53 protein-coding genes (2 of these 53 only partly in view) are annotated in these 57,671 nt (G+C 47.3%); 12 read left to right on the plus strand and 41 right to left on the minus strand.

Features of this window, described 5'->3' with window-relative positions; all coding sequences use genetic code 11:
* Window positions 1-103, minus strand: the beginning of a protein-coding gene (locus tag NSQ20_RS18160; RefSeq protein WP_017688208.1) for a metalloregulator ArsR/SmtB family transcription factor. The gene continues 200 nt to the left of window position 1, outside the view; 103 of the gene's 303 nt are visible here — the first part of the coding sequence; it begins with the start codon at window positions 101-103; its stop codon lies off the left edge, out of view.
* Window positions 104-375: 272 nt separating this feature from the next.
* Between NSQ20_RS18160 and NSQ20_RS18165 the strand changes: the two genes are divergently transcribed.
* The 5 genes from NSQ20_RS18165 (at window position 376) to NSQ20_RS18185 (ending at window position 4,354) form a co-directional block, all read left to right on the plus strand.
* The gene (locus NSQ20_RS18165; protein WP_340033042.1) at window positions 376-1,053 is read left to right on the plus strand and encodes a GntR family transcriptional regulator; all 678 of its coding nucleotides are present in this window, start codon (window positions 376-378) and stop codon (window positions 1,051-1,053) included.
* A gap of 40 nt (window positions 1,054-1,093) precedes the next feature.
* Complete coding sequence (uxuA, locus tag NSQ20_RS18170) at window positions 1,094-2,161, plus strand: mannonate dehydratase (protein WP_340030498.1); 1,068 nt, start codon at window positions 1,094-1,096, stop codon at window positions 2,159-2,161.
* Complete coding sequence (locus NSQ20_RS18175; RefSeq protein WP_036613819.1) at window positions 2,158-3,021, plus strand: SDR family oxidoreductase; 864 nt, start codon at window positions 2,158-2,160, stop codon at window positions 3,019-3,021. The genes uxuA and NSQ20_RS18175 overlap by 4 nt, the downstream gene beginning before the upstream one ends.
* Before the next feature lie 206 nt (window positions 3,022-3,227).
* Window positions 3,228-3,956, plus strand: a complete 729-nt coding sequence (locus NSQ20_RS18180) for a DUF421 domain-containing protein (RefSeq protein ID WP_105599036.1) — start codon at window positions 3,228-3,230, stop codon at window positions 3,954-3,956.
* 26 nt (window positions 3,957-3,982) lie between these two features.
* On the plus strand, window positions 3,983-4,354 hold the full coding sequence (locus tag NSQ20_RS18185; RefSeq protein WP_047843301.1) for a DUF4363 family protein: 372 nt from the start codon (window positions 3,983-3,985) through the stop codon (window positions 4,352-4,354).
* Window positions 4,355-4,469: 115 nt separating this feature from the next.
* On the opposite strand, the gene NSQ20_RS18190 is transcribed toward NSQ20_RS18185, so the two are convergent.
* From NSQ20_RS18190 to rpmG, 6 genes are all read right to left on the minus strand, one after another.
* Window positions 4,470-5,171: a M50 family metallopeptidase gene (locus NSQ20_RS18190; RefSeq protein ID WP_340030501.1), complete on the minus strand. Its 702-nt coding sequence runs from the start codon at window positions 5,169-5,171 to the stop codon at window positions 4,470-4,472.
* A 54-nt stretch (window positions 5,172-5,225) separates the two neighbouring features.
* Window positions 5,226-5,708, minus strand: coding sequence for a hypothetical protein (locus tag NSQ20_RS18195; protein WP_036673725.1), 483 nt, complete (start codon window positions 5,706-5,708; stop codon window positions 5,226-5,228).
* A gap of 165 nt (window positions 5,709-5,873) precedes the next feature.
* Window positions 5,874-7,013, minus strand: a complete 1,140-nt coding sequence (locus NSQ20_RS18200; protein WP_340030502.1) for a metal ABC transporter substrate-binding protein — start codon at window positions 7,011-7,013, stop codon at window positions 5,874-5,876.
* The gene (locus NSQ20_RS18205) at window positions 7,000-7,893 is read right to left on the minus strand and encodes a metal ABC transporter permease (RefSeq protein ID WP_127549154.1); all 894 of its coding nucleotides are present in this window, start codon (window positions 7,891-7,893) and stop codon (window positions 7,000-7,002) included. Before NSQ20_RS18205 ends, NSQ20_RS18200 begins: the two co-directional genes overlap by 14 nt.
* Complete coding sequence (locus NSQ20_RS18210; protein ID WP_091029617.1) at window positions 7,839-8,546, minus strand: metal ABC transporter ATP-binding protein; 708 nt, start codon at window positions 8,544-8,546, stop codon at window positions 7,839-7,841. Before NSQ20_RS18210 ends, NSQ20_RS18205 begins: the two co-directional genes overlap by 55 nt.
* Window positions 8,547-8,596: 50 nt before the next feature.
* Window positions 8,597-8,746, minus strand: coding sequence for a 50S ribosomal protein L33 (gene rpmG, locus NSQ20_RS18215; protein ID WP_036613813.1), 150 nt, complete (start codon window positions 8,744-8,746; stop codon window positions 8,597-8,599).
* Between the two features lie 234 nt (window positions 8,747-8,980).
* Here rpmG and NSQ20_RS18220 point away from each other — a divergent pair, with 234 nt between their 5' ends.
* Both NSQ20_RS18220 and NSQ20_RS18225 read left to right on the plus strand, forming a co-directional pair.
* Window positions 8,981-10,015, plus strand: coding sequence for a permease (locus NSQ20_RS18220; RefSeq protein WP_340030503.1), 1,035 nt, complete (start codon window positions 8,981-8,983; stop codon window positions 10,013-10,015).
* A gap of 82 nt (window positions 10,016-10,097) precedes the next feature.
* Window positions 10,098-11,081, plus strand: coding sequence for a TIGR03943 family protein (locus NSQ20_RS18225; RefSeq protein ID WP_340030505.1), 984 nt, complete (start codon window positions 10,098-10,100; stop codon window positions 11,079-11,081).
* A gap of 120 nt (window positions 11,082-11,201) precedes the next feature.
* Here NSQ20_RS18225 and NSQ20_RS18230 read toward each other — a convergent pair whose 3' ends face one another.
* From NSQ20_RS18230 to NSQ20_RS18255, 6 genes are all read right to left on the minus strand, one after another.
* The gene (locus NSQ20_RS18230; RefSeq protein ID WP_036613808.1) at window positions 11,202-12,503 is read right to left on the minus strand and encodes a pyrimidine-nucleoside phosphorylase; all 1,302 of its coding nucleotides are present in this window, start codon (window positions 12,501-12,503) and stop codon (window positions 11,202-11,204) included.
* Window positions 12,504-12,682: 179 nt separating this feature from the next.
* Window positions 12,683-13,390, minus strand: a complete 708-nt coding sequence (deoD, locus tag NSQ20_RS18235; protein WP_017688193.1) for a purine-nucleoside phosphorylase — start codon at window positions 13,388-13,390, stop codon at window positions 12,683-12,685.
* A gap of 96 nt (window positions 13,391-13,486) precedes the next feature.
* Complete coding sequence (gene deoB / locus NSQ20_RS18240; protein WP_340030507.1) at window positions 13,487-14,665, minus strand: phosphopentomutase; 1,179 nt, start codon at window positions 14,663-14,665, stop codon at window positions 13,487-13,489.
* Window positions 14,666-14,694: 29 nt separating this feature from the next.
* Entirely contained in the window at window positions 14,695-15,882 is a 1,188-nt protein-coding gene (locus NSQ20_RS18245; protein ID WP_036613804.1) for a NupC/NupG family nucleoside CNT transporter, read from the minus strand.
* A 230-nt stretch (window positions 15,883-16,112) separates the two neighbouring features.
* A complete protein-coding gene (gene deoC / locus NSQ20_RS18250) occupies window positions 16,113-16,763 on the minus strand; it encodes a deoxyribose-phosphate aldolase (RefSeq protein ID WP_036613998.1) in 651 nt (216 codons plus the stop codon).
* 213 nt (window positions 16,764-16,976) lie between these two features.
* On the minus strand, window positions 16,977-17,915 hold the full coding sequence (locus NSQ20_RS18255; RefSeq protein ID WP_036613997.1) for a sugar-binding transcriptional regulator: 939 nt from the start codon (window positions 17,913-17,915) through the stop codon (window positions 16,977-16,979).
* 236 nt (window positions 17,916-18,151) lie between these two features.
* Between NSQ20_RS18255 and NSQ20_RS18260 the strand changes: the two genes are divergently transcribed.
* Window positions 18,152-18,778, plus strand: coding sequence for an FMN-dependent NADH-azoreductase (locus NSQ20_RS18260; protein ID WP_340030509.1), 627 nt, complete (start codon window positions 18,152-18,154; stop codon window positions 18,776-18,778).
* Window positions 18,779-19,059: 281 nt separating this feature from the next.
* On the opposite strand, the gene NSQ20_RS18265 is transcribed toward NSQ20_RS18260, so the two are convergent.
* The 13 genes from NSQ20_RS18265 to NSQ20_RS18325 form a co-directional block, all read right to left on the minus strand.
* Window positions 19,060-19,410, minus strand: a complete 351-nt coding sequence (locus NSQ20_RS18265) for a hypothetical protein (protein ID WP_036613800.1) — start codon at window positions 19,408-19,410, stop codon at window positions 19,060-19,062.
* Between the two features lie 85 nt (window positions 19,411-19,495).
* Window positions 19,496-20,683, minus strand: coding sequence for an MFS transporter (locus NSQ20_RS18270; protein ID WP_340030510.1), 1,188 nt, complete (start codon window positions 20,681-20,683; stop codon window positions 19,496-19,498).
* Window positions 20,684-20,765: 82 nt separating this feature from the next.
* Window positions 20,766-21,983: a Xaa-Pro peptidase family protein gene (locus tag NSQ20_RS18275; protein ID WP_340030511.1), complete on the minus strand. Its 1,218-nt coding sequence runs from the start codon at window positions 21,981-21,983 to the stop codon at window positions 20,766-20,768.
* Entirely contained in the window at window positions 21,976-22,821 is an 846-nt protein-coding gene (locus NSQ20_RS18280; RefSeq protein ID WP_253508974.1) for an ABC transporter permease, read from the minus strand. Before NSQ20_RS18280 ends, NSQ20_RS18275 begins: the two co-directional genes overlap by 8 nt.
* Window positions 22,814-23,731 carry an ABC transporter permease gene (locus NSQ20_RS18285; protein WP_340030512.1) on the minus strand — a complete coding sequence of 306 codons (918 nt, stop codon included), beginning with the start codon at window positions 23,729-23,731 and terminating at the stop codon, window positions 22,814-22,816. Before NSQ20_RS18285 ends, NSQ20_RS18280 begins: the two co-directional genes overlap by 8 nt.
* A complete protein-coding gene (locus tag NSQ20_RS18290) occupies window positions 23,728-24,858 on the minus strand; it encodes an ABC transporter ATP-binding protein (protein ID WP_340030513.1) in 1,131 nt (376 codons plus the stop codon). The genes NSQ20_RS18285 and NSQ20_RS18290 overlap by 4 nt, the downstream gene beginning before the upstream one ends.
* 73 nt (window positions 24,859-24,931) lie before the next feature.
* Window positions 24,932-26,068: an extracellular solute-binding protein gene (locus NSQ20_RS18295; protein WP_340030514.1), complete on the minus strand. Its 1,137-nt coding sequence runs from the start codon at window positions 26,066-26,068 to the stop codon at window positions 24,932-24,934.
* 68 nt (window positions 26,069-26,136) lie between these two features.
* A complete protein-coding gene (locus NSQ20_RS18300; RefSeq protein WP_340030515.1) occupies window positions 26,137-28,110 on the minus strand; it encodes a hydantoinase B/oxoprolinase family protein in 1,974 nt (657 codons plus the stop codon).
* Window positions 28,107-30,155, minus strand: a complete 2,049-nt coding sequence (locus tag NSQ20_RS18305) for a hydantoinase/oxoprolinase family protein (RefSeq protein ID WP_340030516.1) — start codon at window positions 30,153-30,155, stop codon at window positions 28,107-28,109. Before NSQ20_RS18305 ends, NSQ20_RS18300 begins: the two co-directional genes overlap by 4 nt.
* 41 nt (window positions 30,156-30,196) lie before the next feature.
* Window positions 30,197-30,925 (minus strand): FCD domain-containing protein, encoded by a 729-nt coding sequence (locus NSQ20_RS18310; RefSeq protein WP_245838229.1) that lies wholly within the window; start codon window positions 30,923-30,925, stop codon window positions 30,197-30,199.
* A 290-nt stretch (window positions 30,926-31,215) separates the two neighbouring features.
* Window positions 31,216-31,878 carry a class II aldolase/adducin family protein gene (locus NSQ20_RS18315; protein ID WP_340030517.1) on the minus strand — a complete coding sequence of 221 codons (663 nt, stop codon included), beginning with the start codon at window positions 31,876-31,878 and terminating at the stop codon, window positions 31,216-31,218.
* A gap of 66 nt (window positions 31,879-31,944) precedes the next feature.
* Window positions 31,945-33,438: a rhamnulokinase family protein gene (locus NSQ20_RS18320; protein WP_340030518.1), complete on the minus strand. Its 1,494-nt coding sequence runs from the start codon at window positions 33,436-33,438 to the stop codon at window positions 31,945-31,947.
* Window positions 33,439-33,562: 124 nt separating this feature from the next.
* On the minus strand, window positions 33,563-35,353 hold the full coding sequence (locus NSQ20_RS18325) for an L-fucose isomerase (RefSeq protein ID WP_340030519.1): 1,791 nt from the start codon (window positions 35,351-35,353) through the stop codon (window positions 33,563-33,565).
* A 412-nt stretch (window positions 35,354-35,765) separates the two neighbouring features.
* Here NSQ20_RS18325 and NSQ20_RS18330 point away from each other — a divergent pair, with 412 nt between their 5' ends.
* Complete coding sequence (locus NSQ20_RS18330) at window positions 35,766-36,782, plus strand: LacI family DNA-binding transcriptional regulator (RefSeq protein WP_340030520.1); 1,017 nt, start codon at window positions 35,766-35,768, stop codon at window positions 36,780-36,782.
* A gap of 239 nt (window positions 36,783-37,021) precedes the next feature.
* Here the strand turns inward: NSQ20_RS18330 and NSQ20_RS18335 are convergent, their stop codons facing one another.
* The 3 genes from NSQ20_RS18335 to NSQ20_RS18345 are packed head-to-tail and all read right to left on the minus strand — an operon-like array spanning window position 37,022 to window position 39,709.
* Window positions 37,022-37,915, minus strand: a complete 894-nt coding sequence (locus tag NSQ20_RS18335) for an NAD-dependent epimerase/dehydratase family protein (RefSeq protein WP_315372666.1) — start codon at window positions 37,913-37,915, stop codon at window positions 37,022-37,024.
* A gap of 12 nt (window positions 37,916-37,927) precedes the next feature.
* Complete coding sequence (locus tag NSQ20_RS18340; protein WP_340030521.1) at window positions 37,928-38,698, minus strand: SAM-dependent methyltransferase; 771 nt, start codon at window positions 38,696-38,698, stop codon at window positions 37,928-37,930.
* Window positions 38,699-38,728: 30 nt separating this feature from the next.
* Window positions 38,729-39,709, minus strand: a complete 981-nt coding sequence (locus NSQ20_RS18345) for a Gfo/Idh/MocA family oxidoreductase (RefSeq protein ID WP_340030524.1) — start codon at window positions 39,707-39,709, stop codon at window positions 38,729-38,731.
* Between the two features lie 190 nt (window positions 39,710-39,899).
* Between NSQ20_RS18345 and NSQ20_RS18350 the strand changes: the two genes are divergently transcribed.
* Both NSQ20_RS18350 and NSQ20_RS18355 read left to right on the plus strand, forming a co-directional pair.
* Window positions 39,900-40,484: a bifunctional transcriptional activator/DNA repair enzyme AdaA gene (locus NSQ20_RS18350; RefSeq protein ID WP_200868514.1), complete on the plus strand. Its 585-nt coding sequence runs from the start codon at window positions 39,900-39,902 to the stop codon at window positions 40,482-40,484.
* Window positions 40,481-41,299, plus strand: coding sequence for a radical SAM protein (locus NSQ20_RS18355; RefSeq protein ID WP_340030525.1), 819 nt, complete (start codon window positions 40,481-40,483; stop codon window positions 41,297-41,299). The genes NSQ20_RS18350 and NSQ20_RS18355 overlap by 4 nt, the downstream gene beginning before the upstream one ends.
* Window positions 41,300-41,467: 168 nt before the next feature.
* Here the strand turns inward: NSQ20_RS18355 and NSQ20_RS18360 are convergent, their stop codons facing one another.
* The 6 genes from NSQ20_RS18360 to NSQ20_RS18385 all read right to left on the minus strand — a co-directional run bounded on the left by NSQ20_RS18360 (window position 41,468) and on the right by NSQ20_RS18385 (window position 48,543).
* Complete coding sequence (locus tag NSQ20_RS18360; RefSeq protein ID WP_036613782.1) at window positions 41,468-42,574, minus strand: Gfo/Idh/MocA family oxidoreductase; 1,107 nt, start codon at window positions 42,572-42,574, stop codon at window positions 41,468-41,470.
* A gap of 98 nt (window positions 42,575-42,672) precedes the next feature.
* Window positions 42,673-43,398 (minus strand): ThuA domain-containing protein, encoded by a 726-nt coding sequence (locus NSQ20_RS18365; protein WP_036613781.1) that lies wholly within the window; start codon window positions 43,396-43,398, stop codon window positions 42,673-42,675.
* Between the two features lie 69 nt (window positions 43,399-43,467).
* Window positions 43,468-44,640 (minus strand): Gfo/Idh/MocA family oxidoreductase, encoded by a 1,173-nt coding sequence (locus NSQ20_RS18370; RefSeq protein ID WP_340030526.1) that lies wholly within the window; start codon window positions 44,638-44,640, stop codon window positions 43,468-43,470.
* Window positions 44,641-44,694: 54 nt separating this feature from the next.
* Window positions 44,695-45,744, minus strand: coding sequence for a LacI family DNA-binding transcriptional regulator (locus tag NSQ20_RS18375; protein ID WP_253508997.1), 1,050 nt, complete (start codon window positions 45,742-45,744; stop codon window positions 44,695-44,697).
* Between the two features lie 506 nt (window positions 45,745-46,250).
* A complete protein-coding gene (gene glpX / locus NSQ20_RS18380; RefSeq protein WP_036613775.1) occupies window positions 46,251-47,333 on the minus strand; it encodes a class II fructose-bisphosphatase in 1,083 nt (360 codons plus the stop codon).
* A 691-nt stretch (window positions 47,334-48,024) separates the two neighbouring features.
* Complete coding sequence (locus NSQ20_RS18385; protein WP_338706229.1) at window positions 48,025-48,543, minus strand: GNAT family N-acetyltransferase; 519 nt, start codon at window positions 48,541-48,543, stop codon at window positions 48,025-48,027.
* Window positions 48,544-48,666: 123 nt separating this feature from the next.
* On the opposite strand from NSQ20_RS18385, the gene NSQ20_RS18390 reads away from it, so the two are divergent.
* On the plus strand, window positions 48,667-49,311 hold the full coding sequence (locus NSQ20_RS18390; protein ID WP_338708966.1) for a YitT family protein: 645 nt from the start codon (window positions 48,667-48,669) through the stop codon (window positions 49,309-49,311).
* 82 nt (window positions 49,312-49,393) lie between these two features.
* Here the strand turns inward: NSQ20_RS18390 and NSQ20_RS18395 are convergent, their stop codons facing one another.
* From NSQ20_RS18395 to NSQ20_RS18420, 6 genes are all read right to left on the minus strand, one after another.
* On the minus strand, window positions 49,394-51,973 hold the full coding sequence (locus NSQ20_RS18395) for a glycosyl hydrolase (RefSeq protein ID WP_338706230.1): 2,580 nt from the start codon (window positions 51,971-51,973) through the stop codon (window positions 49,394-49,396).
* A 363-nt stretch (window positions 51,974-52,336) separates the two neighbouring features.
* On the minus strand, window positions 52,337-52,855 hold the full coding sequence (locus tag NSQ20_RS18400; protein WP_338706232.1) for a (2Fe-2S)-binding protein: 519 nt from the start codon (window positions 52,853-52,855) through the stop codon (window positions 52,337-52,339).
* Complete coding sequence (locus tag NSQ20_RS18405) at window positions 52,852-55,380, minus strand: molybdopterin cofactor-binding domain-containing protein (protein ID WP_340030528.1); 2,529 nt, start codon at window positions 55,378-55,380, stop codon at window positions 52,852-52,854. The genes NSQ20_RS18400 and NSQ20_RS18405 overlap by 4 nt, the downstream gene beginning before the upstream one ends.
* A gap of 33 nt (window positions 55,381-55,413) precedes the next feature.
* Window positions 55,414-56,328, minus strand: coding sequence for an FAD binding domain-containing protein (locus tag NSQ20_RS18410; RefSeq protein WP_340030529.1), 915 nt, complete (start codon window positions 56,326-56,328; stop codon window positions 55,414-55,416).
* A gap of 290 nt (window positions 56,329-56,618) precedes the next feature.
* Entirely contained in the window at window positions 56,619-57,266 is a 648-nt protein-coding gene (locus NSQ20_RS18415) for a nucleotidyltransferase family protein (protein WP_340030530.1), read from the minus strand.
* Window positions 57,232-57,671, minus strand: partial view of an XdhC family protein gene (locus NSQ20_RS18420; RefSeq protein WP_340030531.1) — the end only. 841 nt of this gene lie beyond the right edge of the window; 440 of the gene's 1,281 nt are visible here — the last part of the coding sequence; its start codon lies off the right edge, out of view — the gene reads right to left on this strand; its stop codon occupies window positions 57,232-57,234. Before NSQ20_RS18420 ends, NSQ20_RS18415 begins: the two co-directional genes overlap by 35 nt.

The raw sequence follows: 57,671 nt of genomic DNA on the forward strand, positions 1-57,671 counted from the left end.
CTTTCTCGGTGAGTGTCAGCAAAATGGATTGACGATGGTTGTCACTTAACACCTGAAATAACGGAATACAGGTTTGAAAAACGCTAATTGCTTTTTGTCCCATGGTTTCACCTCTATACTATTTCTTCTTCATTATTTCTACGTATATTTCTCTGTTTGATGTCTGTTGGTTTAAACATTCGAACCTAATGATTAAATTGTACTCTTTAATCACTTGAACTGCAAGTGAACCATCAACTAAATTTAATATAATGTCTTATAAAGCGCTTCCATACTACCATACAAGTATGGTAGTATGTCATTGAAGGAGTTGAAGTTGTGGAATATACCCCAAAGTTATCATCCAGAGCCGGTTTGTTGCCTGTTGCGAGCAATATGTCTTCCATGAATAATAAGCAATCTTACTCAACGCGAGATGTCGTTTACTTCACGCTGAAACAACTCATTTTGAGTTTGAAAATGCCTCCGGGAACAGCTATTTCTGAGAAGGAAATTTCGCTGGAGTTCCAGGTAAGCCGGACACCTGTTCGAGAAAGTTTTGTAAGGCTTGCACAGGAAGGTCTGCTGGAAGTGTATCCACAGCGTGGCACATACGTCTCTCTGATTCAGGTCGATCTCGTTGAGGAAGCACGGTTCATGCGTGAACAGCTCGAACGAGCCGTAATCAGGCTTGCCTGCGAGAACTTTCCGAACGAACAGATGGTCGCTCTTGAACAGAACCTTGCTTGGCAACAGGAATGCAGGGTCAAACCGGATGATGAACGAATGTTCCAATTGGATGAGGAATTCCATAGCACTCTTTTTGCAGGCTGCAACAAAAGCAACACCTGGACTGTTATCCAGCAGATGAATGTACATTTGAATCGAAGTCGCATGTTACGCCTGTCCTCGGACCACCAGTGGGATCACCTGATTGAACAGCACCAGTCTATGGTCAAGGCCATTCAGCAGCATGATGCCGACACAGCAGAGCGACTGATGCAGGAACACTTGCATTTAACTGTCACCGATTTGGCTGTCCTGCAGGATACATATCCGTCCTATTTTCAATGACTGAATTTTTCTTCCTACTATTCATGATGAGGTGAACGTGATGAGAATGGTTTTTCGCTGGTTCGGCGAAGGCAATGATACGGTAACGCTGGATAATATCCGGCAGATTCCGGGTGTTGAAGGTATTGTGTGGGCACTGCACGATGTTCCTGCTGGCGAGGAATGGCCAATGGACAAAATACTCGCTGTCAAAACAGCAGCGGACAAGGCCGGGTTACATCTGGATGTCGTTGAGAGTGTGAACATCCATGAGGATATCAAGTTAGGCCTGCCATCAAGGGATAAATACATTGCGAACTACATTAAAACAATGGAGAAACTGGCTCAAGTTGGTGTGAAGGTCATCTGTTACAACTTTATGCCGATCTTCGATTGGCTTCGCACGGATATGCACAAGGAAATGGAGGATGGCTCAACTGCCCTCTTCTATGAGCACAGTAAACTCGCAGATATAGAACCTCTAGAACTCGTTCGACGCATTACGGAAAACTCCGCACTCACCATGCCAGGTTGGGAACCAGAACGATTGCAGTATTTAACAGGTCTGTTCGAAGCCTACAAGGATGTAACCGAGGATCATATGTGGGAGCACGCACGTTATTTCCTGCAAGAGATTATGCCTACAGCCGAACGGCTGGGGATTCGAATGGCCATCCATCCGGATGACCCGCCATGGCCAATCTTTGGATTACCAAAGATTATTACAAGTCAGGAGAATGTTCGGAAATATTTGAATCTTTATGATAGCCCTTACAACAGCGTGACATTATGCAGTGGCTCTTTGGGAGCGAATGCTGATAATGACATTATCGGGATGATACACGAGTTCAAGGATCGGATTCCATTTGCCCACATTCGTAATGTCAAAATCTACGAAAACGGCGACTTTATTGAAACGTCACATCGCAGTCAAGATGGAAGCGTCGATATTGCGGGGGTTGTTGAGGCTTATCACGATATCGGTTATGAAGGTTATGCAAGACCCGACCATGGTCGTCACCTCTGGGGAGAACAGTGCCGACCTGGTTATGGACTCTATGACCGGGCTTTGGGGATCATGTATCTCTGGGGCGTCTGGGATTCCCTGCAAAGGAGGGCAAAAGCATGAGTGAACACCAATATGAACGCTCATCTCGTCTCGAAGGCAGAACGGCTGTAATCACCGGAGGTGCTGGAGTATTATGCCGCTCCATGGCGGAAGAACTCGCTCGGCACGGTGCAAGTGTAGCCATCCTGAACCGCACCGTGTCCAAGGGACAGGAAGTTGTATCTGCGATAGAAGCTGCCGGTGGCAAAGCGATTGCTATTGCCTGTGACGTAACCCAGGCCGATAGTGTGCAAGCAGCGGCAGATGCGGTGCTGGAACAGCTCGGACCATGTGATATTCTGATCAATGGCGCCGGTGGCAATAACGCCAGTGCCAACACTACAAATGAAATCTTCAGATTGGAAGATCTGGAAAAGAGCGATGTCACTACATTTTTTGATGTAAGTGTAGAGGGATTTCGTCAGGTGATGGATTTGAATTTTGTCGGTTCTCTCATTCCTACTCAAATCTTTGCAAAACATATGATAGAGCGCGATGTTCCCGCTACTGTCATAAACATTTCTTCCATGAGCGCCCCATCGCCCATGACGAAAGTTCCAGCGTATAGCGCTGCGAAGGCAGCCATTAACAACTTCACGCAATGGCTCGCCGTTCATCTGGCCGAATCCGGAATTCGTGTCAATGCTATTGCACCCGGGTTTTTCCTGACCGAGCAGAACCGTAATCTATTACTGCAACCAGACGGCTCACCTACGGAGCGTTCCAGTAAAATTATTGCTCATACACCCATGCGCCGCTTTGGCAAACCGGAAGACCTGCTTGGCACATTAATGTGGCTTGCGGATGAAAGACAATCCGGCTTTGTCACTGGCACAGTCATTCCGGTAGATGGCGGATTTATGGCGTATTCAGGTGTATAACGATTAACGTGTACATGAATCAGTTCAACTAATATAGGTATTTAATGAGACCGAAGCTTGGGATACATACCCAGGTTTCGGTTTTTTGCGTTCAAGCATAAGATCCTCCAGCATAGGAAAAGCTTGTTATAATACATGTTCAAAAGCAAACTTTTTAAACAATCTCTTATTACAGCTACGGTGAAATAAAGGAAGGTGATACATATATGATGGAAGAAACATGGGTTGTTGCCGTACGGTCTATTATTGCCTTTCTGACCCTGATCATCTATACAAGGGTGCTGGGCAAACAGCAGATGGGTAACTTGACGTATTTTGATTACATTAACGGTATTACAATCGGTTCCATTGCGGGTACGTTTGCAACCGATCTCTCGTCCAAGGCGTGGATTCATTTTGTGGCCTTGACCATTTTCACAATCATTACGATCATCTTTCAGTATATTACGTTGAAAAATCGCACCATCTCCAAACTAATGGACTCTGATCCAACATTGATCATCCAGAACGGTAAAATTCTCGAACAGAACCTGAGTAAAATGCGAGTCAAATTTGATGAATTGACCATGATGCTGCGGCAAAAGGATGTATTTGATATTACGACTTTGGATTATGCGATTCTGGAACCGGATGGCAGCCTCTCGGTTGTTTTGAAACCTGAGAATCAACCGGTAACCGCCAAAGACATGCATATGCACCCGCCCAAGAGCAAGCTGATGACCGAGATTATCATTGATGGCCTGCTGATTAAGCAAAATCTGGAGGAAAGAAATAAAGATATCAACTGGCTCAGTGAACAGCTTAAGAAACAAAAGATCACGATACAGGATATTGCTTTTGCCGCCATATTGCCTAATGACAAATTGTATGTTGATCTGTTCGAAGATAAAATCACCGAAAAAATCGATATGGGCGATTATGAGGGACCTTTCTAAACTCTTTACATCAAGGAGGCGGTTGAATGAAAACGCGTTTCTGGCTGTTATATGTGCTTCCGATCTTCCTCATTCTTGTGTTCGTTGCGATTATGGCTAGCGGAGCCTTTCTCAAAAAGCCCTTTGGTACCGATGATCGCTTGCTTGAATCTGTACAGATGTTGGAGAAACAAGTCGAGGGAAAACAATGGACTGAAGCCAAGTCCCAAATCAATTATGCAATGCAAGCTTGGGATAAAGTCGTCAACCGCATTCAGTTCAGTGTGGAGCGTGAATCAATTTATGATATTCTGGGGACCCTTGCTCGGATGAAGGGAGGCGTTACCGCAGAGGACGATAAGGCGATTATGGAAGAGATTTATTACTTTTATGTGTTATGGGATAATCTTGGAGATTAGGTTCAATTTCTTTAATATCAGGCTTTAATATCAGAAGTAAGTCCAAAAACAAAAGGCACTATCCTTTTATGAAGAAAGGAAGTGCCTTCTTTGCTTTGATATAACTTTATATCCGTTACGCTCTTCGTAATCCCCGAGACCGTGACGATCGCGAAGTGCCTTCTTTGCGGAAAAAGAGACCGAGTGCTCCCTTGGCACACCACAGTGCAAACAAAGCGAACAACGTGCCCCAGAACAGCGCCGGAAGGAATGTCTGCTGAGCCAGGTTCGCTGCATCCCCTGCCCGTGAAGGTTGAGTCCAGGACATAAGTCCAACGTATACCGCACTAACAACCGACTCTTCCAGCGTAAGAAACGCCAGTAACAGATAATAGTACTTCACGATCTTGGCACCAAAAATCATAATGACAACGTTCAGTACGATGAACCCGGTCAGCCATAACATGCCGAACTCCCCTCTTACATATAACAGGAGCGACACCAGAGCGACAGCCGTCATAATACCGAGTCCCCACATGTGCAAGCCTTTACGGTATAAGTAAAACAACAGCAAGGCGAACAGTGATGCACTGATATATCCCGCCAGAGAAACCAGGATCGATCTGCCTGGCGTCAGCATGGATGAGTAAGTTACACCACTATGATCAGCGTATAATTCAATGCGCAGCACTTTACCGGACAATATCAGTGTCATTAGTGCATGACCGAATTCGTGAATCATCGTATCCAGGTTACGGAACAAGGACGAAAATGGGATGAATCGTGTAAGAAAGACGGAGCCTAGTAGAAAAAGTATCGTTTTGACCCACTTATTCAATCGTGTATACCTCCTTTACCTTCAAGTAAACAATCAAGTAAACAAGCCTATCCTTTATACTACGCTTTTTTCACTCGATTCGTTTCGGCTTCCAAACTGTAAGGCACAGTGCTCCATCCACCAGCAGAAGCTCCGATTGTGTCCAATGAAAAAAGAAGACAGATCATAGCGGCCCTTTTCGGCCTCTAGCGTAACGAGCAGTCGATTCCGCATCCGACGGAGGGCATAGTGCACGAATTGATCTGCTACCTCACTTTGTATCAGGGTAACATAAGCATAAAGGGAATGATCGACAGGTTCATCAAGTGGACTCACCCCTGCACATGAAAATTCCGTCCTCACGCCCGCACTCTGAAGTATGGACAATGCCTTCACGAGTTCGGCATCAACTTCAACACCGTTCCAAATCTCTGTTTTCTTCGCGGATACTGTATGTTTATCACGTTCCGTCCAGTGCATCAGCTCCAGCTTACGCCGTCTCCACAGATGGGCAGGCTGTTCACTTAACAGCACTTCATGTTCCTCATTTAAATTCATGCAATGCGTCCTCCTGTTCTGCTTGATCCGGTCACCTTATTCAACAAAGAGAGAGCACATCACTGTGCTCTCTGCTTTGCAAAAAGGCAAAGGAATGGCGATCCATTCCTCAGCATGTTGTATTATTGTACCTTTTTCGGTGACAGGCATCAAACTGATTTTAAATTATTCGTTTAGTGCCAGTTTCAGAGCCTCCATATTCTGTCTCATCACGCTAATGTAGTCCATTCCCGCCGCAATTTCTTCCTCGGTGAGTCCCTCAATCGGATTCAATACAGCCGTCTTGGCCCCCACTTCACTTGCGATTGTCTCAGACACTTTGGATGAAACCAGTGTTTCGAAGAAAATCGTTTTCACCTGATGCTCTTTTGCAAAATCAATGACAGATGCCATCTGCGCTGCTGAAGGTTCTTGCTCAGGAGACAATCCTGCGATGGGCACCTGTTGCAATCCATATTCCTTGGCAAGATAACCAAATGCAGCGTGTTGTGTGATGAAATCCTTACGTTTGCTATCCGTCACAGCCGCCTTGAAGTCCTGATCCAGTGACTCCAGTTGAGCAATGTAGGCATCTGCATTCTGCTTGAACTGTTCGGCATGTTCCGGGGCAGCCTGCGCCAAACCTGCTTCAATATTGCGCACTTCTTTTACAGCCAATGCAGGTGACAGCCATACGTGGGGGTCGAGTCCACCGTGATCGTGATCATGTCCTGCTTCTGCTTCTGCTTCTGCCTCTGCCTCTGCCTCTGCGTCATGATCATGGTCGTGTTCTTCAGCAGTTGCTTCATCCGCATGATCGTGATCATGTGCTTCTGTAGTCGCTTCATTCGCATGCTCATGATCGTGGTCATGTTCTGTTGTCTCTGAATCTTCTTGATGGTGATCATGCTCTCCACCTTCAAGCAGGTTAATTCCTTTGCTCGCTTCCACCTGAATGAGTGAAGCATTGCTCAGACTTCCGGTGACCTGATCAATCCAAGATTCCATGCCCGCACCGTTGTATACAAGCACATCCGCTTTTTCAAGGCTGGCAATATCTTGTGGTGTGGGCTCCCAATCATGGGGCTCCATTCCTGCTGGAACGAGTGTATGCACATCGGCCAGATCACCTGCCACATTTTTGGTGAACTCATACATCGGGTAGAAGCTGACCTGCACGTTTAATTTTTCGGTTTCCGTCTCGACTGGAACGGAAGTGCCTGTCGAAGCTGTATTTGCATCAGAAGCGGATTTTTGTCCGCAGCCTGCGACGATAAGTGTAAGACTAAACAACAATCCGAGCGTAGCTTTTTTACTGAATTTCATGTGATGTATTCCTCCTAGAATGGTTGACCAGAATGACGTGCTGTGATTTCGTTTCTTTGCGGTGACGCTTGCGGTTATATCGTGCAATCAGCTTTTGCGCTGATATTCCAGTCAATAGGATAACCAACAGGATGAGTGCAATTGTTCCTCCCGGTGGTGTATTTAGATGGTAAGATGTTGTGAGCCCGCTAAAAATACCGATTAATCCTGTAATTACCGCGACAATAATCGCTGATGTAAAACTGCGAGACACTCTCAATGCCAAGGCAGCAGGTAAAACAATGAGAGCAGATACCAGCAACACACCGACGATCGGCATGGCTGAAGCTACAGTCATTCCTGTCAGAATGGCAAATGCAAACGATAAACCTCTTACCTGAACGCCTCCAATGGAAGCAGTCTCTTCATCAAACGTAAAGTTATATAACGGTCTTCGGAGCAGGATGAAAAAAAGTAAACCAATGACACACACACCTGCCATCATCCACAATTGTATATCGCTAACCGCGACAATAGATCCAAATAAGTATGAGCTGAAGGTCTTGGACAGATTGGTTTTGAGACTCATCAATACCACAGCAAGAGCCAGCCCCGAAGTCATGATGATCGCCACAGGTACCTCGCTGTAGGTTCGGTAACTTCGCCGCAGTTGTTCAACCAGTAATGCACCGATAATTGCAATCGCGAATCCGCAGATCACCGGGTTAAGATTCATGACTGAACCGAGCGCAACTCCTGCGAGTGAGACATGGGATAACGTGTCTGCCATTAGTACCTGCCGCCTGAGCATCAGATAGACCCCGAGAATTGGAGCGATGACTCCAATCAGTCCACCTGCCCAGAAGGCACGTTGCATGAATTCGTACTCAAACACTGCCATTCCTCACTTTCTTGCCGCTCCAGAGTAATCGTTCGGTCCAATCGATCTCCCATCTCTTCCAGTCCATGAGTAACCATAATAATCGTTATCCCATGAGCATCAACATAGTGGCGCATCAGATTGTAAAATCCTTCACGGCTGTGGCGGTCCATTCCCGTGGTTGGCTCATCCAGTACCAGAACCTGCGGTTGCCCAGCCATAGCTCTGGCAATACAGATCCGCTGCTTCTGTCCACCAGACAGCTCACCGACGCGTGTATTCCGATATTCCCACATGCCAACTTCACGCAGACTACGTTCAACGATGGCATCCTGCGTTGCTGTGAATCTGCGGAATAATCCCAGCCTGGTGTAACACCCGGACCGGACCAGTTCATTCACCGTACTGGGAAATCCACTATTAAACGATGCCACCTGCTGGGGCACATAACCGATATTGGACTTGTTCCCACGTTTCAACTGCGGATTCATATGTATCGTGCCGCTCCAGGGCTTCAATAGCCCTAGTAGCAGCTTTAACAGAGTCGTTTTGGCAGAACCATTGGGACCTGTGATGCCTATGAACTCTCCCACATGGATATCCAGCGACAATTGATCAATGACCGGCTCTTTGCCATATCCAAATACAACATCACGCATGGAGGATAGTATCATGCCATTCCCTCTTTTCGTAAATATTACGATTTAAAAATAACAAAAAAATTTTATCTGGTTTCCCGATGGATCGTCATTTTCTTCAAACGTGGGGAGTACTTCTTCATCTCCAGTCTCTCCGGATGGTTACGTTTGTTCTTGGTTGTTGTGTAGTTGCGGTCCCCGCACTCGGTGCAGGCTAAAGTTACAATGACTCTCATGGTTGTTGCCTCCTCTTATTTAATCGTAATTATTACTATTTAATGATATTAGCTGATGCTCTTTCTTTTGTCAACTCCATGCAGGAAAAGGATCTTTCAGTTCACGCCAGTTCTACATATCGATGAAGAATCTTGATTAATCGTAAAAATGTTGATTAGAACATTGGAATGATGTATGTTGCCGCACGTACAAGCATATATTTTAGCAAAGTCCTAGTTGTGGAGGTCTGTTTCATGAAAATGGCAGCCAATCTGAAGCTCCTGTCCTTCCTGGTCCCTTGTACATTTCTTGTTCCCGTGTTGATCACAATGGCTCCAGACTTGAAGGAAACATGGAACAGTGGAGCTTTGCAAAATATGAAAACCGTATTCATAGGTATTTTCCTTGAAGCCGCACCTTTTCTGCTCATGGGTGTGCTATTATCCTCGCTCATGCAGTGGTTCGTATCCGAAGAAATGGTCCGCAAACTCACGCCCAAGAATCCGATAGGCGGTGTGCTGGTCGCAGGACTACTCGGTATTATTTTCCCCATCTGTGAATGTGGCATGATCCCGGTAGTGAGAAGGTTGATGCACAAAGGCATGCCAGCCTATATCGCAGTTACGTTCATCCTGAGTGGTCCCGTAGTCAATCCCATCGTATTTACGGCAACTTTGCTTGCCTTTCCCTCCCATCCTGAGATTACCATTGCCCGCATGGGACTGGCCTTTGCTGTAGCGGCTTCCATAGGCATGCTTGTGTATGTGTTTGTTCGTCGAAATCCTCTTCGGATGCCAAAAGTCGCAGTGACAGAGGTTAAGACACACCCTGAGTTTAAAATGGCGCAACCTCACGCGCACGCAAATGCACATGATCATAACCATGTAAAAAACTGGCGCAGCTTCTTCATTCATGCCGGAGACGAATTTGTCGATATGAGCAAATATTTGGTGATCGGTGCCTTGATTACAGCCTGCATCCAGACATTCATTAGCCGCAGTGATCTGATCTCACTTGGTAATGGTCCTGTCGCCTCCTATGTGTTCATGATGGGATTTGCTTATGTATTGTCTCTCTGCTCCACTTCTGATGCTTTTGTGGCTTCTGCCTTCTCACATACGTTTGCACTGGGGCCGCTGGTATCCTTCCTTGTGCTTGGTCCAATGCTGGATTTCAAAAGCACCCTGATGCTGCTCTCCACCTTCCGTACCCGATTTGTTATTGGTCTAAGTCTAGCGATTATTACGCTCGTTTTTGCCGGCTCGTGGTTGATTAATCTACTGGTATAAAGGTTGAGCAACATACTTCATGGCCTGAATGGTTAATCCCATGAACTTTCATCCTGACGATGAATAGAAAAGAGGTGATGTTATGAACCACACTATCTATACAATGACCAAACCTCCTGTTCCAAGGTCACACGTCATCCAATGGCATAACCTGATCCGTGCAGGCTGGATCGGCGGGGTGGCAGTGTACATTATTCAGTTGAATTCAAGTGATTCGCTTCATTATTATTTGGCTCCTACCATGCAAAAACTGCTATTATGCTGTCCTGTTCCCTTATTGTTTATTGCCGTTATCATGGCATGGCACGGACTGTTCGGCAGAAACGAGGTTCATTGCGACTGTGAACATCCACCACCCTCGGGGGTCCTTCGTAGCTTAATGGTATATGGTCTGATTGCTATCCCCTTGTTGCTGGGGTTTCTGTTACCTGATCGGGCTCTCGGCAGTTCCATGGCCAGTCAGAAAGGGATGTCTCTCACCTATGCCCCTCCCGAGATTCGTCGAAAAGAGCCTTTACCTGATCCAGCAACGCAATTGAATGTACAAGATCTCACACAAAAATCAACGACAGTTCAGCCTGCATCGGCCACCAAAGTACAATTCATTCCCCCAGACGAGTATAGCCGCGAATTCGCTGAACTGGCGGAAAAGTTGTATGCAGAACAGGTCATCCGAGTCTATCCCGAGATTTTCTCTGAAACCCTCGGCACGATTGATATGTTCCAGCGACAATTTGCAGGCAAAGATATCTCCTTAACCGGGTTCGTTTATCGGGACAAAAGCATGGATCATGAATCACATTTTGCACTGGGACGATTTCTCGTCATGTGTTGCCCCGCGGATGCGGCTCCCTTTGGCGTGATGATTCACATCCCCGAAGCGGGTAGCTTCCCTACAGACAGCTGGGTGCAAATTGATGGCAGCATTGGCTCTGCACAGGTGAACGGTAAGGATACGATTGAAATTCGCGCCACAAAGGTGACACCTGTAGCCGAGCCATCCACGCCTTATATTTACACCAATGCAGATTCAGTGATGGCGTATGAGCAAATAAAGAGCCCGTAGTTGCTCGTAATAACAACAGCGTACTTTTACGACAAAAAGCCCCAAAGCTATGGATTACATCGCTTTGGGGCTTTCATGTTCAGTCAGTCATGAGATTACATCTCGTCTTCTCTGATTGTATTATTCCGTTACGATATCATGAACCAATACAGGAGCATCGGCATGATCCGCAATTGTAATGTTTTCTTTGATCTTCGCGATGACGTCTGCTACGTCTTCACGATTGGCATGGATCGTTACGAGGGACTCACCAGCTTTGACTGGGTCACCCACTTTTTTGTTCAGCATCAGACCAACAGCGAGATCGATCTCGGACTCTTTTGTTGCACGGCCTGCGCCGAGCAGCATTGCTGCAGTTCCGATTTCGTCAGCGACGATTCCGGCAACATAGCCGTCTTTATCTGCTGGGACTTCAACCAGATATTGTGCTTGTGGCAAACGATCTGGATGATCCACAACCGAAGCGTCTCCGCCTTGGTTTGCCAAGAAATCTTTGAATTTCTCCAGTGCTTTACCGTTCTGGATCACTTCTTTCAATTTCTCCTCAGCGTGCTCCAAGGAATCTGCCTTGCCAGCAAGGAATACCATCTGACGTCCAAGTGCCAGACACAGTTCTTCCAGATCTTTTGGACCTTTACCTTGCAGGGTGAGGATGGCTTCTTTCACTTCAAGTGCGTTACCAATCGCCAGACCCAGTGGTTGGGACATATCGGAGATAACAGCCATCGTTTTACGGCCAACATTGTTACCGATGCTTACCATGGCATGTGCCAATTCTTTGGCATCTTCCGTTGTTTTCATGAATGCACCAGCACCCGTTTTAACATCCAATACGATTGCATCTGCACCTGCTGCAATTTTCTTGCTCATGATGGAGCTGGCGATCAGTGGAATGGAGTTAACGGTAGCTGTTACGTCACGCAGTGCATAGAGCTTTTTGTCTGCAGGCGTTAAGTTACCACTCTGTCCGATAACTGCAACCTTATGTTCGTTTACGAGACGAATGAACTCTTCTTTTTCAAGCTCTACGTGGAAACCAGCAACGGATTCCAGCTTGTCTGTTGTACCACCCGTGTGACCAAGTCCACGTCCGGACATTTTGGCAACAGGTACATCAAGCGCAGCAACAAGCGGAGCAAGTACCAGTGTTGTTGTATCGCCCACTCCTCCTGTGGAGTGCTTGTCTACTTTGATGCCTTCGATAGCGGACAGGTCGATCGTTTCACCGGAATTCACCATCGACATTGTCAGATCGGCGCGTTCCTTGTCTGTCATATCTTTGAAGAATACCGCCATCGCCCAAGCGCTGACTTGATAGTCTGGGATCTCTCCTTGTGTGTAACCTTGAACAACAAAATCAATCTCAGCTGTTGTCAGTTCTTTTCCGTCGCGTTTCTTAGCAATAATGTCTACCATTCTCATGATGATCTCTCCTCGGGTAAATGATTTGTATAGAACACTTTGTACTGGGACCGTTCCGGCTCCGGATCGATTCCTCCGAACGCTAACGCTTCTTCGGAATCGATTCCGGGTCCTTCACTCTGTGCTTAAAACAAAAGTTTCGATTAAAATCAAATGATTATGAATATAAAATGCAACAATTACAGTGTGATTGCTGTGTCCAGGGCAACTACCATCATGTCGTTGAACGTTTTTTGACGCTCTTCGGCAGATGTTTCTTCGCCTGTCAGCAAGTGGTCACTTACCGTCAGGATGGTCAGTGCGTTAACACCAAACTTGGCAGCGATAGTGTACAATGCTGTTGTTTCCATCTCTACGCCGAGTACGCCATGTTTCATCAACTTCTCGGTTACGGAACGGTCATCGCGGTAGAAAGAATCAGAGCTGAACACGTTACCAACGTGAATCTTCATACCTTTAGCTGTTGCACGGTCATAGGCTTCTTTCAGCAGGGAGAACGTAGCGATTGGTGAGAAGTCATATCCACCGAATACGTGTTTGTTCATGCTGGAATCTGTACATGCTGCTTGTGCAAGGATAACGTCACGTACTCGTACATGCTCCTGCATACCGCCACAAGTTCCTACACGAATCAGGTTTTTTACGCCATATTCGCTGATCAATTCGTTAGCATAGATTGCAAAGGACGGAATTCCCATCCCTGAACCTTGCACCGAAATCCGGTGTCCTTGATATGTACCTGTGTAACCGAGCATTCCACGAACTTCGTTGTAACATACAACGTCTTCGAGGTACGTATCTGCGATATATTTCGCGCGCAAAGGGTCTCCTGGCAATAAAATCGTTTCTGCGATATCCCCGGGTTTTGCTCCAATATGTGTACTCATGAATGAATCTCCTCCAGTTATACAATTAGTCTATTATGATGGCAGGACCGGAGCAGCCAAGCTACTCCGACCTCCCCTATCCAGTTTTTGAAAAACTTATTTCAAATCCTTCAGGAAGCTGGTGCCGTATTCCGGCATTTTCACTCCAAAGTTCTCGGCGACGGTTGCGCCAAGGTCAGCAAATGTGCTGCGCAGATCAAGCTTTTTGCCCTCGCTGAAGCGCGGAGAGTAGGCAAGCAGTGGTACATATTCACGTGTATGGTCTGTACCGCGGTATGTTGGATCGTTACCATGGTCAGCTGTGATCAGCAGCAGATCATCATTGGTCATTTTGGCAAAAATCTCGGGCAGCCGTGCATCATAGTCTTCAAGTGCCTGAGCATAACCTTGCGGATCACGACGGTGACCGTACAGGGCATCAAAATCAACCAGGTTCAGGAAGCTGAGTCCAGTGAACTCTTCATCCATCGTTTCGGACAACTTGTCCATGCCATCCATGTTGGAGACGGTACGAACAGCCTTGGTTACACCTTCGCCATCATAGATATCTGCGATTTTACCCAAAGCAATCACATCAAATCCACCATCTTGCAGTTCATTCATAACAGTACGACCAAAGGGTTTGAGTGCATAGTCATGACGATTCGCAGTACGTTTCCAGTTACCCGCTTCTCCTACAAATGGACGTGCAATAATGCGGCCGAGCATATACGGATCTTCAAGTGTAATTTCACGGCAAAACTCACAGATCTCATACAGCTCTTTCAGTGGAACAACGTCCTCATGTGCTGCAATTTGCAGAACCGAATCGGCGGATGTATAAACGATGAGCGCGCCAGTTTCAACATGCTCTTCACCCAGCTCATCCAGAATTTCCGTGCCGCTGGCCGGTTTGTTACCAATTACTTTGCGGCCCGTTTTCTCTTCAATGCGTTGAATCAACTCATCGGGAAAACCATTCTCGAACACACGGAAAGGTGTATCAATGTAAAGACCCATTAGCTCCCAGTGACCTGTCATTGTGTCTTTGCCTCTGGATGCTTCCTGCATCTTGGTGTAATACGCTTTAGGTGCATCCGCTACAGGGACACCCTCGATTTCTTTGATGTTGGACAGTCCGAGACTGGCCATGTGAGGCATTTTCAGACCTCCGCGTTCACGTGCAATGTGACCGAAGGTATCTACATCAAAATCATCAAATTCTGCTGCATCTGGCGCTTCGCCGATCCCTACAGAATCCATAACGATCAGATGTACTCTTTTGAATGTTGACATAACCTAAGCACTCCTTCCAATAATCCGGTTTACAAGAACAGTCCAGTAATGATCGCTGACAGCACGCTGACAAGCGAAGCACCGTAAAGCAGTTTCAGACCGAAGCGGGCGACCACATTACCTTGCTTCTCATGGAGTCCCTTCACCGCACCAGCAATGATACCGATGGAGGAGAAGTTGGCGAACGACACGAGGAAGACAGATACGATACCCGTTGTTCTGGCAGACATTGCAGTCTCCTTCAAATTAAGCATAGCTACGAATTCGTTGGATACCATTTTGGTTGCCATAATACTTCCTGCCTGAATCGCTTCTTTCCATGGAACACCCATGATGAAGGCAAATGGTGCAAACACATAACCAAGTAGCTCCTGGAACGAAATGCCAAGCACCGCGCTGAAAATTCCATTAACAAGTGCGATCAAGGCAACAAAACCGATTAACATCGCAGCTACGATGATAGCAACTTTGAATCCATCCAGGATGTATTCGCCGAGCATTTCGAAGAAGGACTGTTTCTCCTCTTCCTGTACTTCCAATATATCTTCTTCCTCTGTAACCTCATAAGGATTCACAATAGAAGCAATGATAAAACCGCCAAACAGGTTCAGTACAAGAGCTGTAACCACATATTTCGGCTCAATCATGGTCATATAAGCACCAACAATCGACATCGATACCGTGGACATCGCCGAAGCACACAAGGTGTACAACCGATGTTTTGGCAACAACCCAATTTGTTTTTTCACAGAAATGAACACTTCAGATTGCCCCAATACAGCCGAAGCAACCGCGTTATATGATTCCAGTCTGCCCATTCCGTTGATTTTGCTTAATACCAGACCAATATATTTTATAACAAAAGGCAAGATTCGGATATACTGCAATATCCCAATGAGTGCCGAGATGACAACAATCGGCATCAATACGCTGAGGAAGAACGGTGCCCCCCCGCTTTCGGCACCTACAGTAGTCAAACCCCCAAATACAAATGCGATACCTTCATTCGCATAGTCGAGTAAACTTTTAAATACGGTCGCGAAACCGCCAATTAAAAAAGTACCCACTCCTGTATTCAACAGAGCATAAGCTAGTATAACTTGCAAAACAATCATGATAGCCAGCGGCCGGTAACGAATCTGCTTTTTGCCGTTGCTTGCGATATAAGCCAGTCCAAAAACAACGAGTAAGCCGATAATGGCAATTAGAAATTTCATTTGATTTCTCCTTTGAAGGTAGTTAAGCCGGATGTGAAAATTCAGCTCAAAGGGCTCTTAAGCATTCTTATCAGTAATCTTTCAGAAAACTTATGAAGCGCTTACAATAAGTTCAGTTAATTAAAATATAAGTGTAAGTTGTATTCCCTGTACCTGAGTCGAACGCCCAAGTACAGAGAATATAACATTACTTTTATTTATTAAGCTTTTTCTTAATAAGATGCTTTTGCTTAATAAGAAGATGTAGACTGACCACCCTGCATAATCTTCACGCCAGAACTTGCACCGATACGAGTTGCACCCGCTTCGATCATTTTTTGCATATCTTCCAGGCTACGTACGCCACCGGAAGCTTTAACGCCAACATCAGGACCTACAGTACGACGCATCAAAGCGATATCCTCTGGCGTTGCTCCACCTGTGGAGAAACCTGTAGAAGTTTTAACAAAATCAGCTCCAGCTCGCACAGCTGCCTGACAAGCACGTACTTTCTCTTCATCCGTCAACAGACAAGCTTCAATAATAACTTTCACCAAAGCTTTACCCGCAGCCGCTTCAACGACAACACGAATATCTTGTTCAACGTAATCATCTTTGCCATCTTTCAAAGCACTGATGTTGATGACCGTATCGACTTCAGTTGCACCTTTAGCAATCGCATCTTTAGTTTCGAAAGCTTTTGTCTCCGATGTAGATGCTCCCAGAGGGAAACCAATAACGGTGCAGATATCTACGCCAGTACCCTGCAACTGCTCAGCAGCATAAGCAACCCAGCCTGGATTAACACATACGGAAGCAAACTGGTATTGTTTCGCTTCTTCGGTTAACTTGGCCATTTCACTTTGCGTTGCGTCCGCACGAAGCAACGTATGGTCGATCATTTTCGCTAATTGTGGTGTAGTCAATTAAATCTCTCCCTTATCTGAACTAGTTATTTTCTATACACTTACACTAACATGAACATATGTAAAAATCAACTTGAACTTTTGTTCACAGTTACACTTACATTTCTTCTTCGTTATATTTTCTTCCTAAAAAAGCAAAACATCCGCCCTTTTTACGTGGCAGATGTTGTCATCCATATCCATTTGAAATTAAAATCGAAGTAATGCCTGCGCTGTGTACTGATCCGTGACCAGAATATTTGCGTAATGACCTTTGAGCGCGGCGTGTATGGCTTCAATTTTGCGTTGTCCCCCAGCGACAAGGATTGATTTTTCCTTATTTCTCAACTCGGCTAGATCAATTCCAACGGTTCTGCTGTTAATCTCTTCACTGATCAACTGACCTTCCGCATCGAAAAAGCGTGAACAAATGTCACCTGCACCGGAGTTCATCAGCAATTGTTGCTCTTCTTCATTGAAGTAACCGAGCCTGAACAATAATGCATCTTCTTTCACAGTACCCACGGTAAACAAAGCAATGTTGGCCTGTCTGCCAAGTTCCACGATTCTGCCGATATGTCGATCCGCTTCTACCATGTTTTTTACTTCAATGTTGTCGAAAATAACAGGCAGCGGCAGATACCTTGGTACCGTATGGAATGCCTCAGCGAACAAATGAACAATCTCAGCGGCATACGTATTGACATGGGAGTGGCTTACGCCCCCCTTCAATTGCACGACTTCGACACCTTTAACCTGCTTGGGACGAAGCTGGCGTGCTACAGCATGCATGGTTGTTCCCCAAGTCACCCCGATAATATCTGCATCCTGAACCGTCTCTTGAAGATAATCCGCTGCTCGTTTACTGATATGCTTCTGTATTTCCTCATCACTCTTCAACGGGGTAAAACACACAAGTGCCGTATCCAGATCATATTTTGACTTAAGTTCTCCGGCAATGATGTCGATATCCTCCAGCGGGTCCATAATTTCAATCCGGACATATCCACGATCTTTGGCGTACTGAAGTAACCTTGATACGGTTGGACGCGACACGCCCAACCTTGCGGCAATATCCTGCTGGCTATAATCGGACTGATAATACAATTTCGCTGCTTCAATGCTTAATCGTTGCTTCTCCAGGTCCATTCCCATGTGCGCTCATCTCACTCATCCTATTGTCTTTGGAAAATAAATACTCGTCCTGTATATTATACATGGATTGAGTATCCGGTCACTATATAGCATCTAATTCAGTATCATGATCAATCCATACATATCCCTTTCTGACGTATAAAACGGGGGAAACGATGCATACTACTGCGGTCGCTTTATTACTAACAAACATCGGTTCCCCCATTAATCGCACAGAGAGGAAGAATTACATGTCTACCTTATTGTATATTACTGCCCATCCTCACGATCATGAAACCTCCTTCAGCATGGCTACGGGCAAAGCATTTATTGATGCGTATCGTGAAAGTCACCCTTCTGATGAGGTTGTTCACCTCGATCTGTATCGCTCGGAAATCCCCCATATCGATGCGGATGTCTTCAGTGGTTGGGGCAAACTGCAATCGGGCAGTGATCTGACTGCCGAAGAACAGACCAAAGTAAGCCGTTTGAATGAACTATCGGATCAATTTGCCTCAGCAGATAAATATGTTTTTGTAACCCCGATGTGGAACTTCTCGTTCCCTCCTATTCTGAAGGCTTATGTGGACTCGATCTGCGTAGCTGGCAAAACATTTCGTTATACCGAACAAGGTCCTGTCGGACTGCTGTCTGATAAAAAAGCACTGCATATTCAGGCGCGCGGTGGCATTTATTCCGAAGGCCCAGCGGCTCAAATGGAATCCGGTCATCGTTACTTAAGCATTATCATGTCATTCCTCGGTGTGCCGAAGCTTGATGGCATTTTTGTTGAAGGGCACAATCAATATAAAGATCGTGCAGATGAGATCAAGCAACAAGCTATCGAACAAGCACGCACTTTCGCAAAACAGTTTTAATAGAAGTAGTTCAAAAAGTCCGCTTTTGATTACGAAGGATGCCTAATGGCATCATCAGCATCGAATATGGAATTCAGCCGAAATGTCCGTTGCTCACGTAGTTTTCCCTACGCTCCGCTACTCCATTTCTAGCTTCATCCCATCTTCTCGGTACTGAAAACCGACCTTTTTGAACACTCACTAAAGTGTAGTAAACAATAAAGCAAAAACAAAACCCGCGTGCGACCTAGGGGATAATCCCAGGGAACACGCGGGTTTTCAATGTATAATCAACCTAGAGCTTATTGATGTCCAGCGCTGGCACGGCTCATGGTTTCAAGTTTACGTGTGATCGCATGACGGTCTACTTTCAATCCCCAGATCATTTCAATAATCTGCTCTTTCTCCTCAGGACTGTCGGCATGCTTCAATTGCATTAACAGATCATGCATTTGTTCATTAATGCCTTCAAATTGAATCCATAAATCCTGTCTTACCTCTTTGGAATCCAGATGATGATTCGCATCGACTTCTTCCTTCAATGCTTGCAGAATAGCATCTTTCCATTCGTCATCACCTAGCTGTTTCGCAATGTTCAGGAGATCCAGATAATCGTCAACAAGAAGTGAGTTCAATTCAGCATGTGTTTTCATCGTTTATTGCATCCCCTTTTCGTCTGTTTACCAAGTATTATACTCGGTATTTCAGGATATGCAATAGCTGTCGGAAAAAGTTGATTTATGTAGCCTGTCCCTTCAACCTGTGAACAAGCAAATTACACAAGACAAAACCGATCAAAACATACACACCGATCATCCCCACAATGCCTATCCATCCAAGATGACTGTAAAGCAGTCCACCTCCTGTTCCACTTACGCTTGAACCAAGATAGTAGAAAAATAAATACAACGCATTGGCTTGAGATTTGTGCTGATTGGCCACGAGTCCAACCCAGCTGCTTGCGATGGAATGACCGCCAAAGAAACCGAAGGCAAACAGGGCGAGTCCGATAATTTTGACCCAAAGCGCTGGATGAACGGTACAGACTGCACCAGCCAGAATAATTCCCAGCGCGATTCCAAGCACATGTGACCTGCCGTACCGATCTGCCAGCCTGCCCATCCAAGTGCTGCTAACCGTGCCCATCAGATATACCACAAAAAGACTTCCAACGATAGACTGACTCAGATGATAGGGTTCACCCGTTAATTCAAAACCGATATAGTTGAAAAGGGTCACGAATCCCCCCATCAGGAGAAAACCGAGTCCATACAGGCATAACAGCCTTGGATTGCGACATTGTGACCACAAAAGAGGTATTGGATTTTTGAATCCAGGTACAGCTTTGACAAAATGACGGGATGGCGGGATGACAAGCCAAAAAATAACGGCTGCACACAGTCCAAGAATACCAATGAAACCCACAGCAGCGCGCCAACTGAACCAATCTGTCACCACACCGCTGATGAAACGGCCGGCCATGCCTCCTATCGAATTGCCACTTATATATAGGCCCATAGCATAACCAAGACTTCTAGGTTCAATTTCTTCTGACAAATATGTCATGGCTATCGCTGGCAACCCCGCGAGTGCCACACCCTGGAGAATACGAAGCAGAAGAAGCTCCGTATATCCCGGGCTGAATGCGCTGAGCAAAGCAATAACAGAAGATATCACCAGTGCAGCTGTCATTATAAAGCGTCGGCCCACAGAATCAGACAAGGACCCGATGAACAGCATCGTCAATGCCATGGCGATCGTTGTAACGGATAACGTAAGACTGGCGTGTGCCGGCGTAATGGAGAATGCATTGCTAATCTCAGGCATCAGGGGCTGGAGGCTGTAGAGCAAAGCAAAAGTGACAAAACCTCCGGCGAACAGTGCAAGGCTAATGTTACGAAACGTCTTAGTTCCCTGCTGAATCATGGATGTTCCAACTTTCTCAGTAAGAAAGCTTCTTGGATCGACTGTGGTCTGATCGCCGGTCAGTGAAGCCTTCCATCTATCGTTATTTAGTGAACAATTTCCGCTCCATATGGGTCAGAAACTCATAACCATCTGGCGTTACAACAATTGTATCTTCGATTTGGAACCCACCAGCACCTAGTTCGTAATATGGCACCTCAACACACAGCACCATACCGGGCTCCAGTATGCGCTGGTCACCCGGGGAGAGGGTTATATCATCGTACAGTTCCAACCCGATGGCATGTCCGACATGCTGACGTCGGTAATGCGGAATCCCTTCACGTTGTACGCGAGATACTGCCGCATGGAATACTTCCGACGCCTTGACGCCAGGGCGCACGGTCTCAAGTGCCGTCTCCCATCCACTTTTGACCGCAGCAAAATGTTTTTTCATCCAAGCGGTGGGCTCCCCTGCAACAACCGTGCGGCCTGTATCTCCCCAGTATCCTTCCAGCTGTAGGCAAAGATCGAAACGAATCTGGTCTCCGGTCTCAATCGTATGAAAATAATTTTCGATGAGTGGTAATGCACTGCGTGGCCCTGCCCCTACCGCTGTCATTGCCGGAGTTCCACCCGCTCTCATCACAGCCAGACGATAATGATCGGCAAGTTGCTTCTCATGAACACCTGCTGCAATCAGGTCAATTAGTTCCTGCTCAATCCGTTCATTTAATTGGGCAGCCTGACGAAGTTGCTCGATTTCGAAAGGTGTCTTGACCAGACGGATTTCTCGGAACAACTTATATGCGGGAATTACCGGTCTGTCAGGAACCTCCTCCTTGATTCTAGCCAGAATATCGGGAGCGATCCGCATCTCATCGATTCCAATCGGCTGATCTTCGATCTCAAGCTGTTTTAATGCAGCCTTGAGTGCTTCAACAGGACCTGGATGAATAACCGTCGTTTGCAGGAGAGAATAAAAGAGATCAATGTCGTCAGTGGAAGGTTTGCCTTCAATTGAACCTTCCACAAAGAAATCACTGTAGGCAAATATATCTACCCCCGTAATACCGAACTGAGCTACAACGCCTAACCGATTCGTTGGAATGACGATACAAGGCTTTGCAGATCTGTCGGCAGGTAAAACAGCATAAATCTGCATGGTCCAGTTGCTTGCGCGTAGCTGGGACCCGATGACATAGTGAATATTCTCCGGAGTTGTTGCGATCAGGGCGCTTAGCCCTTGAGTTTTCATCACTTCTTCCGCCCGGTCCCAGTTCAGACCTGAGCTATGGGATAGATGCTGTGAATTATTCATTTTGATCCAGTCCTCCTTTTGTTTTCCTGCGACCAAACAAACTTTCAAGTCCTGGTACAGAGCGCAACACTAGTTTAATCGTCATAAACAGAGCCAGCGCAAACGCGATCAATACAACAGACACCACGGCTATCGTTGGGTCCTGCCATTTCTCCATATACAGGAATAGTTGTATTGGCAACGTGTAGCTGTCCTGACGGAGCAGCAACAGAGCAGCCTCTACCTGATCAAAAGTGAAGACAAAAGCGATTGACCCTGACAGAAGCAGGGATAGTCGGAGCTGTGGCAGCGTAATTGTGAAAAAAATGCGTATCGGCCCAGCACCAAGGTCCGCGGCAGCTTCCCGATGAGCCGGGGGCAGATTGGCTAACGCACTGCCCACAATAGTGAGCACAAATGGAAGCACAATGACCGCTTCACCCAAAATAAGTGCAAATAGTCCGCCTGCAATATGCATTTTTGAGAATAAAATCAGGTATGCAATACCCAGCGTAATTTTTGGCATAACCATTGGAGATACAAAAAATGCTCTTAAGATGCCAGAACCCGGGAAAGGATACTGCACGATCGCTAGCGCAGCAAGTGTACCCGTAATTAAAGCCAGCAGAACCGCCCCTGTAGAAGCAATAAGGCTGTTCTTTAATGCATCGAGAAACTGGGTCTGCTCACTCAGATTGGCATACCACTTCAAGGTGAGACCTTCCGGGGGAAATTTGGTGGCTGAACCTGAGCCTACAGATGTCAACATAATCATCAGCAGTGGCAGCAGCAAATAAATCGCTACGGCACCCACAAAGATGTAGAGTAACAGCTTGGTGCCCCTGTTCGACTTAACCATACGCCTGACCTCCCTTGCGGGAACGACGGAACATCAACGTTTCTGCTCCTTTATTCACAAGCAACGAAACAACAATGGAAGACACAAGTAAAAACAGGCTGGCAACCGCAGCCATCGGCCAGTTGGTGTCCAAGGTTCGCTGATATATAAATACCGGAAGTGTCATGACTCTTCCCCCGCCGATCAGCTGAGGTGTGGTGAATGCGGTGAGACATAGCGTGAACACAATCTGCACCCCGCTTGCAATGCCTCTTGCCGATAAAGGCAGGGTAATGGTCAGGAACGTTCTCCAGCTGCCCGCCCCCAGATCCTGAGCAGCTGCCTTTAAGGAAGCGTCACTTTGGGACAGTACATTTAGAATCGGAAAGACCATAAATGGCAGAAAAATATGGACAAGGGCCACGACAACACCTGTCTCGTTGTATATCATGCTGAATCCTTCCTCGGTTAGCCCCAGACGGATGAACAGCCAGTTCATGAAGCCCTGTTTGGACAACAAAAGCTGCCATCCGTAAGAACGCACAACGGCACTGACCAGTAGCGGAAGAAACGTGAGCAGCAGCAACAATTGCTTCATGCCAGGCTTCTTTAGACCCGCAATGCAATAGGCCAGCGGATAGGCAAGCAGAAGACTCCATAGCGTAACCTTGAAGGCAATGCGAAACGTTGTGCCAATCAGCTTCCAATAATAAGGGTCGGACAGAAACGCACGATAAGCTCCTACATCCCAGCCCCGAATAAGCTTTCCATTCTCATACATATCAAAGCTATATCTGCCAAAGATCAGCAACCCACCCAGATAAACAATACCCATCAGAGCAAGCGCAGGCAACAGAAGCAGCAACCGGGTTACCCATGTGCGGTTTCCAAAGGAATACAGATTCACGATCCGTTCCGCGATCCGGTTCATATTCTTGCCCCCTGTACACGGTCATCAATGGGTTCGGATAACAAGAGCGCGTCCTCTGGGTCAAAGCCGATTTGTATTGGCTCACCTGGACTATAACGTGAGGCTCCCCGCTGATGCAGCACACTGGCCTGAACCAGAAAACCTTCAGCAATCTGCACGTTGTATCGAATATTTGCTCCGCCATACACCGCTTCAATCACGTGTCCATCCAGCTTGTTCAGGCAATGAGTTGCATCTTCTCCAAGTCGAATATACTCATTGCGGATTGATAAGGAATGTCGTGCTCCCGCTTTCGGTACAGCATTGCCATCACTGACTTTCACCAGCAATGGCTTGCCGAAGCATTCCACCCGAATTCCACTCACATCATGTCCCAGTACTTCCGTCTCAAAGAGATTGGTATCTCCAATAAACTTGGCCACGAAACTATCGGTCGGTCTTTCATAGATTTCATCAGGGGTTGCGTATTGCAGCAGCCTTCCATCGCGCATAACGCCAATTCGGTCAGACATATTCATGGCTTCGCTCTGATCATGCGTTACAAAGATAAACGTTCCGCCGAATTCACGCTGGATGCGTTTCAGTTCACGCTGCATATCGAGACGCAGCTGCATGTCCAATGCAGAGAGAGGTTCATCAAGCAGCAGCACTTCGGGTCTGTTGATCAGTGCGCGAGCAATGGCGACGCGTTGGGCCTGCCCCCCGGACAGCTCGGATACAGCACGCCTGCCATAGTCTCCGAGCTGGACTAGATCAAGCATTTCACCTACCTGCCGTTGGATATCGGCTTTTGGTAACTTCTTCACCTTTAGCCCATAGGCAATGTTGTTGAATACATCCATATGAGGGAACAGCGCAAGCTGCTGAAAAATCATATTGCTATTGCGTCCATAAGCCGGGATGCCAGTAACATCCCGACCTCCCAGCATAATGGTGCCCTGATCCGGTTGCTCAAGTCCGCCAAGCATGCGCAGCAGTGTTGTTTTGCCACAGCCACTCGGACCAAGCAAGGAAACGAATTCGCCCTTTTTCACTTGGAGTGTTACTTGATCAACGGCGGCTCGCTCACCATAAGTCTTCGTGACTTCACTTGTTTCAATGGATATGGTCTCTTGTCCGCTGCTCATCTCTGATTCCCCTCCCATCCATTCCAGGTTCATAACAAGACCCGGAATCGTAGTGTACCTGGCAACAATCCTTTTATTGAAGCTTTGTTTTCACGAGTCGATCCCATAGTTCTTTCCAAGAAGAACTGTTCTGTGCAAGCACATCCCAGTCTGGGTTAATGCCGTTACTTTGCGTTTCGACGGAGAAGGAAGGATCATCCTTGTACTTGTCCGGAACTGCAGCTGTCGTACTGGTTACTGGTGTACCCGTTTCTTCTGCATATTGTGACAGCGCCTCTGCGCTCAGCAATTCGTTAATAATTTCGTTTGCAACACGTGTCTGCTCTGGTGTTGAGCCTTTCACTACCTGAAGTGTGTACGGGAAGGAAATGGCACCTTCACTCGGATACGCTACGGCAAGTGGAGAACCACCATCAATCCATGTCTGTGCAACCTGTGCACTGAATGGGGCAATGAGCGCATCACCTGACTCCAGCAGTGCCTTCAGCTGATCATTGGATGAAACCAATGTGCCAATCTGGTCACTGCGATCTGCCCAGAACTGGAAGGCTGGCTCGGGATTTTCATAGGATGCGCCAATCTCTTGACCTTTGGTAGCAATAAGTGGGGAGATATAGGAATAGAACATGTAGTCCCAGAGCGCAGTTTTTCCTTTGAACTCCTCGTTATCCCATAGATCGTTCCAGCTAGTAGGTGGCGTTTTCACCAGATCTTTGTTATATACCAGGGCGAAGCTCGAAACGCCCCAGACCACACCTTTATTGTCTGGCTTGTGGAAGGACTCGGGAATATCCTTAATATTGGTCACGATGCTGGTATCCAGTGGCTCCCACATGTCATCATTCAAGCCTTTTGCCGTCGCATCTGCATTGAAGTAACCGAAGTTAACAATCGGATTGTTGGCATCAGCCTGCTTGCCTGCGACCATCTTGGGGTACATTACCGAATTGGAGGATTCCTCAAAGGTGACTTCAACGTTGGGATGTTCTTTCACATACTCGGCAACCACTTCTTTCGGAACGACATCCTGATTGGAGCCAGCCCAGATAAACATCGTCAGCTTAACTTTGTCTCCGCTTGCTCCTGAAGAGTCGCTCTCTCCGGCAGTATTACTTGAGCTGCCTGCTCCACCGCAGGCGGAAAGCACCAATGTACCGGCCAATGTCAGAGAGGCGAGGCTGAGAAAGCGTTTTTTATTGGATTTGAACATGCAAATTCCCCCATCCATGTAGTTGGTTTTTCCGATAACACAGAACTATATAGTCTCCATACACTTGATCAATGCAACCCTATTTGCTGGCGTATACCTTCCATAATGTCGGATATCTCCCGTGGATCTATAGTTAGGGAATCCTTATACTTCTCCTCTACAACGCCCATGGTCTGACGCTTAAGGTAGTCTCTTAGTGCAAGCGGAGCAGTCAGCAAGGCCTGATTCAGCGTTACCTGCATCTCATCGCTCCATATGTCTTCAAATTGCTCCCGCGCCTTGCCATAGGCGAATTCCTCCTGCTGCCGCGGTCGCTTGGCTCGCATTTGTTCCGTATCGCTCTCGTTCAGCTCCAGGCCGTCAATCACAACACCGTATAAATCAAGGGCTTTCTCCGGGGATACTAGTCCACTTCTTACATCCTCCAGAACTAGGCGTGGGTCACGTTCAAGTGGATCACCATATCCGCCTCCGCCTTGCGACAGGAACGTAACCGTTTCTCCAGGTTGAAGTAGTAGCTCATCAATTCTTCCCAGATGATGCTCACTTGCGCGCCCAGCATTAAGAATCGCTTCTCCATGTGAACCTACGCCGCCACCGAGCCTGCCCCAAGGCTGGAACTCCATACGCTCCATGTTTCTGGCCGTCATCACCGTATCCGGTGTTAGAATTCTGACACATAAATCAATTCCGCTTCCGCCACGGAAGGTTCCTGCACCCGCCGAGTCAGCACGAAGACCATAATGCTCAATCAACACAGGCATCTCGGATTCCACCGTTTCCGCAGGAATATTCCGAAGATGACCGACCGCAAAATCCATACCATCAATGCCGTCTTTCATCGGCCTAGCTCCCGAACCTCCGCAGATCGGCTGAATTACGCCCACCTTTTTCTTGCCATCGGATGCATCTGTCATCGCCATCATGACAATGCAGGCTTGTCCAGCTCCTGCCGCGGGAACCATACTGCCCTGAGCTTTCCCCAGTGCTCCCGTGATAACGTCCATCAGCCGGATAAAGGTCGCAGCACGTGCCCCAACTGCTGCCATCGGCTCCGGGTTAAGTACGGAAGCAGGCGGCGCGTAATTTCGCACCATACGAATCATGCCCGAATTCCAAGGAATGGTCGGATCGAGCGTACGGAAATAACGAATGAGTGCGGGTACCAGCATGTAATGCCCCTGTTGGTTGTGGGTAGGAATGTTGAATGAAGCCCTGACCTGAGGATCGGTGCCGCTAAAGTCCAGATGAATGTCACTGCCTGCAATCGTCATTTTGCAGCGCAACCGGATTGGATAACCCCCCGGTCCTTTCTCCAGATAGTCCCAGAAGTCATAGGAACCGTCCGGGATATCCTGCACGATAACACGTGCCTTCAGCTCGGCATATTCCAGCAATTGTTCGATGCCCTGTTGAATTTTTTCCACGCCATAACGTGCAATGAGTTCCTCAAGCCGCTGCTCTCCCCGATTCAATGCAGCCATAAGCGCTTTGAGATCACCGAGATTTTGCTCCGGAATTCGGCTGTTGTCCAGAAACATGCGCAGGATCTGCTCGTTCAGAACACCAGCTTCATACAGCTTGACTGGTGCAATTCGAATGCCTTCCATATGAATATCGTAGGCGCTGGGAGATACGCTCCCCGGTACCTTGCCGCCCACATCGGATGAATGGACAAAGCACATGCCGTAAGCAATGATTCGCCCTTCGTGAAAATAAGGCTTGATGAGATGAATGTCTGGAAGGTGTGTGACCATGCCTTTGGTGGAATAAGGATCATTACATATGACGAGATCCCCTTCTTTCCAGTCTTCTATACTGTTAATGGTCGCAGCAGCAGGGATGCCCAGGGACAGATTGTAACCCGTCTCCAGCGGCGATCCGAACGTTTCCCCGGATGGAGATAAGAGGTAGGTTCCAAAATCGCCAGTTTCTTTGACAAAAGCGGTGAATCCTGTGCGCAGAACAACATTTGCCATTTCTTCCACGGCAGCTTGAATTCGGTTGTTAAAAATCTCAAGAAAGACCTTGTCGCCGATCATGCTTCCACCTCCCCAATCACGTTCCCATGCACATCCCGGTATACCTTATATCCTGGCGGAATAAAGATCGTTGTATCATATTCCTCCACAATAATGGGCCCGGGGATGGGGGCATCCACCGATGGAATTTGTCCCCTTTTCAGTACCTTGGCAATCTGCTGTACATGGTCAAAGGTGATGAGCCTTTCTTCCGCTACACTCTCATCAAATGGCAAATTTGCCGGATCTACCGTGTTATGTGTAGGTAAAACACCAACAATTGTTGCTCTGAGACTTACAAACATGACCTCTGCCTCTGGCTGACTAATGCCAAACACGTTTTGGTAAGACGTATGGAATTTAATCCCTGCCTTCTTGGGATCTTCAATTTCTTCCAATGTCAGCGTGACCTCTATATCAAAGGCCTGTCCCTCATATCGCATATCCGCACTGTATAGGCAATAAATATTGTCCAGCTTGACGCCACCACGGGCTTCCTCATCGACCCAGCTATGTCCCTGGTTTTCCAATTCAGCAAAAAGAGAGCTTAATTCACCAGACTCCAGAGTCTGGGTGCTTTTGTGTAACGTATGAACGAAATCATTGCGGAGATTGGCAACCGTGCAGCCCATGGCACACAATGTTCCCGGAGATGGCGGGATCAGCACTCTGCCGATACCTACCTCACGTGCCATCAGAAAAGCATGCATCGGGCCGGCTCCACCATATGCGAGCAACGTAAAATCGCGGGGATCAACGCCCTTGCGAGCCATGAGGGGAGAAAACTGGGCGTACATATTGGCGGTTGCCACATCAAGAATGGCTTGCGCAGTCTGTTCGGCATTCAGTCCAAGCTTCTCTCCCAGATTGCCCAGAGTACGCTCTGCAAGTTCGGGATACAGGCGCATTTGTCCGCCAAGGAAATGGTCAGCATGCAGGATACCGAGCTGTAGATAGGCATCTGTGGTTGTCGGCTCTTCTCCCCCGCGCTGATAACATGCCGGACCGGGATTGGCTCCCGCGCTGCGCGGTCCAACCTTGAGTACGCCTACGGAATCAAGCCAAGCAATTGAACCACCACCAGCCCCAATCGCTGTTACATCAACAGCGGGAATGATGACAGGAAAATCTCCAACCTTGTTCTCAGAAGAATAACTCGGTTCTTTGTCAATGAGGGCAACGTCAACACTTGTCCCACCCATGTCAAATGTGATGACCTGATGAATGCCCGCTCGTTCAGCAATATGCGTCGCGGCGATTACACCGGAAGCAGGCCCGGACAGAAGCGTACGTACCGGCTCATTAGCCGCTCTGGCAGCCGTCATAATTCCACCGTTGGACATGGTCGACAGCAAGTTGGCTTTGAGGCCGTATGCCTGAATCCCTTCTTGCAGACGCAGGAAGTAAGACCCCATCCGTTCACCTACATAAGCGTTCATGGCCGTTGCGAGTGTTCGTTCGAACTCACGCTGTTGTGGCCAGATGGCGCTGCTTCGGCAGATGAACAGTTGCGGATAACGTTCCCTAATCAGATCTTCCGCAAGCTGCTCATGAGCAGGATTCACATAAGCATGTAAAAAGCTAATCGCCAAAGCGGTAACGCCATCCTCCACCAGCTCATCCACCGATTGCAACAGTTGTTCCTCATTCAGTGGCTGGAGTATGCCCCCACTCGCAATGACCCGTTCATCGACTTCCTTAACGCGATGTCTCGGTACCAGCGCATCAGTCTTTTCACCATACAGATTGGTTGTATCCTCAAGTCGCAACCGGCGGATTTCAAGAATGTCACGGAATCCTTTAGTGACCAGCAGACCTGTAACTGCGCCATTTCGCTCAATCAACGTGTTGACGCCAAGCGTTGTTCCATGCACAAACAGATCAATCTCATGAATATTCACGCCACTCGCCTTCAACTGATCAAGTGCGTTAAAAATCGCCTGTTCAGGAGCTACTGCAATCGATGGCGTTTTCAGCGCCGCAATCACCCTGCCCTGATGGTCCATCACAAGCGCATCCGTAAAAGTACCTCCGATATCAATGCCTAGACGGTAGATTGTGTCCACAAGCTCAACTCCTTTATCACCGGGTCTGTTTCTAAGGAATGTTATTGGTTTTGCATGGCGAAATAACGTTTGACATCATCGATCATTTGGTTGATATGATTCACCATTGCCGCTTCAGCCTGCTCCGGAGAGCCCGCTACAATAGCATCCAGAATCTGCTGATGATCCACAACTAATTCACTTCCTACTCTCCGGCGAATATACGCGGTTTCCAGAAAATCGCGGCTTGTCTCCCATACCAGTTCAACCGCATGCAGAAGAATTTGGTTTTGCGCAGCATAAGCCAGCAATCTGTGAAACTCCCGGTCCTCCTCGTATGGTATAATATTCTTGGAAAGCAATTCATGCTGGTTGGCAATAGATGCTTGCAACAGTACTATGTATTCTTTCGAGGCACGTTGTGCTGCCAGGGAAGCGATCTCCCGCTCAAGTGCCCTTCTGGCAACGAGAACATCCAGCAGAGCCTTTTCCCCTGAATGGTTCAGCATCTGAATTAACTGTGAGTTCACGCTTTGTTGCTGCAAATCTTTTTCCAACGTCTTCATTCGATCCAGACCCTGTTCGGTCAAAGTTCTTCCCTTGCGACCTTCCAGAACTGTAAAACCTTCAACATCCATCTCCATAAGTCTTCTTCCGATGGTTGCCTGACTCAGACCATACGTTTTGCCCAAAGTATGAACCAACGTACTGGCCCCGATGGGAGCATTAGCGTCTCGAAGCTGCTTTAACAGTTCGTATTCCAACTCCATTTCGTTTAGCTCAGGACCCACTGATCTCACCCCTCTTAGATACTTAATTGTTTTTTTAATCTTCTTCGTAGTTGTTACTCACTGATGATTAACGTTAGTATACCTTGCAGACATCACAATTTCAACAATTCTCATCAAAATAGTGCGAATTATTCCCTCAGCTATACTGTGCGCCTTTTCAATTCAAAATCAAAATTAAAAAAGAGCATTTCACATCCTTTATTCCAGCGTTTATCTGGAGAATGCAATCTGCCCTTAACGTAGCAATCTTTTAAGATCACAAATGTAACCATTAATACTCAAATCAGGTATCAGGACTTGAGTTGTTGCAATAACTGCACACGGTAGGCTTCACTTTCAAGCGATTGAATTTCCTTATATTCTTCGGCAGTAAGCACTTTGGGTTCCCCGGCTGCTTTGGCGATCATATATACCTTCGCGCTTTCTTCCACCACTTGGGTGCGGTAATAGGCTTCGCGGAGGTTTTTACCGGTCGTAACCAATCCGTGATTGACGAGAATGAGTGCCGTATGTTCTTCTACCTTTGCTGAGACTGCATCGGCAAGTAGTTTCGTCGTTGGTAGAACATATGGAACAAATCCGATATCACCTACCAAGGCCGACTGATCAGGGAACAAGTGTGGCAATTCATCGAAAACAAGACTAAGTGCGATCGTATATGCCGGATGCGTATGCACAATGGCTTGGATATCAGGATTCACACGATAACTGTACAGATGCATCAATACTTCGGAAGAAGGGCGTGTTGCTCCCGCGCTAGTTGCCCCTGTTTCGATATCAATAGCAATCCACTCGTCCGGTTCCAGGTCTTCAAGTGCATAACCACTCGGAGACAACAACATCGTTCCCCCAGAGCGAGCGCTCAGATTCCCACCAGGTCCGACTACCAGTCCTTGAGCAACTGCTCTCCGGGCATATTTCGTCAACTCTTCCCTTACTTGTTGTTCAGACATGTTTTCTCCACTCCTCATCCTTTTCTTTTTAGCATTTTGCATCCATGCTCATTTCATTGAATCTGTTCAATACCTTTTGATTTGATTCAGACTTTGGTAACTTTCATAAGCTTCCTGCCACAGCTCTGTATCCTCAGGCTCATAGGTCTCGGGGGAAAAGGAAGCAGCCATGACCTCCCGTACCTCGGCCAAGCTACTCACTTCTCCATGCGCAAGGAATTGCAGCATGCAATTCCCTGCTGAAGTCGCCTCTGCCGGGCCTGCCACCACCGGGACACCGGCTGCATTGGCTGTAAACTGGCATAGTAGTCGATTGTGTACACCACCACCAACCATATGAATGACACGAGGTCTTGTACCTGTAATCAACTGCAGTTCATTCAGCGTTTGTCTGAATTCCAATGCAAGACTTTCCAGAATGCAGCGCACAATCGCTCCAGTCGTTTCAGGCACAGTCTGTCCGGTGAGATTGCATTGTTGCCGTATTCGTTCAGACATATTTCCTGGCGCCAAATACACGCCATCTCCCGGCGATACATAACTTTGATGCGGCGTTGCCAAGGTAGCCAATTGAATCAGTTCTTCATGTGTAAAAGGTTGATTCTCCCGCTCCCATTGCCGTTTGCATTCCTGTAGCAGCCACAAGCCTGAACGATTTTTCAGGGTGCGTACTTTTCCACTTACCGTCCCTTCATTGGTGAATCCCAATGCACGACTTCGGTTATCCAATACAGGTGTATCACGCTCCACCCCCATAAGAGACCAGGTACCACAGCTGATAAAAGCGAAATCCGAATCATTCGCAGGTATTGCTGCCAAGGCAGATGCCGTATCATGTGAGCCCACAGAGACTACCTGCATCGGTCCAGTCCGTAACTCTTCGCACAACTCATTTGTTAAATCACCCAGCACGGTACCCGGTTGAACGAGTTTTGGAAATAATGTTTCCGGTATACCGAGACGCCCGATCAGATGTTCATTCCAACGTGCCTCGCCTGCATGCAACAGCCCGCTAGTACTTGCAATCGTATACTCACAAGCCTGCTGACCGGATAGATAATAGTGAAATAAATCCGGCATAAATAACATGCGCACATCCGTACGCAAACCTTCGGCCTGCTCTCGTACACTGCCTAGTAGTTGAAATACTGTATTGATCTGCTGCGGCAAAACGCCGGACATGGCATACAGTTCTTCATCTTTCACCATGTGCAGAACTTCTTCCATCCACTGTGCGTTGCGTGCTTCCCGATAGTGACGTGGGTTCGAGCACAACCTTCCCGCACCATCCACCAGTCCATAGTCCACTCCCCACGTATCCACTGCTATAGAACGGACCGATGGAGAGAGGCCTTGCGTCCCTTTCACAATGCCTTGTTTTAATTCATGAAAAAGTCGCAAGAAATCCCAATACAGTCCATCCCCCAGTTGCACGGGTTCGTTGTTGAATCGATGCACTTCTTGTAACGAGAGTCTGTTTCCATCAAAAGAACCCCGGACTACGCGTCCACTACCGGCACCGTAATCGGCAGCAAGCACATGTGTTGCTTGATTGCCCATTCTTTCAAGCCTCCTTAACTCTTCGCGATAAGCCGTATTCGAGTTCTGAGCACAGCTTTCAAGAGAAAGCCATGTTACCTCATCTCACAAGGAACATGGCGTTTGACAGGAATGGAACTTTATTTTAACGATACAACGGGCCAAACACACTGCAAGCACGGTAGTCTGCACTCTCCGGCTCACTTGTGCCGAACAATCCCCATGCACGCGGACGGAAAATTTCTGTTTCAGGTACATTATGCATATTTACCGGAATACGAAGCATGGAAGCGAGAGTAATCAGATCTGCACCAATATGTCCGTATGAGATGGAGCCATGGTTGGCGCCCCATTGATTCATGACCTCGTATACGGAAGTAAACGCTCCCGATCCGGTTAGAACAGGAGCAAACCAGGTGGATGGCCAGGTTGGGTCTGTCCGCTGATCCAGCGTATCATGCACATCTTCAGGCAGATCGACCGTGTAACCCTGAGCGATTTGCAGCACTGGTCCCAGTCCTTTAACCAGATTCAGACGTGTCATCGTTACAGGCATGCCACCTTTGGTCAGAAAATCCGCTGAATAGCCGCCCCCGCGGAAATACTCTACGGATGCCGGTCTCCACGATGTTGCTTTTAGGCAGTCCTGAACTTCCTCATCTGTAATTTCCCAGAATGGCTTGAGTACAGGCTTACCATCTCTGGACTGTTGCCCAGTGCCATCCAAGGCTGCCGAACCAGAGTTGATCAGATGCAGAATGCCGTCCTTCGCATTTCCTTCCAACTGGTGTCCCGTCACACGTTGTACTGAATCCGGACTCCAATACGTACGCACATCAGCAAAGATCTGTGCCGTATGTGTCAGCAGCGAACCGAACAACATGGACACGCCATTCAGGCTGTCATTCTCCGTTGCAACCAGATAAGGCGCACGTTTGCCATTCCAGTCAAAGGAAGAGTTTAATATCGACTCCAGAAAATCTCCGTTAGGTGAATGATCCGTCCACTGCCGTTGTCCCTGGAAGCCGGATACAATAGCGTGGTGACCCATCGATTCCTCTGTAAACCCAAGCTCTGCCAATCTTGGGTTGCCCGCCATCAAGTCACGCACGATTTGGGTCATTTTCACAACGGTTTCCCATTCGTACTCTTTGCGTTTGCGATCCGTTTGCAGATGGGCAGCGTTGTTGTCTGGACCTTCGTTACAATTCTCCTTCACCCAAGCCAGTGCGAGCTTATACTCCTCAGGATCATAGATTTCTTCTTCAATACGACGAGTGAGTTCGCTCATATCTACATATTCGTTCCTCATGCCCAGATACTCTTGGAAAAATGAATCGTTCACAATCGAACCTGCAATCCCCATGGATACTGATCCAATAGACAGATAGCCTTGCCCTTTCAAGGTCGCGGCTGCAAGACCTGCACGGCTGAACCGGAGCAATTTCTCACGCACGTCATCGGGAATTGTTGTATCTCCGCCGTCCTGCACATCTTCTCCATAGATCCCAAAGGCCGGAATCCCCTTCTGTGCATGGGCAGAGAGTACCGCTGCCAGATATACTGCACCCGGACGTTCAGTCCCGTTAAAACCCCAGATGGCTGTTGGAGTGGATGGTGACATATCCATCGTTTCCGTACCATAACACCAGCATGGTGTCACGGTGATTGTTACGCCAACGTTGGAACGGCTGAATAGTTCTGATGCTGCGGCCGCTTCAGCCACTCCGCCAATACAGGTCTCAGCCACAACACACTCCACTGCGGACCCGTCAGGATAACGTAGTTCTGCTGCAAGCAACTCGGCAACAGATGTCGCCATCCGCATCGTTTGTTCTTCCAGTGACTCCCGAACACCCTTGCGTCTTCCATCAATCGTGGGACGAATACCAATCTTGGGGAAAGCCTGTTTATAACGATAATCCTGGTGTGTCATACTGGAATGTCCTCCTTCAATTCGTTTCATAGAATTTGGGTTGAATTGAGAAACCTTCTGTCTGATTCATATGCATTGATTGGAATGAAATAATGACGGAAATACAACCGATACCCGAATGGTATACAAGAAATGCATACACAGATTGCCAAGAGCCTTATTTTAGTTTGAATGCGTTTACATATTTAAAAAAATAACAATAAACCATTTCATTCATTAGCTATGTATGTAGTTCCTCTATTCAAGAAAATGGAACGTGCATGAGCGAATTCAACGAAATGGTTTATGTAGTAAAGACGTTCAGAACCCTTTAGGGTTATCGGTAACCCTAACATAGCACGAGCCTATCTTGCTGTCAATTGGCATTATCCTATAGAATGGTAAGACTATGTTGCGGAAAGGTTAGATTCTAATGATTACCATTTACGATATTGCCAAAAAAGCCAACGTCTCTGCCATGACGGTCTCCAAGGTCATTAATCATACAGGCCGCATAAGTTCCGCGACACGTGAACGTGTGCAACAGGTGATCGACGAACTGGGTTACATCCCGAACTCCAATGCGCGCAGCCTTGTGCTTCAACGAACCCAGATGCTCTCCCTGCTCATTACGGATATTACCAACCCTTTTTATACAACACTGGCGCGTGGTGCTGAAGATGCAGCCCATCTTCGTGGGTACCGTCTTTTATTCGGCAATAGTGACGAGGATTACAAAAAGGAAAAGGATTATGTAGATGCGATTCTGTCTACTCGTGTGGATGGTGTACTCTATGCGCCTGCGGGGGATCGTTCTCTCACTCATCTGAAACAGCTGCAGGAACGTAACATTCCGTTTGTTTTTCTGGACCGCACTGTACCTGGCATTACGTCAGATATCATTGCCGGAGATAGCCGGGAAGGCGCGATTGAGCTGATCCGATATCTGGTGCAATTGGGGCACCGGCGCATTGCACTGGTCAATGCTTCTTCGGAGGTTTCTACCGCCAGACTACGGGAGGAAGGTTATATAGCGGGTTTACGTGAGGGCGGAGCTGATATAGATCCCGAGCTTGTGCTTCGAACCGGGTACCGGGATTTCAGCGATGAAGAAGGACTGGATCGCCTACTCTCTCAACCAAATCAACCAACAGCCATTTTTGCCGCCAACAACATGCTGGCGATTGGGGTCATTCGGCTTTTGCGCAAACGAGGACTGCGTGTACCAGAAGACATTTCCGTTGTGTGTTTCGACGATCTGGATCTGGCTTCTGCTTTTGATCCTTTCCTGACTGTAGCTGCACAGCCAGCATATGACTTTGGGTTTCAGGGTGTACAGATGCTGATTGACCGGATTGAGGGTAAGGCCCCTTCCGAAGCCCAAACCGTCATTCTACCGTCAGAACTGCGCATACGGGCTTCAGCTACTGCTCCACGTGAGCAAGAATAGAGTTAAGCACAAGAATTGACTAAATAATATCGTGTAAATGATTAGTCCCACTTATCTAAATTAGGTCCCGTTCAAATTCGTAAAAATGTACAACATAAACAGGGTGCACCGGAGATTACACTCTGGTTGCACCCTGTTGGATGTTCATTCGCTGAAATAATCCGTCGTTCGAGCCGTTTGGTTCGTCTGTTTCACTAAGGCTCGTCGAATTCATTTTGGTTCCATCCGAACCGATATTTCTACCGCTCCGACTGTAATGCAAGAGCGACCTCACGAACGAGTCCCGGGAACCAGTCCATCAGAGGTTCGAACGTATACCCCGCTTGTTCAGCTTTGGTCGTCTCCATCGTCCATGATTGCTCAATTCCGAAGGGTGACATGTCCTCTTTCACCGTTTCCGTGAGGATCTGGGACTGCATGCCCGTGACCGTTTCGATCAGATGTATCATGGCTGACAGCGTAATCGCACCCTTGGAAGCTGCATTCACCGGACCTGTAATGGACGAATGTCCAAGCCAAGCGAGAAATCTTGCCGCTTCGGTGGAATTGATAAATCCAATCTCCGCATCCGGATTTGGCATGCCGATCGGTTTTCCTTTTTGCACATGTTCAATATGAAAATGAAGTCTTCTCGTATAATCATCAATCCCGAGTACAATGGGAATGCGCATCGCCACAACCGGGAAATCCGCTTCCTGAAAAAACACAGCCTCCGCAAGCCGTTTGCCTTCTCCATACGAAAAATCCTCTGCACTTCCATACTGCAATGGATATGTATACGGGTCAAAATCCGTTTCCTTAAATCCAGGTCTGGGATCACCGTACACCGAGAGTGTGGATGTCAGAACGTATCTTTTGGTGCGTCCTGCAAAAGCTTCACATGCCGCTTTCGCCGCATCTGGAGAATAACAAATATTATCGTACACAACATCCCACATGTCTGTCTGTGCAACCTCTGCCAGAGATTCCGGGTCTTCACGATCCATCTTGATTCGGTTTACTTCGGGTCCGAAGTCGACATCCGTTTTACCACGAGTTGCGACTGTGATCTGAGACTTCCCTTCCCACAGCAAGTGATCCACCAGACGTTTACCGAAAAAACGTGTACCCCCAAGTATAAGTACTTTATTCATCCAAAAAACCTCCTATCTTGTTCGATTATGTTTAACAATTTGAAGCATGGTATGAGCATTCCGTTGAAACTCATATGAAGTTGGTTCTTCGGATACCGTACACCCACGCTCTTCGAGTATTAATTTCAACTCATCCATGTGTTTGTAACGTTCGCCAGACAGATCCACTGTTGGAAAAATGCGAACCTCTTGTTTGGTCACACGCAGCAACTCCATTATGGTTGCAACATGAAAATCAACATCCAATCGATCCGCATACGTAAACAGGAAATGGGCGGATAACGTCAGATCGAATTGTTCATCTGCAAAGGGTAGATCCGGGAGCACAGACGCCACATAACGGTCAGGAAACATTCTCATATCTGCGATGCAATCTGTGATGGCACGAGTTCGTTCTTCCTTTAACCCCTGGATTGATCCAAATTGATCCCACACATATCTCCCTTGCACGGGTTCCATCTGTTTCATCGTATGCTCAATGTCCTGAAATCCCTTTATTTCAAGCTCGTCGATCTCGTATTCGTAGGCAATATCCACGGCCACGGGATCAGCACCCAACTTGCGCGCCTGGCTACTGAACGAACATGCTCCACCTGGACAATCCAGAATAGACTTGCCATTAATCTCGTCCACCGTCAGGTTGAACATCTTCATATATTCTTCGAAGGTTCTTCCTATGAAAACGATCTGTTTCAGTTCCAAACCGCCAGAATTACTGGACCGATTACCTTCTCTACGGTTCTTCTTCTTTACTCTACTGTTGCTCTGCTCATCTCTGCTCATCTCGTCTCAGCTTCCTTTCCTGCGCTTGAATCAATCGTTAGGGAACACAAGCCCAATCTGCTTCCGAATCTGATCCATGACCTGCATCGTAACATAGGAGCGTTCATACGTGTTCATGTCAGATTCCTTTTTGCCTTCCTGAACCAGATTCACGAACTCCTCCACTTCATAATACATTGCCGGATGGTTTTGTTCGACTGTGAGCTGCTCCACCGTACCGTCATTGTATCGTATCTCTGCATGTTCCGGTGAACCAATCTTGTCAATGATGATACTGCCCAGTTCCCCCATGATTTCGCTTGGCAGATGAGAGTTGGAGATTTTAGAGTATGTAACGACCGCATCCATCCCATCATAGTCCAGCAGCACACTACCTTGTCCATCCACGCCAGATTCCAGCATCATCGCTTGGGATTGAACCCGGTTAGGTTCACCGAACAACGTAATCAATGGATAGAGACAATACACACCGAGATCCATTAACGCCCCATTAGCGAGTTCAGGCTTGAACGCGTTCAGGACAATCCCCTCTTTGTACTTGTCGTAACGCGAAGAATACTGAGAGTATCCTGCTACGTATTTGCGGACAGGACCGATTTTATGCAGGCTCTTCTGCACCATTTTGAACTGGGGAACAAGAGTCGATTTCATCGCTTCCATGAGCAGAACCTCGTGTTCTCGTGCAGTATCGATCATACTCCGAACTTCGGCGCTATTTGCAGCCAGAGGTTTCTCGCACAATACATGTTTACCGTTTCTCAGAAAAAGCTCAGCCTGCTCCGCATGAACCGTATTCGGTGTTGCGATGTAGACTGCATCAATCACATCACTTGCCGCCAACTCTTCCAGATCGGTGAAGCGGTGTTCAACATCATATTTATCTGCAAATGCGTTAGCCTTATCTTCAGTTCTTGAATACACGGCGGTTAATTTGAATCCTTCAACCTGTGCTGCGGCTTCAAGAAGCCTTTCTGTAATCCAGTTGGTACCCACTACGCCAAAACGAACCATGCTTACCTACCTCTTTCATCTATAAATTTCATTTGAGATATAAACCACTTCCATCCTGTATATTGTAGCTCATATTTCGTTCAGATTGAAGGAAGGGGCCATATCCCCAAATATTGATATCTTGCTTTTTAAGTTAGAACTTCGTCAATCCCTTCGAATCAAGGGTATAATTAGAGATGAGGTGATCACCGTGGAAAGTCGAGATCAAGATCGTATACTGCCCGAATCTATAGATGAAAAATACTGGCACGCCATCATCCACAACGATAATTCTTATGATGGAACGTTCTTTTACGGTGTGCAGACAACGGGTATCTTTTGCCGACCTTCCTGTAAGTCCAGAGCACCCAAAGCTGAAAATGTGCTGATATTTCAACATGTTGAAGAAGCATTGGCACGAAAGTTCAGACCCTGCAAACGTTGTAAACCTACAGGCGAGCGGGTACCTGATCAGGAGTGGATATACGGGATCACGGATTACATCGAACATCATTACGCCGAACCTCTAACCTTGGATGTCCTTGCCACTGTAAGTCATGGCAGTCCTTATCATCTGCATCGTGTGTTCAAGCGGATTACAGGCCGCACACCGGTTCAATATATTCAGGATAAACGAATTACCGAAGCCCGGAAGTTGCTTGAACATACCGGACTTACCGTCACCGATATTGGCCGCCATGTCGGTATACCTAACTCAGCTTATTTCATTACTGTATTTCGCAAACACACAGGTCTCACACCTGCACACTACCGCGAAAGGCATGAGAACTTATGAAGACAAATCTTACTTACAAAGTACCCAAAACGTTACTCAACAAGGGGACAGGGTTCCTTAATGGATATACACATACACTGAATACTTACACAGGATGCGCCTTCGGTTGTTCTTATTGTTATGTCAGACAGATGCCTGTCTCTCTCTTTCGCAAAGAGGATTGGGGAACGTGGGTTGATGTGAAACAAGAGGCCTCCCGAGTGTTGGCCAAAGAGTTGCAGCGTGCTCTGACGAAAGGCAAAGTCACTCTGTTCATGTCCTCCAGTACCGATCCGTATCAACCCGCCGAATACAAGGAGTGTATCACGCGTTCATTACTTGAAACGATGGTACAGTATCCTCCAGATTTCGTATTAGTCCAGACCCGTAGTCCACTCGTTACCCGGGATATAGATCTGCTACAGCAGTTAGGTGACCGGGTTCGGGTCAGCATGACGGTGGAGACAGATCTGGACGATATGCGGAAGCATTTCAGTCCTTCCGCTCCCCCAATTGCAGGCCGATTACGTGCACTGGAACAGTTGCGGGATGCCGGAATACCCACGCAGGTTGCGATTGCTCCAGTATTACCCAGCAGTGAACAGTTTGCTGCCATCTTGAGACCTCTGGTTCAGCGTGTATGCATTGACGATTATTTCATGGGCGATGGCAGCGAGGGCAAGCGAACCCGGCGACTCGGCATGGAGTCGCTCTATCAGCAAGTGGGGATGGAGCATTGGTATCATCCAGATGCGTATCAGACTGTTGTACAGCGAATGAAAAACGTTTTTGCCGAAGATGAGATCTGGATCAGTCAGGCGGGATTTGAGCCCTAAATGGATATATAAGCTGAACTAAAGAATATTTACACTGGTCACTCCGATGACAGAACAACCTTCCGATCGCTGTTATTCCCAGATTTTTTGGATTTAATAAAAAACAGCCCCTTTCCTTGTTCGAAGGAAAAGGGGCTGTTTATCATGATATAAGTCATAATGGCTATCTTATTTATCCAATGTATACAATGGCAGATCCACCGGCAATGCAGCCGGGCGCTGACACGAGCTTTTCATCTGGTAGAACGTCTGTTCATCTGATGAATCGTGGAATGCCCACATGGCCTCAAGTACGTGGTATGCCAGTTCCCCACTCGCACGGTGTGCACGTCCACTATGTGCTGCATAGGCCATATCTGCCACACCGATGCCACGTGTATTTTCCTGATATCCTGGGAGAAGCGGAACTTCCGTCCATTCATGTTCACCCAGCAAGCGATAACGAACCGGACCACCAAAGGTGTTGGGGTCAGGTACCTGCAATGTACCGTGCGTGCCATATATCTCAATCGGTGGCAATGCACTTCCGCCAAATACGTCAAAACTTGTAATCAGTGTGCCAATGGCTCCCTGTTCAAACTGTAACAGACCGGTAACGTGAGTTGGAATTTCGACGGGAACCGTCTGACCTCTCTTTTTCTCACTCGTAATCGTCCGTTCTTCCATGGCTTTACCCGTCATGCCTGCAATTGACTTGATCGGGCCCATTAGTTGGACCAATGCGGTGAGGTAGTACGGACCCATGTCAAACATTGGCCCACCGCCTGACGCGTAATAAAACTCCGGATCTGGGTGCCAGTGCTCATGACCACGACTCATCATAAATGCGGTCGCCGCCACCGGCTTGCCGATTACCCCTTCCTCCACCAATTGAAGTGAAGTCTGGATGCCTGAACCAAAGAACGTTTCTGGTGCACAACCCACAAGCAATCCTTTACGCTTCGCTGTTTCGAGCACGGCCTGCCCTTCTTCACGGGTAACCGCGAGCGGTTTTTCTACATAAACATGTTTGCCAGATTCAAGCGCCCGCAAGCATACATTCGCATGAACGGAAGGAATCGTCAGGTTGATGATCAGCTCAATCTCGGGATCAGCCAAGATTTCGTCGACGCTGTATACGTTAGGCACGTTATAGGCTGCTGCCTGCTCCTCGGCACGTTTCCGGTCGAGATCCGCAACAGCAACAAGTTCCAGCACCTCGAACCGGTTACAGTTTTCCATATAAATACCGCTGATTTTACCGCAGCCAATAATGCCTACTTTCATTGTTTTCATACCTGGGGCTCCCTTCGCCGTGGATCAGAAATGGTTTTTATCCATTGAGGATGAATGGTTAACACTGAAGTTACGTTTGCAATCCAGCTACAATCTCATTAGTTCTGGTTGTCCGCCATACCTGTGTACACTTCGGTTGCTGAACTTACTCGACTCTTGGCAAGTTCTTTGCCTGCTGCTGTCCATTTGAACCCACTGCGCATCATTTCAGTCACGGGTTTCATGTCTACAATGTCTGCATGATGTCCCAGGGAGTTGTAGAATACCCGTCCTGCGCCCCAGCGTTTCGTCCAGACAACAGGCATATCTACGGGCCCATTCGCTGCATGCGGACCAGTTACCACTGGGAAACGAGTTGTTGCCAGCACTTCCACTGCCGGGTCTACGTGCAGGTAGTACTGTTCACTTTTCACCTGAAAATCTTCGATATGATCCAATAACGGGCTAGAGCCACGCTTCATGTTCACCATATACTCCACACCATCATTGCCTGGATGAGCAACCCATTGTCCACCCGTCATAAACTGCCAGTCTACGTTATTTCGGAAGGCATCACACATCCCCCCATGAAGACCAGCCAAGCCAACACCGCTCTGAACAGCCGCTGATACGTTATTGACGAGTTCTTGCTCAATCTGTCCCATTGTCCACAAAGGCACAATCAGATCCAGACCCAGAAGCTTCTCTGCATCCGCATAAGACTCCAACGTATTCGAGACTTCAACCTCAAACTGCTCTTCCTTCAAAATACGCTCAAATATCGCTGCTACCTGCTCCGGTTCATGTCCATCCCAGCCGCCCCATACAATCAGTGCTTTACTCATCGTTTATTCACTCGCTTTCGCCTAGTTTTATGTGTTCAACCTTATTTCTGACGTCACTGTCTTGCTTGCTCACATCTCTTCAAGCGTCACCCAGCGCCGTTCTGTTACCGAACGTTCTACTGCTTCCAGTACAGCCTGACACGCGACCCCATCGTGGAAACTCGGTGATGGTTGGCGTCCTTCAGAGATCGCTGTCACCAGCTCCAGCATTTCATGGGTGAACGTGTGCTCGAATCCAATCGTATGTCCGGCAGGCCACCAAGCTTCAGCATATTTATGTGCCGGATCGGTTGCCAGTACACGGCGGAATCCCTGTACGTCCTCTTCATCCTTTGTAAAATACACTTCCAGTTCATTCATCCGCTCAAAATCAAATCGTACACTGCCGAGACTGCCGTTAATCTCAAACGAGTTCGTACTGCGATGCCCCGCTGCAAAACGTGTAGCCTCGAAGCTGCCCAGCGCCCCTCCTGCGAATCGTGCCAGGAACAACGTAGCGTCGTCAACAGTCACTTCTCCTTTCGGTGCATCCGCATTCGAACTGCCCTTTGCACTCAGACCGGTCATCTCAGCTGCAAGCGGTCGTTCTTTGATGAAGGTTTCGCTCATGCCGATGACTTCCTGGAATTCACCAACGAGGAAACGAGCCAGGTCGATTAAGTGTGCACCCAGATCCCCGTGGGAACCGGAGCCAGCCACTTCTTTTTGCAAACGCCATACCAGCGGGAACGAAGGATCCATGATCCAGTCCTGCAAGAAAAAAGCACGGAAATGATAGATTTTACCCAGTCGTCCGCTCTCCACCAGATCCTTCGCTAATTGCACCGCTGGTGAGAAACGGTAGTTGAACCCGACCATATGAGCGACTCCAGCATCCTCTGCTACCTGAAGCATCTCACGCGAATCCGCAAGCGACAGGGCCAGTGGTTTCTCACAGAACAGATGCTTGCCCTGACGAGCTGCTTCCAACGCAATTTCCTTATGGGCATCACTTGGCGCGTTAATATCAATCAGATCGATATCATCCCGCTTCACCAGTTCACGCCAATCCGTTACACTTTCGGACCAACCGAACTGATTCGCTGCCTCCTGCACTCCCTGCTCGTTACGTCCACAGATCACAGACATCTCAGGCTGCAACGGAGCAGACGGGAAAAACATCGGCAGACTGCGATAGGCATTACTGTGGGCCTTCCCCATAAACTTGTATCCAACCATTCCGACACGAAGACGATTTGACATGATCATTTCCTCCTTTGGAATAATAAAAAGTCTTTCAATATGTGTACCAATAAACTATTGACGGATAGAAGAAGCACGGATAATCAGTTCGGTAGGCAACAACGCTCTCGCAGATTTGGGTACCGCTACAACAGAGTTATTCGCTTCATGTGTATCACCCACAGACCCATGCATAAGCTTCGATACTGCAAGTTCACCCATCTCAAAAAATGGAACCCTGACGCTGCTCAGCGGCGGAACCGCCATCTCGGCGGCATCGGAGTCGTCATAACCCACAAATGCCGGAAAATCCGCAGGCCCTATTCCCCGCTCACGTAAACCATGCATGACACCAATGGCCATCCGGTCATTGGCCGCAAATACAGCATCAATCTCATGTAGGCGATCTGCTACAATCGCTGCCGCCTCAATGCCACTTCTTCTACTATAATTCCCTTTAAGCAATAGACTCGGCTCCAGCTCCATACCTGCTTCTTGCAGGCCAAGACGAACGCCTTCCATTCGCTCCTGGCTGTTGGAATAGCTGTCTGGACCATTGAGAAAAGCGATTTTGCGATACCCCTGATCCGTAAGATGACGTATGGCAAGTCTGCTTCCTTCCACATGATCCGCATCCACTTCCGTGAACGATTGGCCCTCAAAATGCTGATTCATGACACAGAATGGGTGTCCTTCTTGATGAAGTTGCTGCATGGCCGCCAGTTCTTCATGATCATCTCTGGCACCAAGGATAATGCAGGCGTCCACTTTCTGACGCCGGAACAGATCCGTATAATTCATCACTTCACCGGGTGTTCGGAACATAACCAACAGGTCCATGCTATTGTCTCTGGCTTTGCTTCCAATCCCACTCAGCATTTCCGAGAAGAAATACGCCGAGAACAGATGCGCCTTCGGAACATAAGGTAATACCACGCCAAGGTTTCCGCTTTTACTTCTGGCAAAACTGCGAGCAAGCGCGCTGGGCACATAGCCTAACTGTTCGGAAGCTTCAAGAACCTTGCGGCGTGTCTCTTCTTTAATAGGACCTACCCCATTAAGCACCCGGGAGACCGTCGCCTCGGAAACACCCGCAAGATCAGCCACTTCTTTACGAGATGCCATGATTTCACCCCCTTTTATATAAGTTGAACTAAAGATTATTTACACTGACACTACGATGACAGAACAACCTTCCAATCGCTGTTATCCCCAGATTTTTCGATTCCTTTTTATAAAGGGGAAAATCCGGGGATAGCGTATGCTTCCGATGCAGCTTTCTTTCAGAAAGCTTTTAGGTGAACGCTTCGCTTTTTCAGGTTTTTTCTATCCTCTCCGTTATCGTGCAAATGATTAGTTCAACATATATAGCTCATCAATAAATCAAATAATAATTAAAAATCGATATTTATGTACGCGCGTACATTTTCTCATGCCATGTAACCGTTGTCAATGCTTTTAACACAAAAAAATAATGAGGGTTTGGGTTAATCCAAGCCCTCATTATTATCTTGCCAGAGATGGTACTTTCATTGAATCCGTGCCCTGTAACCTTAGGGGTTCAAGTTACTTATCAAACTCACTACAACGATTTCAGTTGATCCTATTTGTTCAATTATGGGGAGTGCAACTCACAACGTCGTTGTAACGCCAAGATCAACGGAGGATTGACTAAACTCAGCCTGCTCCATCGTTTTCGCATGACTGGGAATACGATCCGAGGGTTCTGGCGTGGATTGGAGCTGTCTTACTTTGTGCAGCACTTCTTTGTTAGGCAGGAAGTGTTGGGAACGAATGAATCGAATTGTTTTGGTTTTGGCACGCATAACAATTGAATCCGTCTCGGCACGATCATCCGCAAGATATCGTACCCCTCCCAGAATCTCACCTGGCGTCACACCTGTTGCGGCAAAAATGACATCCTCTGTGCCGATCATATCCTGCATCGTTAACACTTTGTAGGGATTATCGATCCCCATCTGCAAGCAGCGCTGGAATTCGTCTGCGTTGGCAGGCATCAGACGACCTTGGATCTCACCCCCAAGGCAAGATAGCGCTGCGGCAGCCAGCACACCTTCTGGCGCTCCTCCAGATCCGACATACAGATCAATGCCCGCCTCCGGGAAGGCCGGTGCCATCGCACCCGCAACATCACCGTCACTGAGAAACTTGATCCGTACGCCAACCTTGCGTAGCGTCTTGATGGTACTCTCGTGTCGCACACGATCCAGAATCATCACAGTGAGGTCCGAGATGTTTTTGTTCAATGCGGCAGCGGCTTTCTCCAGTGTGACTTCAACCGGGTCTTCAATGCTGACCTTGCCTACAAGCGCAGGCCCTACCGCCAGTTTCTCCATATACATGTCCGGTGCGTGGAGCAGGTTACCTTTTCCCGCCACTGCAATAACCGATAGAGCGTTGTTTAGTCCTTTGGCCACGATTTCTGTACCTTCGAGCGGGTCTACAGCCACGTCAACCTCAGGGCCCTCAGCGTTGCCTACTTCCTCGCCGATGTACAACATGGGTGCTTCATCCATTTCTCCTTCACCGATTACCACCGTGCCGCGAATGGACACGGAATCGAACATGGCGCGCATGGCCAAAGTAGCCGCTTCATCTGCACTGTTCTTGTCGCCTCGTCCCATCCAGGGTGCTGAAGCTAACGCAGCCAATTCTGTTACTCTGACAATTTCCAACGCCAGTTCGCGTTCCATTTTTCCCACTTCCTTTCCAATTTCCAAAAGCATAACGTGAAAGCGGTACTAAATCCATCGCAAATCCATATGAAATTGATCTATAATCGGCGTAGTAGCGCCTTTTTAACGATTTATACCTTATTTATCCAATTAATATATTGATCGATTTCGCTCCTTTTTTCGGCTGGTTTTAAGAGTCCAATCCACCTGATTTCTCACTTGAAATATTAATTTTAATTTCCATTTTCCGCTCTAAAACTAAATAATTCAACATGGTGAATTAACAAGCCTGATTAATGCGCAAAAAGTTCTTTTAACATGAGGTATATACAACTTATATACTGATTATTAAGAACGTAACGCTATCTAACAAACTACGAACGAAAACGATTTTTGGCTGACTGTCCAAACGTAGAAATAAACTAATAAAATGTATTAATGATCCTTGAGATCAGCCTATTACCTTCACGATTATTGAGCAAAATTATACTGCTAATTATGTATTAATCAGGCCTTTAACTTTTGCTAAAGCCATAGATGCAGCTTATGAAGGTCATCAAAAATAATAAGTTTACATAATATTTGTTATGTATTAAACTCGGCCAATTTCTTCATTTTATTACTCAACGGTCCTGGAAAAACATAAAAAAGCCTGAAAGAATTCTGCTCAATAGCATTTTTCTCCCAAGCTTTTCCCTCGATGATCCCGTTACAGTATCGTTTTGGTCATTATAAAATCAATCTGTTCCTCATCTCCCATGTAAAAAGCATGAGCTCCTGTCTGTACAAACCCCATCTTTTCATAAAATGCGATGGCATTTTCATTTTTCTCCCACACGCCTAACCAAATATTCGTTTTGTGTTGTTCTGTTGCCATCTCTATGGCTTTATGGAGCAGTACCTTACCCAGGCCATGTTTTTGGAACTCTTTTTTGATGTACACCCGCTCGATCTCAAAGGATTCCAAGCCCATCTTCTCAGACTGAGCTTCATTGATATTCACTTTCATGTACCCTGCCACTTTATGGTTGACATAAATAAAAAGAAATTGTGAATCCGCCACGGACAGTTCCGTTTCTAATTGCTCCCGATTAAACGCCTTTTCCAGATAAGCTTTCATATTTTCGGGTGAATTTTGCCCTTTAAACGTTTCATTAAACGTCTCATAACTAATCTCCTGCAGTTCACATACATGTTCAATGGTACATATCTCTATACGAATCGTCATCTATATTCACATTCCTTTAACAAGTTAATCGTTTGTTGCAAATGCACTAAAAAAGGGTTACATTGAATTTAGCTCAATTTTGTTGTATTTGCAACATAATATCAAAAAAGAGGTTGAATGAATTTGAAATATGTACTTTTTGTCGCAGGTATTCTCATCTTAACACTTGGCATCTCCCTTACCATCCAATCTGAACTGGGCACCTCACCGTTTGATGCACTTCTGGTAGGGCTGTCACATCATGTTGGGCTAAGTGTAGGTAGCTGTGAGGTCATCATTGCTTTCCTATTAATTGGATGTAATTCGCTTTTGAAGCAGCAAAAACCCGAGTTTTTGGGTCTCGTCACCGCATTCATTACTGGTGTGGGGATTGATATCTGGCTTTATGTATCTGATTCCTTGATCACACCCGAAGTTTGGTACAGCAAATTAATGACTTTTGTCATTGGTTTAGTGATCATAAGTATTGGCACGGCAATTTATTTACAGACCAATTTTGCACCCATTCCGATTGACCGCTTAACATTAATCTTGCATGAAATCACTCAAACACCCTTATTTATATCGAGAACATTGATTTACCTTGTATTTTTAATTCTGGCGTTTCTGCTCAGTGGGCCAATCGGGGTTGGAACGTTGATAACCGTATGTTGTGCAGGTGTACTTCTTCAGTTCATTATGGGCCATACGAAAAAGATAATAGATCGCATATTAACAGACGTGGATACGTCGTCACATACTACAAGTGAAAAAGAACATTCCGTCTAATCGGTGTACACCTTCTACACCATAAAAAGGCTGAATCAGAGGTTCAAACCCTGATCCAGCCCATTAAACGTGCTATCTACCTTTACGGCTCAATCCCCCATACCAGCTGACCGTTCACATACCCGGTAACCTTATCATGGTTTGCGAACTGACTACCGGATGCCTTGAACGAGTAATCATTAGTCTGTGTGTAATTCGTCCAATTGTTTTTGGAAAAGCGTGTTTGAATCTCTGCGCTCTGGCCCGCATTCAGTGATCCCGCCGTACTTGTAAAGCCCACTTCAAGATAGTGATCCGCTCCGGCAACTGGAGTCGCCAGTTTAACAAATTGGCTCGTTACATTCGCACTGCCCATACTGGCCCAGTCGGACCAGAAACTCTGAGTTTCCTCCCCGTCAATTGTATAGTAATACCGGAGTTTTACATCACTTAACGGAATAGCCGAATTGCCTGAGTTGACCAACTTGAACTTGGGTGATACGCCGTTGGTCGATGCACTTGTATTGCCGTTAAAAGCTTGAATCGTCAAATCCCCTGCTGGCACAGTAACCGTGCTGTCTACCACATTCACCGTTAACACAGCGTTATTTCCTCCATTGAATTGAAAGGTCAATACATTCTGACCCAAGGGCAGCGTAGCGAGATAGGATTTATTCAGAAATACAGCAGAGCTGGATGCCGTATAATTCTGACCTGATACAAGAGTAGCATTCCCCTTCGTGATGCTTGTAAGCTGACGGCCGTTTAAGGTGAGAGATACGGTAATATCCTGTGCTGAATTCGTCGCTTTATCAAATGTTGCATTCACAGGAGAAATCACAGCATTTGTACCCGGTGTTGAATCCACAATTTTGACTTTTAACACAGGGTCCTGACCTTGATTAAAATCCAGAACAATCGAATGCTCACCAACTGGCAGGGCTGCCAGATAAGCTTTTTTCAACAGCAATGTGCTTCCGTTCAAGGTATAGTCTGTCGTTGCGGTCAACGCATTGTTGCCTGCCCGGAGAGCAGTTAGCGTATTGCCGTTTGCATTCACGGTTACGGTTTTATCGCTTTGATTAGGTGTGTATTTGTCAAATTCAACGTTTCCAGGTGTGATGGATGCACTGGGGTTGGGATTGTTAGCCTTTAGATTTGGCAGCTCATCCAACGTAATGACGTAATCACTTTGATAAAGCGTTTTCAATGTTGCCGGGTAATTAAAAGCAGAACTCATCAGATGCTCGCCATACCAAGGACAGAAGTACAGCCATCCTGATTTCTCCTCTGTAAGATTTTTCACACTTGGAATCGTGTCGTTCTCCGTCATGGCTACCATTTTCGTACCGTTCGTCAACTCAACAAGCTTATAGAAAATCGAGGTAATCGCATCTTCATTCGGTACGCCGGATAAACCGTCATAACGGTTGTAGATCGTATTGTATTTATCATATCCGACGAGATCTACCTGATCATCGCCCGGATACCAGGCAGGAGAAGTGCTGTATACGTAGCTGTTGTAGGTCCAGATCAGATTGTGCAAGCCATACGTCTCGGTCAGTTCGGTATACAGCAGATCCCATAGCTCTTTGTACACTTCTGCACCTGCCGAAGCCCACCAGAACCATGCACCTTCCCCGTTCAGCCCGCCGTTGCCTTCTGCTTCATGATACGGACGGAAAAGCACTGGCACATCGTTATCTTGCAAAATCAGCAATTGTTCTGCCAGATCCTCGATGGTCATCATCACGTATTGATACTCTTTGGTACCGGGAATTACCGCATTGGCTGTATTAAAATTCGTTTCTGTTGGCTTGTAGGTCGCCTCTTTCCAATCCACAAAGTCCCCAAGCTCATACGTATTGAAATTACGAGGTACATTGATATGCCAGGAAGCGGTTGCAATACCTTCACGGTTATTCACCCAATCAATCATGCGATCAGTTGTACCGTCCTCCCAACCATACAACGGATTATAGTTCATCAGATCAAAGCCACGGATAGCCGGATACTTTCCAGTCAGATCATGAATCCACTCGAATTCAAGCTCCGAATCTCCGTCATTCCCTCCTCCGTAGATCTCTTGCTGACCAGAAATAATGTTGTTTCCGTATACCTCCGTTAAATAATTCATCAAAATTTGAGTTTCAGGTGTAGCTTCAGGATCAGTGAGAACTGGCTGCACATTCAGGGGATCCAGATCAGCATGATCCACTGTAAAAGTATCAAAATACGCGAAGCCCCAGCCAGCCTTCAGCTCAATCGTGTTGGCACCCTGATTCAGCTTGTGAAAGCCAAAATCGAAGTCTGACCATGTTGTCGTGTAAGGTAGCATGAACGCCCCTTTCGTAACACCATTCACGATTAAATTTTGTGACCTGCCATCTGCACTGAGCTCCTGCATATATCGTGTGGAGATCGCGTACATGCCGGTTTCCGGGACAGTTACTGTGAAGGTTAATGTGCCAGAGTTCTGCATCCAGACAAATCCGGCCCCTGAGAATCCGGGCTTGGGTTGCCCATAGATTGAAGTAACCACTTGAAGATCCGGGGTGAGCTGAGCATCTTCGCTTTCGATGGTGAACAATGGTGTGTCTGCATGAACGGGCGCTGTCATTAATCCAAGCAGTAGGACCAATGCCAGCATCATTGCGGTTGCCTTTTTGAGCAAATTTTTCATCAATTCCATCTTCCTTCCCAAGTGAAATATGATAATGAAATGTCAATGAATCCTTTCATGGTTGCGCTTTCATTTTAAACATATCACGCACACCAATATTTGTAAATATATGGTGAATGAGAATGTTTGAAATTCTTTTGTACCAGTACTTTGAACATTATATTTCCTTTCTCTCATCCGAGTTGATAATTGACGAAAACGGTTCATAATCTAATCAATTTAGCGTATGAAACTTCATCTCACATTAGATGTGCACTTGAAAGAAAAACTGATAAACAACAAAAAAAAGCATTCCTATTCGGATGCTTTTTCACGTATGTTTCTTCAATTGCCCTTGCTTATGTCTGCGTCCTGCGTCCCGCCTCAACTTACGGTTTCCTCGGCAGACGTTTCTTTTACCACACAGCGTTCCCCTGCCTTGCGTACCGCCCGAATAATGCCACCGTAGCCGGTACAACGACACAGATTCCCGCACAATCCTGTTTCAATCTGTTCTTGAGAAGGCTCAGGATGTGCATCCAGTAATGCCTTGGTTGAGATCACCATGCCTGGAGTACAGTAGCCGCACTGGAAGCCACCTTCCTCCACAAAAGCCTGTTGAATCGGATGCAGAGTGCCTTTCTCCTCGCCGTGCAGACCTTCAATCGTCACAATGTCACTGCCTTCACATTGATAAGCCATGACAAGACAGGAATTCACGGGTTCTCCATCCATCAGAACCATACATGCGCCGCAGCGACCAACTTCGCAGGATACTTTGGTACCCGTTAGTTGCAAATGAGTCCGAAGCACATCGACAAGTCGGGTCGTTTGCGCGATCTCCAGATGTTTCTGTTCGCCATTCACAACGGCTGTCCAGTGATTCTCAAGTGGTTTACTCATGATGGACTCACTCCTTCCTGCAAAGGTACATTTAAAGGTCTGACCAGTTGTTCCCTCGGTACAGGAAGACGGTTAACCCATACGCCTGTCGCCTGGTGAATTGCAGCTGTTATGGCCGGCGCAAGCGCAACGGAGCCTATCTCACCGATCCCCCTAGGACCAAACGCATCACCTTCGGGTAAGTCTTCAATAGCCTCAACCTCCAGATTGGTATGAATATCCTGAATGGTTGGGATCAGATACGTGTCGAGGTTCGTGGTTACATAACGGCTGTCCTGCATGACCGCATCCTCCGTTAACGTGAATCCAAGCGCCATGACACTGCCGCCTTCAATCTGTCCGATATAACCCATAGGGTTGATAACTGGACCTGCCGCAACAACATGGCGCGTATCAAGAAGCTTGGTTTCTCCGGTCAACGTATTTACTTCCACCTCTGCCGCAACCGCCGCATACGTATACAAATAATGCCCGCCTACCACGTTGTCTGGCGTAGTTGGGTAATCAAACTTTGTATCAAAAATCCATTCATCGGCTTCGCCCTGCGTTGCGAGTTCGGCATACGAAACCACAAAGCCTGATGAAACTCCCTCTTTCACCAGGTGATGAGATGCACCTAAATAACTACTTTCAGCAGTTTGATCACTTTCAGTCCCTCCAGCAACGATATCAGCCACTTTAGTTCTTTCAGCCTTCTCTAGTTTTCCTGCTTCTTCAGACGTTTGATTTACGCCTTCCAGCGCCAATGCTACTTTCTTCTCGCTCTTTCCTGTTCTTTGCACATCTGTTTCCGCTTCTGAACTTTCGGCAGGAAGCTGGCCTTTACGCCATATACCACCAGGCCCTGTCACCAGTTCATCTGCCGGAACGCCGGACATTTCAGACGCGACAGCGAGAACACGGGAACGAAATGGAGTCTGCAAGCGTTGAAGAGCCATCCATGCCATCGTTGTTGAACGTGAAGCTGTACTTGATCCGCTGTGGGGCACACGATCCGTATCTCCGATAATAATACTGAGATCCAATGTACTGCATTGGAATAGATCACATAACATAATTTCCAGCGTTGCAATGAGCCCCTGACCGAATTCCTCGTAGCTGAACGCCACCTCAATCTGGCCTTCGTTATTCAGGGACAGGCGGCCTCCCGCAGGGTCTGGAATGCCATAACCCAGCCCTGCACCGTGCATGGCGATGGCTGCTCCGACTCCGCGTTTGATCCATGGTGGCAGAGCAGGGTCTGCCGGAGGATGCTGATGTTTTTGCCACAATTCGGAACGATCCAATGCCTCCCAGACTTGGGATAGTCCATCAGTGACTAAAATCCGTTGATTCAGCGGTCCGGGATCATTCTTCTCCCTCATATTGCGTCTACGGAACTCCCAAGGGTCCATGTTCATGATTTCTGCAAGCCGATCCATCTGGCCTTCCATCGCAAAAATCGCCTGGTTCCCGCCAAATCCACGAAACTCACCCGACAATCCATTATTCGTATACACAGACACACCTTCCACATCCACATTCGGAATGGCGTAGGGTCCAAGGCAATGCTCGGTACAGAAGTTCAGCACGGGTGCACCAAGTGTGGCGTACGCTCCGGTATCTGCTGTAATGCGGACACGATGCGCTTGGATGATGCCTTCTCGACTCATGCCGGTCTGCATTTCAATCTTCATTGGGTGACGTTTCAGTCCTGCACGCACGGATTCTTTACGAGAATTATGCATTTTCACAGGACGTCCGCATCTCAAGGCCAGTAGTGCACCATAGGGCTGTACGTTTAGTTCATCTTTTCCGCCAAACGAACCACCAATCGGTGAAGACACCACCCGGATATCTTCTTCAGGACAGCCAATAATGCGTGCCAGCTGCATCCGGTCTTTATAGCCATGTTGCGTTGCCGCGTATACATTCAGCCTTCCCTCTTCATCCGGGACAAACAGGCCACCTTCTGTCTCCATATACGCATGCATCTGGCGAGGCGTATAATACGTCTCTGTCACGATATGATCACAAGTGGCAAAAGCTTGCTCGGCGTCTCCACGTTTGATCTCCGTCCGATGCAGCACATTACCTGGTCCATGCTCATGCAGCTCTGGTGCGCCGGGAGCCAATGCAGCGTCTGTACTATTCAGCGGAGTGAGTTCCTCATACACTACACGGATCGCATCCAGTGCAAGCGCCGCACGTTCCGGAGAATCCGCAGCAACCGCTGCAATGGCGTCACCGACATAACGCACAATATCCTCGCAGAACACAGGCTGATCCGGGGTCGCTATGCCAAAACGATTCAGACCAGGCACATCTTTGGAGGTCAAAACCGCATAGACACCTTCCAACGCCTCAGCTTCCGAAGTATCTATAGACAGTATACGAGCATGAGGATATTCGCTTCGTAATACTCTGCCATGAATCATGTCAGGTAGCGTCATATCCGTCAGATATTGAAGCTGGCCTGTTACTTTGGGTGCCCCATCTGGCCTCAGGTGCCAACGTTTCCCGCTCTGTTTCCGATTCAGCAGCATGATCCCTCTCCCCCTTCGTTTGATCCCATTCATCTATTCGTGAAGTGCCTCCCATAGCCCGGCACCAAGCATATTGCCTGCGGTCTGTTTGCGATAATGTTCCGTTGCAAATGCATCGCCATAAGTCGTAAATTCGCTAGCCACGGCAGCTGCAAGAGTCGCCGCTTGCATAACAGTAGCTTCGCTACCAAGAAGCTGTCGTTCCGAATCCAGAAGTCGCATCGCCATGCCTGAGCCTCCACCAGCCGCAATCGCAATCTTGGTCCAGCGGTTATCCAAATCAATTTCACCGTATAACGCAACCGTCACCAGCGACGCACTGAACGTCTCCCGTCGACCCAACTTGCGGTAAAAGGAAACTTCTCGTGCAGCAGGCTTGTGCCCTTTGTCCACATCAAGCAGAGAGGACGATCTCATCGGGATATGAATCGAGATTAATACATCCCCTGGATTACGGCTGCCATCCTTTCCACCCTGAAGCCAGGAAGACACACTGCGGATCTCAATTCCGCTATCCGTCAACCAGTGCAGCTTCGCATCATATACAAGCAAAGCAGGCAGCGTATCCCCTACTCCGGACACAATATTCCCGCCAATGGTTGCCACATTACGAATGGAAGGGGCCGCAATTGCATTCACCGCTTCTTGCAGGATCGGCAGTTGATGCAGCAACGCTTGTGCAGCACATTCCTTTAATCGGGTCATTGCTCCAATGACAATCTCATCTCCAAGAATAGATATACCGCTCATTTCAGGAATACGAGCCAGGCTTATCATGTGTTCAGGCGCTGGAACCAAGCCGCCCTCCCATTGGGTTCGCAGCAATGTTCCGCCCGCCGTAAAACAACATATCCCCTTGAGTCTACTTCTTAACGCTTGGAGTTCTTGCAGGTTCTCAGGCTGCCATACCGATGGCAATGCTCCAGAACCGTATGCCTCTGTTACCATCGCTGCATCCCCTTTCTCTCTCTTCCTTGGGCAGGAAATTCAACCGTCTGATCCAGATAATTCTTCAAATCATATGAGAGATAAGCAGCAACGTCAATTACCTTCACATCGTTTTGGATAAATGTATAAAACCTGCGTTCTAATTGTGCTTGATGCATTATGATCTATCAAAAGCTAACATGAAGTCTCTTTCACCATACGTGAAAAGAAGACAAACAGGCCAACCAGACTGCCTGGCTGACCTGATCATGTTATTAAATTATACATAGTTAATAATCTTCTCCTGTTATTTAGTCTGTCTGCTGTGATTCATATACATGACTCAGAATGCGTTCCAATTCCGGTTCTGTATCCGCATCCCAGAAACTAGTCTCAGACAGTGGTACATGTACACCTGAATAGTTAGCGCTGCGCATAATCTTACGTGCCCCCTCATCTCCATGCAAGGATAACAGAGGTCCGAACATATGGGAGCGAAAAGCAACGGGCGGTTTACCTCCCTCACCGTCGGTAGCTGCGACATAATCACACAGCTTGTGGGTAGCCAGTGCTGTGGTCACCAAATTAATATCCTGTGCTTGTAATAAAGGCTGATCGCCCAGTAACATGAGGATGCCCTCCGGTTTGTACTCCATGGCGGACAACACGCCAGAATGAAGCGAATTGGCCATACCGCAGGCATAGTCAGCACAGACCACAATTCGAAGTCTCGCTGTGGGATGATAGACATACGTGGCAGAATCAAACCATTTTACAGGTAGCCATGCCAGCGAATCTTCCGGTTTGACCACACAGACCACTTGATCTAGCTCCGAATTCAACGCAGCTTCCAATGACCATGCAGCCAGTGACCTTCCGTCAGGCATGACAACCGAGAGTTTATCCCGACCAAGGCGACGACTCTTACCTGCTGCCAGAACTATGCCCGTCATTCGCATGTGCAACGCTCCCCCTCTGCACCTCAGAACTCAAGGAAGAAACCTTATGTTTACATGCGATCAATTCCGCTACAATGCTGATGGCGATCTGTTCGGGACCGTCTGCTCCGATGCTCAAACCAACGGGAGAATGCACATATTTCAACGGTGGTAAGCCATCCAGCAGACGGACTGTTCGTGTTTTGGAACCCATGATGCCAAGATACGCGTACTCACAGTCCACTACCATCTCCAACAGTTCACGTTCGCGGGGAAAATTGTGACTCATTAAAATCAAATAATCTCCGTTGTTTACGTTTAACAAAGGCATAATCTCACGTGGGAAACCCATTACCAGTTCAGCTTCAGGGAATCGTTCCGAGGTGCATAAGGACTCTCGCCAATCGGCTACGACTACTCGGAATC

This window comes from Paenibacillus sp. FSL K6-1122 (assembly GCF_037977015.1).
Lineage (GTDB): Bacteria > Bacillota > Bacilli > Paenibacillales > Paenibacillaceae > Paenibacillus > Paenibacillus amylolyticus.

Bases quoted from the DNA above. Each gene is read 5' to 3' on its own strand.
- NSQ20_RS18165 (WP_340033042.1), top strand. From the start codon at position 376: ATGTCTTCCATGAATAATAAGCAATCTTACTCAACGCGAGATGTCGTT.
- uxuA (WP_340030498.1), top strand. From the start codon at position 1,094: ATGAGAATGGTTTTTCGCTGGTTCGGCGAAGGCAATGATACGGTAACG.
- NSQ20_RS18175 (WP_036613819.1), top strand. From the start codon at position 2,158: ATGAGTGAACACCAATATGAACGCTCATCTCGTCTCGAAGGCAGAACG.
- NSQ20_RS18180 (WP_105599036.1), top strand. From the start codon at position 3,228: ATGATGGAAGAAACATGGGTTGTTGCCGTACGGTCTATTATTGCCTTT.
- NSQ20_RS18185 (WP_047843301.1), top strand. From the start codon at position 3,983: ATGAAAACGCGTTTCTGGCTGTTATATGTGCTTCCGATCTTCCTCATT.
- NSQ20_RS18195 (WP_036673725.1), bottom strand. From the start codon at position 5,708: ATGAATTTAAATGAGGAACATGAAGTGCTGTTAAGTGAACAGCCTGCC.
- NSQ20_RS18200 (WP_340030502.1), bottom strand. From the start codon at position 7,013: ATGAAATTCAGTAAAAAAGCTACGCTCGGATTGTTGTTTAGTCTTACA.
- NSQ20_RS18205 (WP_127549154.1), bottom strand. From the start codon at position 7,893: ATGGCAGTGTTTGAGTACGAATTCATGCAACGTGCCTTCTGGGCAGGT.
- NSQ20_RS18210 (WP_091029617.1), bottom strand. From the start codon at position 8,546: ATGATACTATCCTCCATGCGTGATGTTGTATTTGGATATGGCAAAGAG.
- rpmG (WP_036613813.1), bottom strand. From the start codon at position 8,746: ATGAGAGTCATTGTAACTTTAGCCTGCACCGAGTGCGGGGACCGCAAC.
- NSQ20_RS18220 (WP_340030503.1), top strand. From the start codon at position 8,981: ATGAAAATGGCAGCCAATCTGAAGCTCCTGTCCTTCCTGGTCCCTTGT.
- NSQ20_RS18225 (WP_340030505.1), top strand. From the start codon at position 10,098: ATGAACCACACTATCTATACAATGACCAAACCTCCTGTTCCAAGGTCA.
- NSQ20_RS18230 (WP_036613808.1), bottom strand. From the start codon at position 12,503: ATGAGAATGGTAGACATTATTGCTAAGAAACGCGACGGAAAAGAACTG.
- deoD (WP_017688193.1), bottom strand. From the start codon at position 13,390: ATGAGTACACATATTGGAGCAAAACCCGGGGATATCGCAGAAACGATT.
- deoB (WP_340030507.1), bottom strand. From the start codon at position 14,665: ATGTCAACATTCAAAAGAGTACATCTGATCGTTATGGATTCTGTAGGG.
- NSQ20_RS18245 (WP_036613804.1), bottom strand. From the start codon at position 15,882: ATGAAATTTCTAATTGCCATTATCGGCTTACTCGTTGTTTTTGGACTG.
- deoC (WP_036613998.1), bottom strand. From the start codon at position 16,763: ATGATCGACCATACGTTGCTTCGTGCGGACGCAACGCAAAGTGAAATG.
- NSQ20_RS18255 (WP_036613997.1), bottom strand. From the start codon at position 17,915: ATGGACCTGGAGAAGCAACGATTAAGCATTGAAGCAGCGAAATTGTAT.
- NSQ20_RS18260 (WP_340030509.1), top strand. From the start codon at position 18,152: ATGTCTACCTTATTGTATATTACTGCCCATCCTCACGATCATGAAACC.
- NSQ20_RS18265 (WP_036613800.1), bottom strand. From the start codon at position 19,410: ATGAAAACACATGCTGAATTGAACTCACTTCTTGTTGACGATTATCTG.
- NSQ20_RS18270 (WP_340030510.1), bottom strand. From the start codon at position 20,683: ATGATTCAGCAGGGAACTAAGACGTTTCGTAACATTAGCCTTGCACTG.
- NSQ20_RS18275 (WP_340030511.1), bottom strand. From the start codon at position 21,983: ATGAATAATTCACAGCATCTATCCCATAGCTCAGGTCTGAACTGGGAC.
- NSQ20_RS18280 (WP_253508974.1), bottom strand. From the start codon at position 22,821: ATGGTTAAGTCGAACAGGGGCACCAAGCTGTTACTCTACATCTTTGTG.
- NSQ20_RS18285 (WP_340030512.1), bottom strand. From the start codon at position 23,731: ATGAACCGGATCGCGGAACGGATCGTGAATCTGTATTCCTTTGGAAAC.
- NSQ20_RS18290 (WP_340030513.1), bottom strand. From the start codon at position 24,858: ATGAGCAGCGGACAAGAGACCATATCCATTGAAACAAGTGAAGTCACG.
- NSQ20_RS18295 (WP_340030514.1), bottom strand. From the start codon at position 26,068: ATGTTCAAATCCAATAAAAAACGCTTTCTCAGCCTCGCCTCTCTGACA.
- NSQ20_RS18300 (WP_340030515.1), bottom strand. From the start codon at position 28,110: ATGATCGGCGACAAGGTCTTTCTTGAGATTTTTAACAACCGAATTCAA.
- NSQ20_RS18315 (WP_340030517.1), bottom strand. From the start codon at position 31,878: ATGTCTGAACAACAAGTAAGGGAAGAGTTGACGAAATATGCCCGGAGA.
- NSQ20_RS18320 (WP_340030518.1), bottom strand. From the start codon at position 33,438: ATGGGCAATCAAGCAACACATGTGCTTGCTGCCGATTACGGTGCCGGT.
- NSQ20_RS18325 (WP_340030519.1), bottom strand. From the start codon at position 35,353: ATGACACACCAGGATTATCGTTATAAACAGGCTTTCCCCAAGATTGGT.
- NSQ20_RS18330 (WP_340030520.1), top strand. From the start codon at position 35,766: ATGATTACCATTTACGATATTGCCAAAAAAGCCAACGTCTCTGCCATG.
- NSQ20_RS18335 (WP_315372666.1), bottom strand. From the start codon at position 37,915: ATGAATAAAGTACTTATACTTGGGGGTACACGTTTTTTCGGTAAACGT.
- NSQ20_RS18340 (WP_340030521.1), bottom strand. From the start codon at position 38,698: ATGAGCAGAGATGAGCAGAGCAACAGTAGAGTAAAGAAGAAGAACCGT.
- NSQ20_RS18345 (WP_340030524.1), bottom strand. From the start codon at position 39,709: ATGGTTCGTTTTGGCGTAGTGGGTACCAACTGGATTACAGAAAGGCTT.
- NSQ20_RS18355 (WP_340030525.1), top strand. From the start codon at position 40,481: ATGAAGACAAATCTTACTTACAAAGTACCCAAAACGTTACTCAACAAG.
- NSQ20_RS18360 (WP_036613782.1), bottom strand. From the start codon at position 42,574: ATGAAAACAATGAAAGTAGGCATTATTGGCTGCGGTAAAATCAGCGGT.
- NSQ20_RS18365 (WP_036613781.1), bottom strand. From the start codon at position 43,398: ATGAGTAAAGCACTGATTGTATGGGGCGGCTGGGATGGACATGAACCG.
- NSQ20_RS18370 (WP_340030526.1), bottom strand. From the start codon at position 44,640: ATGTCAAATCGTCTTCGTGTCGGAATGGTTGGATACAAGTTTATGGGG.
- NSQ20_RS18375 (WP_253508997.1), bottom strand. From the start codon at position 45,744: ATGGCATCTCGTAAAGAAGTGGCTGATCTTGCGGGTGTTTCCGAGGCG.
- glpX (WP_036613775.1), bottom strand. From the start codon at position 47,333: ATGGAACGCGAACTGGCGTTGGAAATTGTCAGAGTAACAGAATTGGCT.
- NSQ20_RS18385 (WP_338706229.1), bottom strand. From the start codon at position 48,543: ATGACGATTCGTATAGAGATATGTACCATTGAACATGTATGTGAACTG.
- NSQ20_RS18395 (WP_338706230.1), bottom strand. From the start codon at position 51,973: ATGAAAAATTTGCTCAAAAAGGCAACCGCAATGATGCTGGCATTGGTC.
- NSQ20_RS18400 (WP_338706232.1), bottom strand. From the start codon at position 52,855: ATGAGTAAACCACTTGAGAATCACTGGACAGCCGTTGTGAATGGCGAA.
- NSQ20_RS18405 (WP_340030528.1), bottom strand. From the start codon at position 55,380: ATGCTGCTGAATCGGAAACAGAGCGGGAAACGTTGGCACCTGAGGCCA.
- NSQ20_RS18410 (WP_340030529.1), bottom strand. From the start codon at position 56,328: ATGGTAACAGAGGCATACGGTTCTGGAGCATTGCCATCGGTATGGCAG.
- NSQ20_RS18415 (WP_340030530.1), bottom strand. From the start codon at position 57,266: ATGCGAATGACGGGCATAGTTCTGGCAGCAGGTAAGAGTCGTCGCCTT.